General features: G+C 63.8%; 52 protein-coding genes, 1 tRNA gene and 1 pseudogene (1 of these 54 only partly in view). 17 read left to right on the forward strand and 37 right to left on the reverse strand.

Annotated elements, in window-relative coordinates; genetic code table 11:
- A protein-coding gene (locus ACVIGA_RS12710) for a lipopolysaccharide biosynthesis protein (RefSeq protein ID WP_456666653.1) crosses the window boundary here: on the forward strand, positions 1-68 show its 3' portion. Its footprint begins 1258 nt before the window's first position; 68 of the gene's 1326 nt are visible here — the last part of the coding sequence; its start codon lies beyond the left edge, outside the window; it ends in the stop codon at positions 66-68.
- A gap of 90 nt (positions 69-158) precedes the next feature.
- On the opposite strand, the gene ACVIGA_RS12715 is transcribed toward ACVIGA_RS12710, so the two are convergent.
- Positions 159-2276, reverse strand: a complete 2118-nt coding sequence (locus tag ACVIGA_RS12715; protein WP_456666654.1) for a GumC family protein — start codon at positions 2274-2276, stop codon at positions 159-161.
- Between the two features lie 277 nt (positions 2277-2553).
- Between ACVIGA_RS12715 and ACVIGA_RS12720 the strand changes: the two genes are divergently transcribed.
- On the forward strand, positions 2554-3744 hold the full coding sequence (locus ACVIGA_RS12720; RefSeq protein ID WP_456666655.1) for a glycosyltransferase family 4 protein: 1191 nt from the start codon (positions 2554-2556) through the stop codon (positions 3742-3744).
- Positions 3745-3759: 15 nt separating this feature from the next.
- Complete coding sequence (locus ACVIGA_RS12725; RefSeq protein ID WP_456666656.1) at positions 3760-5316, forward strand: glucosamine inositolphosphorylceramide transferase family protein; 1557 nt, start codon at positions 3760-3762, stop codon at positions 5314-5316.
- A 29-nt stretch (positions 5317-5345) separates the two neighbouring features.
- Here ACVIGA_RS12725 and ACVIGA_RS12730 read toward each other — a convergent pair whose 3' ends face one another.
- The 13 genes from ACVIGA_RS12730 to ACVIGA_RS12790 all read right to left on the reverse strand — a co-directional run bounded on the left by ACVIGA_RS12730 (position 5346) and on the right by ACVIGA_RS12790 (position 17822).
- Positions 5346-6548, reverse strand: coding sequence for an ABC transporter substrate-binding protein (locus ACVIGA_RS12730; RefSeq protein ID WP_456666657.1), 1203 nt, complete (start codon positions 6546-6548; stop codon positions 5346-5348).
- 54 nt (positions 6549-6602) lie between these two features.
- Positions 6603-7304 carry an SDR family NAD(P)-dependent oxidoreductase gene (locus tag ACVIGA_RS12735; RefSeq protein WP_456666658.1) on the reverse strand — a complete coding sequence of 234 codons (702 nt, stop codon included), beginning with the start codon at positions 7302-7304 and terminating at the stop codon, positions 6603-6605.
- A 39-nt stretch (positions 7305-7343) separates the two neighbouring features.
- Positions 7344-8150, reverse strand: a complete 807-nt coding sequence (locus ACVIGA_RS12740; RefSeq protein WP_456666659.1) for a glutathione S-transferase — start codon at positions 8148-8150, stop codon at positions 7344-7346.
- 25 nt (positions 8151-8175) lie between these two features.
- Positions 8176-9057: an iron-containing alcohol dehydrogenase gene (locus ACVIGA_RS12745; protein ID WP_456666660.1), complete on the reverse strand. Its 882-nt coding sequence runs from the start codon at positions 9055-9057 to the stop codon at positions 8176-8178.
- A 19-nt stretch (positions 9058-9076) separates the two neighbouring features.
- Complete coding sequence (locus ACVIGA_RS12750) at positions 9077-9337, reverse strand: hypothetical protein (RefSeq protein WP_456666661.1); 261 nt, start codon at positions 9335-9337, stop codon at positions 9077-9079.
- A 40-nt stretch (positions 9338-9377) separates the two neighbouring features.
- Positions 9378-10151: an enoyl-CoA hydratase-related protein gene (locus ACVIGA_RS12755; protein ID WP_456666662.1), complete on the reverse strand. Its 774-nt coding sequence runs from the start codon at positions 10149-10151 to the stop codon at positions 9378-9380.
- A gap of 12 nt (positions 10152-10163) precedes the next feature.
- Positions 10164-11174: an NAD(P)H-dependent flavin oxidoreductase gene (locus ACVIGA_RS12760; RefSeq protein ID WP_456666663.1), complete on the reverse strand. Its 1011-nt coding sequence runs from the start codon at positions 11172-11174 to the stop codon at positions 10164-10166.
- Positions 11175-11195: 21 nt separating this feature from the next.
- A complete protein-coding gene (locus ACVIGA_RS12765) occupies positions 11196-12383 on the reverse strand; it encodes an acetyl-CoA C-acyltransferase (RefSeq protein ID WP_456666664.1) in 1188 nt (395 codons plus the stop codon).
- Between the two features lie 15 nt (positions 12384-12398).
- The gene (locus ACVIGA_RS12770) at positions 12399-13529 is read right to left on the reverse strand and encodes an acyl-CoA dehydrogenase family protein (protein WP_456666665.1); all 1131 of its coding nucleotides are present in this window, start codon (positions 13527-13529) and stop codon (positions 12399-12401) included.
- A 71-nt stretch (positions 13530-13600) separates the two neighbouring features.
- Entirely contained in the window at positions 13601-14782 is a 1182-nt protein-coding gene (locus ACVIGA_RS12775; protein ID WP_212313059.1) for an acyl-CoA dehydrogenase family protein, read from the reverse strand.
- A gap of 12 nt (positions 14783-14794) precedes the next feature.
- Positions 14795-15532 (reverse strand): SDR family oxidoreductase, encoded by a 738-nt coding sequence (locus ACVIGA_RS12780; RefSeq protein WP_229184527.1) that lies wholly within the window; start codon positions 15530-15532, stop codon positions 14795-14797.
- A gap of 51 nt (positions 15533-15583) precedes the next feature.
- On the reverse strand, positions 15584-17131 hold the full coding sequence (locus tag ACVIGA_RS12785; RefSeq protein ID WP_456666666.1) for a class I adenylate-forming enzyme family protein: 1548 nt from the start codon (positions 17129-17131) through the stop codon (positions 15584-15586).
- A gap of 52 nt (positions 17132-17183) precedes the next feature.
- Positions 17184-17822: a DsbA family protein gene (locus tag ACVIGA_RS12790; protein ID WP_456666667.1), complete on the reverse strand. Its 639-nt coding sequence runs from the start codon at positions 17820-17822 to the stop codon at positions 17184-17186.
- 205 nt (positions 17823-18027) lie between these two features.
- Between ACVIGA_RS12790 and ACVIGA_RS12795 the strand changes: the two genes are divergently transcribed.
- Complete coding sequence (locus tag ACVIGA_RS12795) at positions 18028-18540, forward strand: winged helix-turn-helix transcriptional regulator (protein ID WP_298366994.1); 513 nt, start codon at positions 18028-18030, stop codon at positions 18538-18540.
- A 5-nt stretch (positions 18541-18545) separates the two neighbouring features.
- Here the strand turns inward: ACVIGA_RS12795 and ACVIGA_RS12800 are convergent, their stop codons facing one another.
- The 4 genes from ACVIGA_RS12800 to ACVIGA_RS12815 form a co-directional block, all read right to left on the reverse strand.
- Positions 18546-19421 carry a PhzF family phenazine biosynthesis protein gene (locus ACVIGA_RS12800; RefSeq protein ID WP_456666668.1) on the reverse strand — a complete coding sequence of 292 codons (876 nt, stop codon included), beginning with the start codon at positions 19419-19421 and terminating at the stop codon, positions 18546-18548.
- Positions 19422-19446: 25 nt separating this feature from the next.
- Positions 19447-20490, reverse strand: coding sequence for an alpha/beta fold hydrolase (locus tag ACVIGA_RS12805; RefSeq protein WP_456666669.1), 1044 nt, complete (start codon positions 20488-20490; stop codon positions 19447-19449).
- Between the two features lie 103 nt (positions 20491-20593).
- Complete coding sequence (locus ACVIGA_RS12810) at positions 20594-22915, reverse strand: molybdopterin guanine dinucleotide-containing S/N-oxide reductase (RefSeq protein ID WP_456666670.1); 2322 nt, start codon at positions 22913-22915, stop codon at positions 20594-20596.
- Positions 22916-23102: 187 nt separating this feature from the next.
- Complete coding sequence (locus ACVIGA_RS12815) at positions 23103-23390, reverse strand: hypothetical protein (RefSeq protein WP_456666671.1); 288 nt, start codon at positions 23388-23390, stop codon at positions 23103-23105.
- Between the two features lie 582 nt (positions 23391-23972).
- Between ACVIGA_RS12815 and ACVIGA_RS12820 the strand changes: the two genes are divergently transcribed.
- From ACVIGA_RS12820 to fabF, 3 genes are all read left to right on the forward strand, one after another.
- Entirely contained in the window at positions 23973-24632 is a 660-nt protein-coding gene (locus ACVIGA_RS12820) for a hypothetical protein (RefSeq protein WP_456666672.1), read from the forward strand.
- 26 nt (positions 24633-24658) lie between these two features.
- The gene (locus ACVIGA_RS12825) at positions 24659-24895 is read left to right on the forward strand and encodes an HGGxSTG domain-containing protein (RefSeq protein WP_456670794.1); all 237 of its coding nucleotides are present in this window, start codon (positions 24659-24661) and stop codon (positions 24893-24895) included.
- A 978-nt stretch (positions 24896-25873) separates the two neighbouring features.
- Positions 25874-27136: a beta-ketoacyl-ACP synthase II gene (gene fabF, locus ACVIGA_RS12830; protein WP_456666673.1), complete on the forward strand. Its 1263-nt coding sequence runs from the start codon at positions 25874-25876 to the stop codon at positions 27134-27136.
- A gap of 30 nt (positions 27137-27166) precedes the next feature.
- On the opposite strand, the gene ACVIGA_RS12835 is transcribed toward fabF, so the two are convergent.
- The 4 genes from ACVIGA_RS12835 to ACVIGA_RS12850 form a co-directional block, all read right to left on the reverse strand.
- A complete protein-coding gene (locus tag ACVIGA_RS12835) occupies positions 27167-29854 on the reverse strand; it encodes a carboxypeptidase-like regulatory domain-containing protein (RefSeq protein WP_456666674.1) in 2688 nt (895 codons plus the stop codon).
- Entirely contained in the window at positions 29851-32091 is a 2241-nt protein-coding gene (locus tag ACVIGA_RS12840; RefSeq protein ID WP_456666675.1) for a hypothetical protein, read from the reverse strand. Before ACVIGA_RS12840 ends, ACVIGA_RS12835 begins: the two co-directional genes overlap by 4 nt.
- A gap of 24 nt (positions 32092-32115) precedes the next feature.
- Entirely contained in the window at positions 32116-32544 is a 429-nt protein-coding gene (locus ACVIGA_RS12845; protein WP_456666676.1) for a hypothetical protein, read from the reverse strand.
- A gap of 123 nt (positions 32545-32667) precedes the next feature.
- Entirely contained in the window at positions 32668-33264 is a 597-nt protein-coding gene (locus ACVIGA_RS12850; RefSeq protein WP_456666677.1) for a TetR/AcrR family transcriptional regulator, read from the reverse strand.
- Positions 33265-33358: 94 nt separating this feature from the next.
- On the opposite strand from ACVIGA_RS12850, the gene ACVIGA_RS12855 reads away from it, so the two are divergent.
- The 5 genes and pseudogenes from ACVIGA_RS12855 to ACVIGA_RS12875 all read left to right on the forward strand — a co-directional run bounded on the left by ACVIGA_RS12855 (position 33359) and on the right by ACVIGA_RS12875 (position 38420).
- Positions 33359-34654, forward strand: coding sequence for an MFS transporter (locus tag ACVIGA_RS12855; protein WP_456666678.1), 1296 nt, complete (start codon positions 33359-33361; stop codon positions 34652-34654).
- A 349-nt stretch (positions 34655-35003) separates the two neighbouring features.
- Positions 35004-37313, forward strand: a complete 2310-nt coding sequence (locus ACVIGA_RS12860) for a tetratricopeptide repeat protein (RefSeq protein WP_456666679.1) — start codon at positions 35004-35006, stop codon at positions 37311-37313.
- The gene (locus tag ACVIGA_RS12865; protein ID WP_456666680.1) at positions 37261-37650 is read left to right on the forward strand and encodes a hypothetical protein; all 390 of its coding nucleotides are present in this window, start codon (positions 37261-37263) and stop codon (positions 37648-37650) included. Before ACVIGA_RS12860 ends, ACVIGA_RS12865 begins: the two co-directional genes overlap by 53 nt.
- A gap of 102 nt (positions 37651-37752) precedes the next feature.
- A pseudogene (locus ACVIGA_RS12870) lies at positions 37753-38036 on the forward strand (GlsB/YeaQ/YmgE family stress response membrane protein).
- Positions 38037-38042: 6 nt separating this feature from the next.
- The gene (locus ACVIGA_RS12875) at positions 38043-38420 is read left to right on the forward strand and encodes a hypothetical protein (protein ID WP_456666681.1); all 378 of its coding nucleotides are present in this window, start codon (positions 38043-38045) and stop codon (positions 38418-38420) included.
- A 1034-nt stretch (positions 38421-39454) separates the two neighbouring features.
- Here the strand turns inward: ACVIGA_RS12875 and ACVIGA_RS12880 are convergent.
- The 6 genes from ACVIGA_RS12880 to ACVIGA_RS12905 all read right to left on the reverse strand — a co-directional run bounded on the left by ACVIGA_RS12880 (position 39455) and on the right by ACVIGA_RS12905 (position 42737).
- Entirely contained in the window at positions 39455-39649 is a 195-nt protein-coding gene (locus ACVIGA_RS12880; protein WP_223977220.1) for a hypothetical protein, read from the reverse strand.
- 213 nt (positions 39650-39862) lie between these two features.
- Positions 39863-40243, reverse strand: a complete 381-nt coding sequence (locus ACVIGA_RS12885) for a DUF6894 family protein (RefSeq protein ID WP_223977218.1) — start codon at positions 40241-40243, stop codon at positions 39863-39865.
- Positions 40244-40345: 102 nt separating this feature from the next.
- Positions 40346-40774, reverse strand: a complete 429-nt coding sequence (locus ACVIGA_RS12890; RefSeq protein ID WP_456666682.1) for a hypothetical protein — start codon at positions 40772-40774, stop codon at positions 40346-40348.
- A gap of 346 nt (positions 40775-41120) precedes the next feature.
- Positions 41121-41837 carry a Crp/Fnr family transcriptional regulator gene (locus tag ACVIGA_RS12895; RefSeq protein WP_456666683.1) on the reverse strand — a complete coding sequence of 239 codons (717 nt, stop codon included), beginning with the start codon at positions 41835-41837 and terminating at the stop codon, positions 41121-41123.
- Positions 41838-41844: 7 nt separating this feature from the next.
- Positions 41845-42072 (reverse strand): DUF6894 family protein, encoded by a 228-nt coding sequence (locus ACVIGA_RS12900; RefSeq protein WP_456670795.1) that lies wholly within the window; start codon positions 42070-42072, stop codon positions 41845-41847.
- Between the two features lie 590 nt (positions 42073-42662).
- Positions 42663-42737, reverse strand: a tRNA-Glu gene (locus ACVIGA_RS12905).
- A gap of 527 nt (positions 42738-43264) precedes the next feature.
- On the opposite strand from ACVIGA_RS12905, the gene ACVIGA_RS12910 reads away from it, so the two are divergent.
- Genes ACVIGA_RS12910 through ACVIGA_RS12920 form a run of 3 tightly spaced genes read left to right on the forward strand, consistent with a single transcriptional unit; the run spans position 43265 to position 46372 of the window.
- Positions 43265-43717, forward strand: coding sequence for a (2Fe-2S)-binding protein (locus ACVIGA_RS12910; protein ID WP_074130888.1), 453 nt, complete (start codon positions 43265-43267; stop codon positions 43715-43717).
- Position 43718: 1 nt separating this feature from the next.
- Complete coding sequence (locus ACVIGA_RS12915; protein ID WP_456666684.1) at positions 43719-46046, forward strand: molybdopterin cofactor-binding domain-containing protein; 2328 nt, start codon at positions 43719-43721, stop codon at positions 46044-46046.
- Between the two features lie 53 nt (positions 46047-46099).
- The gene (locus tag ACVIGA_RS12920) at positions 46100-46372 is read left to right on the forward strand and encodes a hypothetical protein (RefSeq protein ID WP_456666685.1); all 273 of its coding nucleotides are present in this window, start codon (positions 46100-46102) and stop codon (positions 46370-46372) included.
- 125 nt (positions 46373-46497) lie between these two features.
- Here ACVIGA_RS12920 and ACVIGA_RS12925 read toward each other — a convergent pair whose 3' ends face one another.
- From ACVIGA_RS12925 to ACVIGA_RS12935, 3 genes are all read right to left on the reverse strand, one after another.
- Positions 46498-48228 carry a methanol/ethanol family PQQ-dependent dehydrogenase gene (locus ACVIGA_RS12925; protein ID WP_223977205.1) on the reverse strand — a complete coding sequence of 577 codons (1731 nt, stop codon included), beginning with the start codon at positions 48226-48228 and terminating at the stop codon, positions 46498-46500.
- A 60-nt stretch (positions 48229-48288) separates the two neighbouring features.
- Positions 48289-48936 (reverse strand): QcrA and Rieske domain-containing protein, encoded by a 648-nt coding sequence (locus tag ACVIGA_RS12930; RefSeq protein ID WP_456666686.1) that lies wholly within the window; start codon positions 48934-48936, stop codon positions 48289-48291.
- A 126-nt stretch (positions 48937-49062) separates the two neighbouring features.
- Complete coding sequence (locus tag ACVIGA_RS12935) at positions 49063-49398, reverse strand: hypothetical protein (protein ID WP_223977202.1); 336 nt, start codon at positions 49396-49398, stop codon at positions 49063-49065.
- 65 nt (positions 49399-49463) lie between these two features.
- On the opposite strand from ACVIGA_RS12935, the gene ACVIGA_RS12940 reads away from it, so the two are divergent.
- On the forward strand, positions 49464-50444 hold the full coding sequence (locus ACVIGA_RS12940; RefSeq protein ID WP_456670796.1) for an RluA family pseudouridine synthase: 981 nt from the start codon (positions 49464-49466) through the stop codon (positions 50442-50444).
- Positions 50445-50661: 217 nt separating this feature from the next.
- Positions 50662-51558 (forward strand): RNA polymerase sigma factor RpoH, encoded by an 897-nt coding sequence (rpoH, locus tag ACVIGA_RS12945; RefSeq protein ID WP_021077401.1) that lies wholly within the window; start codon positions 50662-50664, stop codon positions 51556-51558.
- Positions 51559-52118: 560 nt separating this feature from the next.
- On the opposite strand, the gene ACVIGA_RS12950 is transcribed toward rpoH, so the two are convergent.
- From ACVIGA_RS12950 to ACVIGA_RS12975, 6 genes are all read right to left on the reverse strand, one after another.
- Positions 52119-52541, reverse strand: a complete 423-nt coding sequence (locus ACVIGA_RS12950) for a CarD family transcriptional regulator (protein ID WP_456666687.1) — start codon at positions 52539-52541, stop codon at positions 52119-52121.
- Between the two features lie 533 nt (positions 52542-53074).
- Positions 53075-53593 carry a hypothetical protein gene (locus tag ACVIGA_RS12955; protein WP_456666688.1) on the reverse strand — a complete coding sequence of 173 codons (519 nt, stop codon included), beginning with the start codon at positions 53591-53593 and terminating at the stop codon, positions 53075-53077.
- 209 nt (positions 53594-53802) lie between these two features.
- Positions 53803-54258, reverse strand: coding sequence for a hypothetical protein (locus tag ACVIGA_RS12960; RefSeq protein WP_456666689.1), 456 nt, complete (start codon positions 54256-54258; stop codon positions 53803-53805).
- A 134-nt stretch (positions 54259-54392) separates the two neighbouring features.
- Complete coding sequence (locus tag ACVIGA_RS12965; RefSeq protein WP_456666690.1) at positions 54393-55178, reverse strand: L,D-transpeptidase; 786 nt, start codon at positions 55176-55178, stop codon at positions 54393-54395.
- A gap of 224 nt (positions 55179-55402) precedes the next feature.
- Positions 55403-56020 (reverse strand): peptidoglycan recognition protein family protein, encoded by a 618-nt coding sequence (locus ACVIGA_RS12970; protein ID WP_456666691.1) that lies wholly within the window; start codon positions 56018-56020, stop codon positions 55403-55405.
- A 32-nt stretch (positions 56021-56052) separates the two neighbouring features.
- Complete coding sequence (locus ACVIGA_RS12975) at positions 56053-57267, reverse strand: GGDEF domain-containing protein (protein ID WP_456666692.1); 1215 nt, start codon at positions 57265-57267, stop codon at positions 56053-56055.
- Between the last annotated feature and the right edge of the window lie 404 nt (positions 57268-57671).

Here is a 57671-nt window from a genome sequence, read left to right on the forward strand (position 1 = left end):
TGCTGTCGCATCTCTCGTCGTCGAAGGCCGGCGCTTACGCCGTCCGTGTTGCGGATGGCAAGGACTAGAGCGTCTTCAAGCGAAAGCCTGTCCCGCACGTGATGTGGGATGGACGCCGGTTCGCGTGAAGAAACCGCGTCGAACAGGAATCCCGAGCTTCAGCTTGCCAATCCCAGGGCTTCGCGCTGGGGATTGCTCACGGCGGCATTGCCCGCCACGCGATTGACGACGAGCGCAATCGGGACCGAACCGAACCTCGACAGATCGGCCCGCGCCTTGCCGATCGCAGCCGTGTTGGCGGCGCCCTCGCGAACCACCAGGATCACGAGGTCGGCGTGGGCGGCCAGCGCGACGGCGGCCGGCTGCACGGCAAGCGACGATGCGTCGACGATGATCAGGCCGAAATCGGCGCGAATGTCGTCCTGCGGATAGGGCGGCTCCTTGCTGCTGGCGCCCAGCAGTTCGACGACCGACGGCAGATCGGCCTTGATGATCCCAGCACCTTGCGGCGGCGCGGCTTCGGCGCGGCTGGTTTCCATCTCGATCAGGACGCTGAGCATCCCGTTCTTGACGGCGGACCGGTTGAGCGACCGTGCGACGGTGCTGCCGCCCGTACCGGTCTCGACCGACAGCAGCAGCGCCACCTTGCCGTGCTCACCCGGAAGCTGCTCGATGTTCTCGATCAGCAACTGAAGATGCGGACTGAGATCGGGCTCGGCCGTCGTCGAAATCGGGGTCTGCCAGACGCTCCTGACCGCATCTGGCGACACTAAGTTCGGAATGCGGGCCAGCACCGGCAGGCCCGGCGGCAGCGCAGATTGCGGCGCGGCCGGAGCCGGCACCGGTGCGGGCGCAGGCGCCTCGGCGCGGCGAAGCGGCGGAATACTCTTGATCGGGAGCTGCTTCAGATCGAGACCGGGAACAGCGACGATCGCCGTCGACGTCAGCAGCGAGACGATCGCGAGCGCGACGAGCAACAAAGGAAGCGGCGGAAGCGTCGAACGAATCGGCGGCGTCGCCGGAGATGCGATCTTGGTTTGCGAGTTCTGAAGCCCGCGCTGCTCGTCGGTCGTCCTGTAGCGCGACAGGAACTGCTCGTAGATGTTCTTGTTGGCGTCGGCGTCGCGCTGCAATTCCTGCAACTTAACGAACGCCTGGCCGTCGACCAGGATCTGCGACTCGGCCGCCTTCAGCTGGTCCTCGAGCGCCTTCTGCTGGTCGCGCTGCGCCTCGTATTCCGACTTCGCGGTGTCGATGTTCTTCTTGCGCTCGATCTCGATCTGCCGGTTGAGATCGCTCAACTGGCTGAGCGCCATCACGAGGTCGGGATGACGATCGCCGAGCACCCCGCGCTTCTGCGCAATCTGGTCGTTGAGCGCGGAGCGCTGGGCCCGCAGCGCGCTCAGTAGGTCCTGCTTGGCCGGCCCGTCGACATTGGCCTTCAGGTCGCGTTGCAACTGCTCATAGCGCGCCTTGGCTTCTTCAGTGCGGGCGCGCGCCGCGGCAACCTGCTGCGTCAGGTCGGTGACGCGCAATTGCTGTGTGGTGGATTCCTTGCCGGCGTTGACGATCCGGTGCTCAAGCTTGAACTTGGCAACGGCATCTTCCGACGTCCGCAGCCGGTCGTTCAAGGTCTTCAGCCGGCTCTTCAGCCAGTCGGCGGCCTCGTCGGTTGCCACGCTGCGCGTCCCGCGCTGGCTGGCGACGAACGCCTCGGCCACCGCATTGGCGTAGTACGCCGCGCGCTGCGGGTTGTCGGATGTGAACTTGATGGCGATAACATAGGTTAGTCCGCGCCTTGAGATATCGAGCCGGCTGCGAAACCGGTCGAGCAGACGCGTCGTGTCGGTCTTGCCTCCGGAGATGTCGTTGTCCTCGGCGACCTTGAGCTGATCGATCAGCGGCCCGAGAAATCCATCGGACTTGGCGATCTCGACGTAGCTTTGCAGTGCTGCGGCATCTTGACCGATGCCGGGCAGGACGTCCTGATCGGCGGTTACGCGCTGCTCGCGCGGGTCGACGACGACGAGCGCCGTCGCGGCGTAACGCGCCGGGATCAGCATCAACAGGATGATACCGACCGCGAAGATGACCGCGGCCAGCATCAGGATCCGTTGACCCTTCTCACGAAAAAAGGCCAGCACGCCAGGAATGCTAAGCACGCCCTTGGTGGTTTCCGCCGAAGATTGGCCGGCCGGCACGCCGGCAGTTTCCCACGACGCTGCGGGTTCCGTGACTTCGGAACGTCTCGGGCCTATGCGGCTACCGAACTTCATGGGCTCTGACTCGAATTCAACTGACACTACTGCTCCAACGTAAATATCTATGGTTAATCGCCGGTTACCCCCCCTTCGCGTTGCCGTAACCAATTAGTTAACGAGCCGGCGGTACCCTGTCCGTGAGATAATAGCTCTCGATTGCCGACACATGTCTGATTGCTAAATGAGCAGTAACCTCAACACGCGCTACTCGATGCACGAGCGCGCTTCGCGTGATAGTTACGCGCGCAAAAATGAAGGGGGCGAATCCACTCCTTCAACGGGTGAGGAATCCGTGCTCCAGCAGACGCCAAGCACAGAATTGCGCGAGGCATCGACCGCATCGCGCGATCGACCGAACGAGCGCAAGCGAAAGCTGCGCGTTGTCCTGGTGCAGACCCAGGCCGAGAACGCCGGCGCGCAGGAGATCTCGCGGCTGCTCGGCGCCGGCCTCACCGCGCGCGGCTATGACGTCGCCAACCTGTTCTTCTTCCGCAAATCGGATTCCTTCGACGAGCCGCCCAATACGTTCTACTGCGCGCAGACCCGTCCGGGAAACCCGGTGGCGCTGCTGCGGATGCTGTGGGCGCTCGCCGGTCATCTCAGGACCATCAAACCCGACGTCGTCCTGACCTTCCAGCACTTCGGCAATGTGATCGGCGGCGGCGTGTCGCGCCTCGTCAGCCGCGCCCCCGTGATTGCCAACCAGGTATCCTCGGCGCTGTCGATGAGCATGCCGGTACGCGCTGCCGACATCATCATGGGCTCGACCGGCTTCTTCCACTGCATCACGCTGAACTCGCGCGACATGGAGCGCGAATATGCGCGCTATCCCGCTCCGTATCGATCGCGCATGAAGCACGTCCCGCACGGCTTCGACGACAAGTCGCATAGCCTGCCGAAGGACGTTGCGCGGCAACAGTTCAAACTGCCGCCGGACCGTATCCTGCTCGGCTGCGCGGCACGCCTGCACCCGCACAAGCGGCTCGATGCGGCCATTCGCCTGCTGGCTGCCGATCCCTCCTGGCACCTTGCGCTTGCCGGCCAGGGCGCGGATGAGGGGCGGCTGAGGGCGCTCGCGGACGAGTTGAAGGTATCCGACCGGCTGCACTTCATCGGCGAGATTCCGCCGCGCCAAGTGGCCGATTTTCTGACCTGCCTCGACGTCTTCGTATTCCCGACGCAGGCCGAGACCTTCGGTCTTGCCGCGGTCGAAGCCGCGAGCGCCGGCATTCCCTGCGTCGTCAACGATCTCCCCGTGCTGCGCGAGGTGCTGTCCTACCAGGGACAGCCTGCCGCGGTGTTCGTCGACGCGTCGAACGAGCCAGAATTTGCGGCCGCCGTGTCGAAGGTCCTGACCGATCGTGTGTTGAGCGATCAGCTGCGGCAAAGCGCCGTGGGCCTGAAGTCGCGCTATTCGTTGGATGCCATGATAGAGGAATACGTCCGCATTCTCGGCGACGCTGTGGGGGCGGACGCGCACTAGGAAGTTGGGCTGGCCATGATTATCGAGTTTCGCTGCGATCGCGCGCAGCCGCGGCTCTGGATGAGTCGCGAGTCGTTGCGCGTCAACGATCAGGATATTCCCGTTCAAATCGCCTGGACCACGACGCCGGAGCCTCGACCCGCCGGCCTAGACATGCTGTTCGAGCTCGAGCGCATCGTCCTGCGCAAGGGCAAGGCCGGCGAAGCCGACCGGCTGAAGGCGATCCCGGAGCGTCCACGCGCCGGCAACCCGGACGTGGTGGTCGACTTCACCACTGCCGCGCGGGATCCGGGCTGCGCCGCCAGGCTCTATCTCCGTCCACGGTTCAACGGGCACGCGGGAGAAAGTGCGGTACTTTCGGCCATTCTCGCCGGCGATCTGCCGGTGATCGAAATCGTCAATGAGCTCGACGGCGCGGTGATAGACCGCGGCCATCCCTCCGCAGAAATCGCGGCCGGCCTGAGCGGCGGGCTCGAAACGGTGATGGCACGCACCCTGTCGATGCTGCCGCCGATACTGTCAGGGGCTCCGCGGCTGGTGCCGCAATTGGCGGCACCGGCGAGCGGCGGTGCGGCGCCAAATCCTGCGCCCTTTGTCGTGCGCGGCGTGGCGACTTCGATCGCGAAGGAAATTTATCGTCTGTGCTGCTACGCGCCGCATTGGCATGTCGGTTGGCGCTTTGCCGCCAACACGGATATCTGGCGCACCGGCGACCTGTCGGGACCCGCCTGGAACGTGCTCGGCGATCCCGGCAACCATTTCTATGCCGATCCCGTCCCGGTGAAATGGCAGGGCAGGACGTTCGTGTTCTTCGAGGACCTCGACCACCGCACCGGCAAGGGCATCATTTCCGCGATCGAATTCGACGGCAGCGGGCCGATCGGCACGGTGATGCCGGTGCTCGAGGAGCCCTGGCATCTGTCCTACCCGTTCCTGATCGAGGATGGCGGCGAGCTCTGGATGATCCCGGAAAGCACTGCGCACCGCGACGTTCCGATCTACAAATGCATCCGCTTTCCGGACAAGTGGGAGCGGCATTCAACGCTGCTGTCCGGCCTCGAATTGGCCGACGTGACGATCACGCAGCACAACGGCCTCCACTACATGTTCGGAGCCTGGCGCGATGGCACCGGCGGCTATTCCGACACGCTCGCGATCTATTACGCCGGGCAGTTGCTCGGCCCCTGGCAACCGCACGCGGCCAATCCGATCCTGATGGATCGCGCGACCACGCGGCCGGCCGGGAACTTCGTGACCGTCGATGGAAGACTGTGGCGGCCGGTGCAGGACTGCACCAACGGATACGGCGCGGCGCTCGGCCTTGCGGAAGTACTCGAACTGTCGCCGACGACCTACAAGCAGGCCGTTCGACATCTGCTCAAGCCCGGGCCGCTATGGAGCGGGCGCAAGCTCCACACGCTCAACCGGTGCGGTCAGCTCGAGGTGATCGACGGCTCGCGGGTGCAGCCGAAGACCACGGCGTTCCTGGCGAGCCTGCGGTCGAGCGACCGCTCATCGCAATGGGGCTGGCATAGCCCGCTGGCGAAGCCGATCGCACGACGGCTCCACTAGCGCGCTGCGTTAGTTATCCCGGCGACGGCTCAGTTCGGCTCGGCGCTCAGCACGCCGCCGAACTGCTCCCAGGAGCTCCCTGTCCAGCGCTGCAGCTGAAGCTGCGTATAGGCCATGCTGTTGTCCGGCCCGGTGTTGACCGTGATGCCCGGCATCAGGGTCGGCAGCACAAGTCCCTTGATGTTGCGCGCCTGCTTCACGATGTTCTCGCGCGACAGGTCGTCGCCGCACTGCTTCAGCACCTGTTCCAGAATCTGGCCCTGCTGGGTCCCGAACAGATAGTTGCTGTCGCCGATATCGGCACCCGGAAGATACTTCTCGAAGTGGGCGCGATACCATTTGATGCCGGGATCGTCGGCCCACCTCTTGTCGTTCGGATCCTTCGCGATGGTCGCCACGACGACGCCTACCGCTTTGTCCGCCCCGGCCGGCACGATGGTCGAGGACACCGAGCTCGACACGTAATTCACGATGGTGAGCGGCGTCCAGCCGATCTCGCTCGCCTTCTTGATCGCTTGCGCGGCGAATTTCGGCGTGCCGGCGATCAGGAATGCCTGGGCGCCCGACGCCTTCAGCGTCACCACGCGGGATTCGATCGTGGGCTCGGTGATCTCATAGGGTGATGTCACCACCTTCCTGTCGAACTCGCCCTTCAGGGTCTCCTTGAACGCGGCCACGAAGTCACGGCCGAGATCGTCGTTCTGGTAGAGGATCGCGATCTTGGCGTCGGGCGCGGTCTGGGCAATGTATTTGGCGTAGACCTTTCCTTCGGTGTTGTAGCTCGGCAGCCCGGTGGTGGTCAGCGGGAACTCGGCGAAGTTTGCAAACTTGGTCACGCCGCTGACGACGAACAGGTGCGGCACCTTCTTTGCGGTCACGTATTTGATGGTCGCGCCGATGCCGGGCGTGCCCAGCGGACTGAACAGGAACGCGACCTCGTCGCTCTCGATCAGCTTGCGGGTCTGTTCCACCGCCTTGGGCGGTGAATAGGCATCGTCATAGGTGATGAGGTTGATCTTGCGACCGTTGATGCCGCCGCGATCATTGATGGAATGCACGTAGGCGATCAGGCCCTTGCCCGTATTGCTGAGCGGGGACGCCGGGCCGCTGAACGGGAATGTCGCCCCGATCCTGATTTCCGATTCCGAGATGCCGGGCGTTTCCGCGCGGACCGCAGTAGCGGCAACGGCCGCAAGCATCGCAATGGACACAGCAAACGTCTTCACCGACATGAACTCCCCTGAACTCTTATGAATTGACCGACTGTTGTGACTGCCGCGCGGCGCCTACCAGGCTTCGCCGAACGGCCTGATCTCGACGTTGAAAGACCACGCGCTGCGGCCCTGATGGGCGACGTGCCAGACCTCGTCCGCGATCGCTTTCGGCTTGATGAAGAAGTCGTCCGGCCGCTCCGGCCAGCGCTTGCGCGTCCATTCCAGATCGATCACGGCGTCGATCACGAGATAGGCGACGTGGACGCCTTGCGGCCCGAGGTCGCGCGCCATCGCCTCGGCCAGAATGCGCTGCGCCGCCTTGGTCGGCGCGAACCCCGCGAAACCGGCCTTGCCGCGCAAGGCCGAGGTGTTGCCGGTCGCAACGATGGCGCCCTTGCCGGCGCTGATCATCGCCGGGGCAAACCTCCGCGCCAGGTACAACAGGCCCATCGTGTTGACCTGGAAGTTGCGATTGAGAATCTGCGGATCGATCTCGCGGAAGGTGCCGAACGCGCCGCCGACGGCGTTGTGGATCACGACACTGGGATCGCCGAGATCCCCCTCCACCGCCGAGGCCACCGTCTCGACCTGCGCGGGGTCGGAGACATCGCATCGATAGGCCTTGGCGCCCTGCAGCTGCTTCTCCAGCGCGGCGAGACGCTCCTCGTTCCTGGCGAGAAGTGCGACCCGATAGCCGCCTTCAGCGAACCTCCGGGCGAGCGCCGAGCCGGTGCCGGGCCCAACGCCGGATATCAGACAGACGGGTGCGGTCATGCAGTCAATCCTCCGCGTTGCAGCCAACAATTTTCAAGGTCAGGCGGCCGCCTTCGACAACAGCTTCTCGACGTAAGGCTTAAGCTCCGGCCTGAAATGCGCGTGCTCGACCAGCCGAGCGAAGTGCGCGAACATCAGCGGATACGCATCCTGCACCCCGGGATGCAGGATCTTGTCCAGCCCCTGCTTCTGGAGCTGCTCGGTCCGCGCATGCTCGTTCAAGAACAGCGCGAGCTCGGCGGCAAGGCAGATGTCGGCGATCGAGATGCCGTTTCCGACCAGCGCCTCTCGCCGGGGCGACAGTGCCTGCTCAATCCCGGAGGCATAGATTGCGAACGCATCCCTGGCGCGGGCATGAATCGCGGCATCGACCGTGCCGCCCGACAGCGCTAGCAGGTAGATCTGCGTGTCCCGCGCAAACACCAGGCTGACGTCGAGGAAGCTGTCGATCCTTGACGCCTCATAGGCGTCACGCCCATAGAGCGGAAACGCCGCCTCACCGAGCCGAGCCACTGCCCGCATGATGCTGTTCGATTCGAAGATCCCGACCTTGCCGTCGGCGCCGAACGCGGCCGGCACATTGCCGAACGGCTGCGCCGCCATGAACGCGTCGGTCTTGAAGAGCTGCGCGCCGGTCAGTCCGACCCGGCCAGTCCGCGCCAAAGACGACAGCGCGGCGCGTTCCTGCTCGGTGAGAGGATGGGCATCGTAGTCCCACAGCCAGTCGCGCAATTCCTTGCCGGAGGCGCCGCGCACCTCGACGTCGACGCCGCAGAACCGCGCAGCAATGGTTGCCTTCCAGACCCGCGGGTTCGGCAGATAGGAGAAGATGCGCAAGGCGGCCATGATGGCTGCTCCCGGTGCTGTTGCTTCAGGCGGCCAGTTTCAGGATCTTGACGACGTCGCCGGGCTCGCGGATCGGCTGCGGGTTGGTGCGCGTGAAGATCGACAGCATGGCGTTCCGCCCGATCAGGTCGAAACGGTCTTCACCGACACCGACATCGGCGAGCCGCCGCGGCAGGCCGAGCTCCGCGATGAAGCCGGCGAATGCCTCGCTCGCGTCGCGGCCGGGCGCACCGAGCGCGGCGGCGATCGCTTGCTGGGCCGTTTCCGTCGCGGGACGGTTGTAGCGCAGCACGCTCGGCATCATCACCGCCGTGCAGAAATAATGCGGAACGTCACAGGTGCCGCCGAGCACGTGGCCAATGGCGTGGCTTGCGCCCATCGGCACCCGCGACTGCAATCCGAAGGCCGACAGCCACGAGCCGAGCTGGCAGTTCAGCCGCGCCGCCTCGTCGTCGGGATTCTCCTTGGTGCGCAGCAGGCCATCATGCAGATAGCGCAGTCCCTGCTGGCACACCGCATCGACCAGCACGTTGGGGCGGCTGGAGCAGATAGCCTCGATGCCATGATCCATCGCGCGCGTGCCGGAGCCGAGCCAGAGCTTCTCCGGCGTGTACTTGGTAATCGCGGGATCGAGGATGATGCTGCGCGGCATCATCATCGGGTGATTGAAGATCTGCTTCAGCTTGCGGCTGGTGTCGGTGACCAGCGCACCGGAATTGTACTCGCCGCCCGAGAGCGTGCTGGGGATCGCGACCATCCGGACTTTTGGCGTGCGGAACGGTCCGAACCGGCGGTTCGGCGTGGTCTCGAAACCGTCGAGCCCCGCGGGTTCGAAGATCTCGTGCTCCATGCACATCAGCACAATCTTCGCCGCATCGACCACCGAGCCGCCGCCGATCGCGACCACGAGGTCCGCCTTGGATTCGCTAGCCTGCCCGGGCGATCTGGGTCACCACATCCCGCGTCGTGTGCTGCGGCACGCCGTCGAAGGTCGCAGCATGGCGATTGCCGAGTCCTTTGCGGATCTTCTCGATCTCGTCGGTCGTGGTGTTCAGCGTCCGGCTGGCGATCAGATAGACGCGCTTGGCGCCCAGCCGCTCGGCCTCCTCGCGCAGCGCTTCGGCCGCCGGCTTACCGTAGATCACGGATTCCATGGTCGGGTACTGATGGCTGCCGATGACGCGCATGCTTTCGCTCCCTCGCTGTGTCCGTGAGTTCCGCTGCCGATCAGGCCGACAGCTTGGTGAAATCAGGCTGGCGCCGTTCGGCGAAGGCGGCAAAGGCCTCGCGCGCTTCCGGTGTCGTCAGCCGCTGCTTGAACAACACGCCCTCCTCGGCGATCTGCGCCGCGATCCGCTGCTGCTCGCGCATCAGCTGCTTGGTCATGCTGAGCGAACCGGCCGGCCGCTTGGTCAGCGCGACCGCCGCGTCATGCGCCTTCTTGCGCAGATCGGCCTGCGGCACGACGGCATTGGCGAGGCCGGATGCCAGCGCGCCCGCCGCGTCCATCGGCTCGCCGAGCGCGAACATCGCATAGGCACGCGCGTGCCCGATCCTTAAGGGAAGCAGCCAGCTCGACGCCGCCTCCGGCACCAGAGCGAGATTGACGAACGGCGTGATCAGCCGCGCGCTCTCGGCGAGATAGACCAGGTCGCAGTGCAGCAGCATGGTGGTGCCGACGCCGACCGCATTGCCCTGCACGGCGGCGACCAGCGGCTTGCCGACCTTGCTGATGGTCTCGATGAAGCGATGCGCGGGGCTATCGACCGCACTTTCGCCGCGCGCTTGGCTCGCAAAGTCGGCCAGGTCGTTGCCCGCGGTAAAGCTGTCGCCGTCACCCTGGAACAGAATCACGCGGACGGATGGATCCGCCTCGGCCTGCTTCAGCGCATTCGACATCGCATCATACATGGCGCCGGTCAGGGCGTTCTTCTTCTCGGGCCGTTGCAAGGTCAGCGTCATGACGCCGGCCGCGACTTCCAATTTGACATGCTCGGTCATGGCACGCTCCCGTCAGGCGACCGCGCGGGCCGCTGTGGTTTCGAACTTGCCGTCGAGGAAGCCGGTCAGCCGCTGCCGGATGATCGCTTCGGCCTCGCTCATGATGCGGTCGATCAGCTCCTTGACCGTCGGGATGTCGTGGATCAAACCGACCACCATGCCGCAGCTCCAGGCGCCGGCATCCATCTCGCCGTCGATCATCACCTTCGGGTAGACGCCGGCGACCTGCTCGTGGATGTCCTCGATCTTCAGCTTGCCGCCCTTCTCGCGCTCGATCTCGAGCAGCTCGTCGACGCCCTTGTTCTTCAGCACCCGCTCGGTGTTGCGCAGCGCCCGCATCACCAGGCGGGTGTCGAGCTCGTCGGCGTCGAGCAGCGCCTGCTTCACATTGGCATGGACCGGCGCTTCCTTGGTCGCGATGAAGCGCGTACCCATGTTCATGCCGGCAGCGCCCATCGACAGCGCCGCGACGAGGCTGCGCGCATCCGCCATGCCGCCGGAGGCGACGAACGGAATCTTGAGCTCGTCCGCCGCGCGCGGCAGCAGGATCATGTTGGGGATGTCATCCTCGCCGGGATGGCCGCCGCACTCGAAACCGTCGACGCTGACCGCATCGCAGCCGATCTTCTCGGCCTTCAGCGAATGCCGCACCGAAGTGCATTTGTGGATCACCTTGATGCCGGCCGCCTTCAGGGCCGGCATGTACTGCTCCGGGCTGCGGCCCGCGGTCTCCACCGCCTTGACGCCGCCCTCGCGGATAGCAGCGATGTATTCGGGATAGGGCGGCGCGGTGAAGCTCGGCAGGAAGGTGAGGTTCACGCCGATCGGCTTGTCCGTCATGTCGCGGCAGCGCGCGATCTCCTTGGCCAGCAGCTCCGGCGTCCGCTGAGTCAGGCCGGTGATGATGCCGAGGCCGCCGGCGTTGGACACCGCGGCCGCCATCTCGGCGAAGCCGACATAATGCATGCCGCCCTGGATGATCGGATGCTCGATACCGAACAGTTCAGTGATTGCTGTCTTCACAAGTTTCTCCCGCGTTTCCGATCAGTGGACGATTTCGAACAGGCCCGCCGCGCCCATGCCGCCGCCGATGCACATGGTCACCACGCCGTATTTCGCCTTGCGCCGCCGACCCTCGATCAGCAGGTGGCCGGCAAGCCGCGCGCCGGTCATGCCATAGGGATGGCCGATCGCGATCGAGCCGCCATTGACGTTTAGCTTGTCCGGATCGATGCCGAGCTTGTCGCGGCAATAGATCACCTGCACCGCGTAGGCCTCGTTGAGCTCCCAGAGATCGATGTCGTCGATCTTCAAATTGTGCCGCTTCAATAGCCGCGGGATCGCCGCGACCGGGCCGACGCCCATTTCGTCCGGCTCGACGCCGGCCGCCACGAAGCCGCGGAAGATGCCGAGCGGCTTCAGCCCCTTCTGCGCGGCGATCTTGTCGCTCATGATCACGCAGGCCGAGGCGCCGTCGGAGAGCTGGCTGGCATTGCCGGCGCTGATGGTCTTGCCCTCGAACACCGGCTTGATCTTGGCGAGGCCATCCGCCGTGGTATCCGGCCGCGGGCCCTCATCCTTCGTTAGCGTCACCTGCTGGAAGCTGACTTCCTTGGTGTCCTTGTTGACCACGGCCATCTTGGTCGTGAACGGCACGATCTCGTCGTTGAAGCGGCCGCCCTGCAATGCGGCGCCGACGCGGCGCTGGCACTCGAGGCTGTACTCGTCCTGCTTGTCGCGGCCGATCCCGTAGCGCTTGGCGACGACTTCGGCCGTCTCCAGCATCGACATGTACATCTCGGGCTTCATCGCCATCAGCTCGTCGTCGACGGCGTGGAACCGGTTCATGTGCTCGTTCTGCACCAGGCTGATCGACTCGATGCCGCCGCCGATCGCGATCTCGACGCCGTCGAGCATCACCGAACGCGCGGCGACCGCGATCGCCTGCAGGCCGGAGGCGCATTGCCGGTCAATTGTGGTGCCGGCGACCGTGACCGGAAGCCCGGCGCGGATCGCGCCTTTGCGCGCGACATTCATCACCATGGTGCCCTGCTGCATGGCACAGCCCATCACCACGTCCTCGACCTCGCCGGGCGCAATGCCGGCGCGCTTGACGGCTTCGGCCATGACGTGGCCGGCCAGGGTCGGACCGTCGGTATTGTTGAGCGCGCCGCGATAGGCCTTGCCGACGCCGGTGCGCGCGGTGGAAACGATGACTGCATCCTGTGACATGCTTGCCTCTCTGGCTTATGCGACCGCGTCGAGCTGCGCGAAGCGCAGCACGTGGTAGGCGGGATCGCCGAACTGGATGTTGATGGAGGAAATCCGCTTGAAGTAATGGCCGACATTGAGCTCGTCGGTCATGCCCATGCCGCCGTGCAGCTGCACCGCCTGATCAGCCACGAACTTGCCGGCATAACCGATCTTGGACTTGGCGCCCGAGGCGAGCCGGGAGATGCCGGCCTCATCGTCGCCGAGGCTGAGGCTGAGATGCTGCATCAGGGACAGCGCCTCCTGATGCGCGATGAACATGTCGACCATCCGGTGCTGCAGCACCTGGAAGCTGCCGATCGTGACGCCGAACTGCTTGCGCGTCTTGGAATAGTCGAGTGTCGCGTCGTTCAGCTCGCCGATCGCGCCGACCGCCTCGGCACAGAGCGCGCCGATCGCCCGGCTGCGGCAGGCTTCCAGCGCGGCAACGCCCTCGCCTTCCCTGCCCAGCAGTTCGCCGCGTACGCCGCGCAGGCTGATCTCGGCTGCCCGGCGACCATCGATCGTCCTGAAGCTCTGCAGATCGAGATTGGCGGCGCGGCGATCGACCACGAACAGGCTGACGCCGCCGCGATCGTGGCGATGGCCCGAGGTCCGCGCCGAGACGATCAGATAATCCGCCCAGGGTGCGGCCATCACCGCCGTCTTCTCGCCGGTGAGGACATAGTTGTTGCCCTCCCGGCGCGCCGTGGTGGTGACGGTGGCAAGATCGAAGCGCGAACCCCTCTCGGTCCAGGCCAGCGTCCAGAGCTTCGATCCCGCGATGATATCGGCAATGTAGGCCTGCTGCTGCGCGTCGGAACCTGCCTGCTCGAGCAGGCCACCCGCAACGACAACAGTCTCGACAAACGGCTCGACCACGAGATGGCGCCCGAACTCCTGCATGATGATCATGGTCGACAGCGGTCCGCCGCCGAGCCCGCCGGCGGCTTCCGAGAACGGTGCTGCGAGCAGGCCGAGCTCGGCGAACTCAGCCCAATGCTTGCGGCTGAAGCCGTCTTCGCTCGCGACGATCTTGCGGCGCGCATCGAAGTCGTACCGGTCGCGCAGCAGCCGCTGCACGCTGGACCGCAACAATTCCTGCTCTTCCGTGAACTGGATATCCATCCGATCCTCTCGTGCCGCTACTACCAGAGCGCGATGAGATGCGCTCCAGGCCTTCGTTTGAGCATCACGCTCTAGAGACCAAGCACCGCCTTGGCGATGATGTTGCGCTGGATCTCGTTCGATCCGCCGTAGATCGAGAGCTTGCGCGAGTTGAGATACTTCTCCGACGCCGTGTGGCCGTAGTCCGGGCCCGGCATGAAGCGGTTGGCGCTGACCGGATGCTCGCGGATCGCAAGGCCGTCATTGCCGATCGCCCGATGGGTCAGCTCGGTGATATTCTGAAAGATCTCGGTGCCGCGGATCTTGAACAGCGAGGCCGCCGGCCCCGGATCGATGCCGCGCGCCATCTGGGCGACGACCCGAAGCTCGGTCGCCTCCAGCGCCAGCACATCGAGCTCGACGCGGGCGATGTCCCTGATGAATTCAAGATGCGCCGGATCGTCTTCCGGGATCTCGGCCTTCACGATCTTCTTCAGCCGCGCGATGTAGCGCGTCGAGCGGCCGATGCCAGCCATGCTGGTGCGCTCATTGCCGAGCAGGAATTTGGCGTAGGTCCAGCCCTTGTTTTCCTCGCCGATCAGATTTTCGGCGGGAACACGGACGTTCTCCAGGAAGACGTCGTTGACCTCGTGCGAGCCGTCGATGGTGATGATCGGGCGGACCGTCACACCCGGCGACTTCATGTCGATCAACAGGAACGAGATGCCGGATTGCGGCTTGGCGGCCGGATCGGTACGGACCAGGCAGAAGATCCAGTCGGCATGCTGCGCCAGCGTGGTCCAGGTCTTGTGCCCGTTGACGATGTAGTGGTCGCCGTCGCGCACCGCCTTGGTGCGGACGGTGGCAAGATCGGAGCCGGAGCCCGGCTCCGAATAGCCCTGGCACCACCAATCCTCGCCGGACAGGATGCGCGGCAAGAACTTCGCCTTCTGCGCCGCGTTGCCGAAGGTGTAGATGACGGGGCCTACCATGGTGACGCTGAACGCCAGCGGCGGCATGGTGCCGGCGCGCGTCGTCTCCTGCTCGAAGATGAAGCGGCGGGTGATCGACCAGCCCGGTCCGCCATACTCTTTGGGCCAGAGCGGGGCGATCCAGCCCTTCTCGTGCAGGATGCGATGCCACAGCAGCATCTGCTCCTTGGAGAGATCGGTCTCCGGATTGGGGACGCGCATCTCCGCCGGATAATTGTCCTTGATGAAGGCGCGGACTTCGTCGCGAAACGCAGCGTCTTCAGGAGATAGCGCGAGCTCCATCTGCCGTGCTCCCTACCACTTCTCGCCGAAGGGGCGGATTTCCAGCTCGAAGGTCCAGGCGCTTTTCGGCTGCTGGTAGAGCTGCCAGTAGGACGCGGCGACCGAAGCGGGCGGCATCAACAGATCGGGATCGTCGAGCGCGTTCGGGCCGAGCGCCTCGATGCGACGCTGCCGCACCCATTCGGTGTCGACGCCGGAATCGATGATCAGATGCGCGACATGGATGTTCTTCGGTCCGAGCTCGCGCGCCATCGCCTGCGCCACGGCGCGCAGGCCGAACTTGGCGCTGGCAAAGGCAGCGTAGCCGCTGCCGCCGCGCAGTGACGCGGTCGCGCCGGTGAAGAAGATGTTGCCCTCGCCGCGCGCCGTCATCAGCCGCGCCGCCTCGCGTCCGGCCAGGAAGCCGGAGTAGCAGGCCATCTCCCAGACCTTGCGGAACACACGTTCGGTGGTCTCCAGGATCGGAAAATTGACGTTGGCGCCGATGTTGAAGATGCAGACCTCCAGCGGCGCATGCTTGTCGGCGTCGTTGAGGAATGCGGTAATTTCCTCCTCCTTGCGCGCGTCGAGCGAGCGCGCGTGAATCTCGCCGCCAGCGGCCTCGATCTCCTTGACCAGCGGCGCGAGCTTGTCGCCGTTGCGGCGGCCGGCGAAGACGGTGAAGCCTTCGGAAGCGAACTTCTTGGCGATCTCGCCGCCGATGAAATCACCGGCACCAATGACGGCCACCGTCTTGTTTCTCTTCTGCATGGTGTACTCCGGTTGTGTTTGAGTGAACTGGCTTGCGGCGTCGGCTCAGCCTCAGCTGCGCAGCGACTCCGCCAGCTTGTGCTTCAGCAGCTTGCCCGTCGATGTCGCGGGCAGCGCGTCCATCAGGATAATCTCGGACGGGCGCTTGTACGAGGTGAGTTGCGGGGCAATATGGGCCATCAGGTCCTGCACGGTGGCGGTCGAACCCTTGATCAGCTGCACAAAGGCAATGACCTCCTCATTGCCCTCGACCGGCCGGCCGACCACGGCGCACTGCACCACGGCGTCGTGCGTGCTCAGCACCGCCTCGATCTCGGCCGGATAGACGTTGAACCCGGAGCGGATGATCATCTCCTTGGTGCGCCCGACGATATAGAGGACGTCATTCTCGAAGCGCGCGAGGTCGCCGGTGTTGAACCAGCCGTCGGGATCGATCGCCTTGGCGGTCAGATCGGGCGCGCGGTAATAGCCGCGCATCACGTTCGGGCCACGCACATGCAGCTCGCCGACTTCGCCCGGTGCAACCGGCTTGAGGTCGCGACCGATCAACTTTGCGTCCAGACCCGGCATCACGGTGCCGACCGCGTGGTCGGCTCGCGGGTTATCGGGCCGAACACCGGAGATGCCAGGCGAGCATTCGGTGATGCCGTAGCCATTGAGCAGCGGCAGCCCGAGTTCCTGCTCGACCCGGGATTTAAGCTCGAGGTCAAGCGGCGCACCGGCCACCGAGATCACGCGCAACCGGCCGCGATCGAGCTTCGGCAGGCCCGCGTTGCGCCGGTATTCGAGCAGGCGCTGATAGGTGGCGGGCACGCCGTTCAGGATCGTGATGCCCTCTTCGGCCATCGCCTTGACCAGCGCGGCTGGATCGTATTTGGCGACCAGCCGCACGGTGGCGCCGACCATCAGGGTCATCGTCAGCAGCGAGATGCCGACGATATGCGAGATCGGCAGCACGCAATATTGCACGTCGTCGGCCGCCATCTTGCGGAAGCCCGCGGTGCCGCGGGCGCTGAACAGCAGATTGCGATGGGTCAGCATCACGCCCTTCGGCGTGCCCGTGGTGCCGGAGGTGTAGATCAGGACCGCGACCTGGTTGGCGCCGTCGGCCTCGACCGGCTCGGCAGTGGTCGCGAGATTCAGGCCGGTGACGGCGACGCCACGGAGCGGGCCGACATCCTGCACGGCAGCCTCATAGCGTGCGGCATGGGCGGCTGCCTCCTGCGACACGTCGGCGGTGAGCAGCACGCGGCGGGCGCCGCTGTGATCCCTGATCTGATCCAGCTCACGCGGCGACAGCCGCGGATTGACCACGATTGACCAGACATCGAGCCGGCTCGCCGCCAGCAGCAGGCAGGCCAGCGGAATCGAATTCTCGCTCACGATCATCATGCGGTCGCCGGCACGGATGCCCAGCGCCTGCAGTGCCTCGGCGACGCGGCCGACCGTTCGATCGAGCTCGCGATAGGTCAGCTGCGCCTTGTCGTCGATCAGCGCCGGATGATCCGGCGTCGCCACGACGTGATGATCGATCACCTCGTGGATGCGGTTCGGCAAGCCTTCCACACTTCCTTCGATAATCCGGATCGGCGCCTGCACTGAAACCTCCCTGTCGCTGCCCTTTGGGCTTGTGTGTCGAGGAATTTTCCGCTCAGGCGGTCTTGCGCTGCCCTGCGGCCAGCTGCGCGACGATCTCTTCCTCGACCTCGCGCACCTTGTCCTTGCCGAAGAAGATCTCGTTGCCGACATAGAACGTTGGCGAGCCGAACGAGCCGCGCGCGACCGCGTCGCTGGTGTTGTCGATCAGTCTCTTCTTGACGTCATCCTGCTGGGCACGGGCGATCAGACGATCGATGTCGATACCCGAGGACAGGAATGCTTCGCGGAACACCTGCAGGTCGTCCATCTTCTTCGGCTCGACCCACATGTGGTTGTAGGCCGCGCGAAAATAGGGCTCGAACACACCTTCGAACTGTGCGGCCACCGCGCCCCGCATCAGCGCCAGCGTGTTCACCGGGAAGAACGGGTTCATGGTGAACTTCGTGACGTCGTGGCGGCGCAGGAAACGCTCGGTCTCGAGCGCGTTGTATTCGGGCTTGTTCTTGATCCCGCGCAGCGACTCGCCGGGTGACATGTTGCCGGTCGCCTTGTAGACGCCGCCGAGCAGCACCGGAATGTAGTCGAACTTGACGCCGGTGCGCTTCTCGATCCCGGGCAGCGCGAGTTCGGCGAGATAGGCGTTGGGGCTTCCGAAATCGAAATGGAATTCGACCTTCAGCGGAGCAGCCATGGAACGCCCTTCCTTTCGATTGGCGGCCATCGTCTGCCACCGGTTGATCGTGGCCCGGACCATAAGTTCTATTTTAGAACTGTCAATATGATATTTGTCATCCAATGGCTGAGCGGTAGCCATCGCGTAGGCATCCTATTGAAATGACGTCAGTTCTGTTTTAGAATTTTATGTGCGATGCCGTCGCAGATCGCAGGAGACGCCGATGAAATGGGATACCCTCGAGGAGGAGCCGTGCTCGCTGGCCCGCACGGTCGCTGTGATCGGCGACCGCTGGAGCCTGTTGATCCTGCGCGAATGCTTCCTGCGCATCCGCCGGTTCGATGACTTCCAGGCATCGCTCGGGATCACGCGGCATCTGCTCGCCGACCGGCTGAAGAAGCTGGTGCGCTTCGGCGTGCTGCGCAAGATTCCCTATCAGGAGGCACCGAAGCGCTACGAATACATCCTGACGCAGAAGGGCCTCGACCTCTATCCGATCATCATGTCGATCGTGCACTGGGGCAACGTCCACATGGTCGATGCACGCGGCCGGCCGTTGCTGCACGAACACAAGACCTGCGGGAAGATGTTCGACCCTGTCATGGTCTGCTCGGAATGTGGTGAGCCGCTGAGCGCGAAGGCGGTCCATGTGCATCCGGGCCCCGGTGCCCGGAAATCGTCGCCGGTGCACGCCAGCGCGCGCGAGCGCGCCAAGCGCGCCGCGGAATCGAGCTAGCTCATTCAGTGCGACGGCGCAGCCATCAGTGCGACATTGCCGCCGAGCAAACAGCCGACAGCGCGGCCGCCGGCAAAGCCGATGCGGACGCGGATCTCCGACAGACGCCCCATCGCCCTGCCCTGCAGGATGCGAATCTCCTGGTCGTTCGGCGCGACCAGGCCGCTATCGAGCAATCCGAATGCCAGCGCCGCGGCCGCGATGCCGGTTGCGGCATCCTCGCGATAACCGGACGAGCGCGGGAATTGCCGCGCCTCGAACAGACGCGCCTCGCGGTCGACCACCGCGAAGGGATAAAGCCCGGTCGATCCGATCCGGCCGCAGACCGCTTCGACGTCCTCCACCGCGGGATCAAGCGCATTCAGCGCCTCCGGCGAGCGCATCGGGATCAGGGTCTTGATCCGCGATGTGACCGCATTGCAGGGCGCAGCCCCGCCGATCGCATCCGGCCCGACCGCGAGCGCGCGGAGCACATCATCGCGCTGACCATCGGTGAGCGGAACGGTCTTCCCGGCCGGCTGAGTGATCTCGACACTCGGCTCGCCGTTGCGATCCCGGCTGATGAAGCCGGTGACGGGGCCGCTGCGCGTCGAGATCCGGATCGTGTCGCCGCGCAACCTCCCCTGACGCGCCAGCAGCCAGAGCGCGCCGATGGTGGCGTGGCCGCACATCTCCATTTCATGGTTCGGAACGAAGAAGCGGAACGTGGCGTCGAAATCGTCGCTCTGCGCCGGCAACACGAAGCCGGACTCGTGACCATGGCGGCGGGCAACGTCCTGCATCTCGGACGCGCTCATGCCGCCCGCATCGACCACGATCGGACAGGGATTGCCGCCCTGCCCATCCACCGTGAACACGCTGACCATCTCGGCTGTCGTCATGATGTCGCCCGCTCGTCTCGCGTTGCTATTTGACCAGCATCGCGCCGGTTTCCGGATGCTGCAACCACCCGAGCAGCGCCGCGTGGAAGCGCGCCGGCGCCTGGATCTGCGGCGAATGGCCGAGGTCGGGGAATTCGATCAGCTGCACATGCGGGATCCGCTTCGCGGCCGCCTTGCCCAGTACCGGATAATTGCCGAGCGTCTTCCGGATCTCCGGCGGCGCGGTGTCCTTGCCGATCGCCGTGGTGTCCTTGTCGCCGACAAACAGCAGGGTCGGCGGCTTGATCTGCTCGAACTCGTAAAACACCGGCTGGGTCGCGATCATATCGTAGAGCCGCGCCGAGCTCGACGCCACCGCGGCGCGGCCCTCCCCGCGATACATGCCGGCGAGCATTAGCACCCATGTCTCGTAGGACGGATCCCAGGTGTCGGCATAGTAAGTGGCGCGCTCATAGGCGCGGATGCTGTCGGCGGTGACGCGGGTCTCGCGCTGCATCCAGCCGTCGAGGCTGAGCCACGGCACGCCCTTGGCTTTCCAGTCCTCCAGCCCGATCGGATCGACCAGCACCAGGCGGTCGGTGGCCTCCGGATACATCAGCGCGTAGCGCATTGCCAGCATGCCGCCGGTCGAGTGGCCGACCATGATCGCGTGTTCGATCCCAAGCGAAGCCAGCAGTGCGCGGCTGTTGCCGGCGAGCTGCTGGAAGGTGAACTGATAGCGTTCCGGCTTGCTGGACTTGCAGAACCCGATCTGATCCATCGCGATCACGCGATAGCCGGCGCCGCTGAGCGCCTTGATGGTGCCGTCCCAGGTCGCGGCACAGAAATTCTTGCCGTGCAGCAACACCGCGGTCTGGCCGTTCGGCGTCGCGGGCTTGACGTCGAGATAGGCCATGTCGAGCTCCTGCCCCTGCGAGCTGAAGCGATAATGCTCGACCGGATAGGGATAGTCGAAGCCCTGCAATTCCGGCCCGTAGGCCGGCTCGGCGGCCGATTGCGCCCATGCGCTGGACGAACCGAGCGCGACGGTCGCAGCGACGGCAAGGTGAAACAGGGTTTTCAGGTGCATCTCGGCAAATCCGGAACTCAGGGACGACATCGTGATGCCGTAGCCGAACGGTTGGGCGCCAGCCAGCGTCCAGCGATGATTTGTTCGTGATCCGGTGGTGAAATTACGCCGGATCGAACGCCCGGATCGGCGGCAGATTGCCGTTGAACCGCTCGACCTCGACGGTCGTGAGCTGGCCGGTGCAGCCCTGCGCGAAGGATGACGTGCCGATGTCACGGGTCAGCACGTTCGGATTGCCGTGCACGCAGAGCGGCGCCTCGTCCTCGGGGTCCATCGGATCGTACCAGGCGCCGGTCGGCAGCTGAACCACGCCGGGCGCGATGCCGTCCGTGACATGCACCGCGGCAAGGCAGGCGCCGCGCGCGTTGAAGATACGGACGATGTCGCCCTCAGTGATGCCACGCGCTTTCGCATCGCGAGGGTTCATGCGCGCGACCTCGCGGCCGCGATGCTTGGCATCCAGCGAGTGCCCGCCGAAATCGAGCTGGCTGTGCAGGCGCGTCACCGGCTGGTTGGCGACCAGGAAGCACGGCGCGCCCGGCGTCGGCGTATCGGTCTTCGCGAGCCAGACCGGATGGCCCGGACAATCCGCATCGCCGTGATCGGCGATCTTCTGCGAGAAGATCTCGATGCGGCCGCTTCGGGTCGGCAACGGCCGCGCGACCGGGTCCTCGCGAAAACGGCGCAGCGAGCCGCCGTCGTCGAGATGCTGCGGCACGACCAGGCTGCCGCGTTCCCAGAATTCCTCGAAACTCGGCGCCTCGAGCCCGCGCGCGGCGAGCGCCTTGCGGGTCGGCTCGTAGAGATGTGCCAGCCACTCTCGCGACGTGCGACCTTCGGTGAAGGGCTCGCGGGCGCCGAGCCGCTCGGCGAGATCGGCGAAGATGTCGTAGTCGTCACGGGCGAGGCCGAACGGCTCGGCGATCCGGTGCATCGCGACCATCAAGGGATCGTTGGTGGAATAGCCGATGTCCTCGCGCTCCAGCGTCATGGTCGCGGGCAGCACGATGTCGGCGTGGCGCGCGGTGGCGGTCCAGGCGAGCTCGTGCACGACAAGCGTGTCGAGCTTCGCGAATGCCTTGCGCAGGCGGTTGAGGTCCTGGTGATGGTGGAACGGATTGCCGCCGGCCCAATAGACGAGGCGGATATCCGGATAGGTGCGCGTCTCGCCGTTGTAGCGATAGCTGGTGCCCGGATTGAGCAGCATGTCGGCGATGCGCGCCACCGGAATGAAGTCGGCGATGCCGTTGCGGCCCTGCCCGAGCGTCGGTCCGGGCACCGCGTTGACGCGACGCCCGTAATAGCCGATCGCGCCGAGCGAATAGGCATAGCCGCCGCCGGGCAGGCCGATCTGGCCGAGCGCTGCCGCCAGCACCATGCCCATCCACACCGGCTGCTCGCCATGCTCGGCGCGCTGCAAGGAATGCGAGACGGTGATCAGCACACGACGGCCGGCGAGCCGCCGCGCGAGCGCCCTGATGGTGTCGGCATCGATGCCGCAGATCGCCGCGGCCCACTCGGCGCTCTTGGGCACAGCGTCGCTTTCGCCCGTGAGATAGCGCAGGAACACCGGCCAGCCTTCGGTGTAGCGATCGAGGAAGGCCTGGTCGTGCAGGCCTTCGCTGACCAGTGTGTGGACGATGCCGAGCATCAGCGCGGTGTCGGTGCCGGGCAATGCGGTCAGCCATTCGGCGCCGGCCTCGACCGGCAGATCGTCACGCAACGGGCTGACCAGGATGAACTTGCAGCCGCGCCGCTGCGCCGCCTCCATCGCGCCGCGCTCGACATGCTTGCTGATCGAGCCGCCGGCCACCATGGAGTTCTTCAGCGCCATGCCGCCGAACGCCAGCACGATGTCGGTTTCGGCTGCGATCTGCTCCCAGGTGACGTTGCGCTTGGTGATTTCCTCGTAGCCGGCGAGGATCTGCGGCAGCAGCACCGAGGACGCGCCCGACGAATAGGTGTTCACCGAACGCACATAGCCGCCGAGGGCGAGGTTGAGGAAGCGATGCACCTGGCTCTGCGCGTGGTGGAAGCGGCCCGCGCTCGACCAGCCATAGGAGCCGCCGAACACCGCGCCGGGGCCGACCGTGTCGCGGATCCGCCCGAGTTCGCCGCCGAGCAGGTCGAGCGCCTGCTCCCAGCTGACCGAGAAGAACTCATCGCGGCCACGGCGATCGTCGGGCCCGGGCCCGTGCTCGAGCCAGCCGCGGCGGATCGCAGGCTGGGCGATGCGCGCCTGATGGCGCAGCGCGCCGGGGAAGTTGTTGATGATGCCGTTCGGATCGGGATCGCCGCCACAGGGCCGGACTTCGAGGCCCTCCTTGCCGAGCCGCGCCGAGAACACGCCCCAATGCGAGGTATGCGGCTTGAAACCATCGGACAGATCGAGGCCGGGATCGGGGTAGCCAATGGTCTCAGACATTCAGCGGCGTCCTTCGAAGCGGGCATCGAGCCCGGTCACAAATCTGTCGCCAGTATAACGATCCGCGCTGCGATGTCGCCCGGTTCAGGGCTGCCGAAAGCGCAGGCGACCACGCGCGGCGTGACGCCGCGCGCCGATTCCGGCCTACGCGATCAAATCCGGATCAGCCGCTCGATCGCCGCCTTCGTCAGCCGATCCGCTCCCAGGTCCCGCCTCCCTGGGCGTCGACAATTCCCTGGAGATCAGTGCCGACCTCGAAGCGTCCAGCCTGCTGGTTGTCGTCATCGGAAAAACTGAGGAATACGGGACCGTTCGGTCCGATCGCCGCCACGATCGAGCCGATTCCGACCAGGTTCCCGCCCTTCAGGCGGCCGGCATCGAAATCGCCATTGAACACGGCGCCGGAAAGACTGGTTCGAACGGCGGGCGTGACGAAGAAGCGTCCTTTCCACTTGCTGCCGTCCTCGAGCGTCATGTCGACGACCATCGTCCCCGGCCCCAACGATTCGAAATTCGCACGTCCTTCCTTCACTTGCATGGCAATCCTCCATTGATGAAATTGACTGGATCTTCCGGACGACGCGTAAAGGCGCGCCGCGGACAGCGATCTTAGTCGGCAACCTCCGCGCTGACTACCCGTGGGCGAATTCGATGAAAATACAACCGATGCGGAACGGCGTGCGCGGCGCGTCAGCTGTGATGTCACACACAGTCGTGTCGCTGCGCGGCGATGCCGGCGGGTTCAGGTCGCCGGACATGCAGGCCATGCGTGCGGGACCTGCGACAATGTGGATCGCACGCCAGCCAAAATATCGAAAACAACCCCATGCACAGTAAGCGGCCGGCGGCCGACGCTCGACAAGGCAACTTGACACGTCGGGCAACTCAGCGGTACATTTCCAATATTCCGAAATTATGCAAGCACCCCCCTCGCCCGCAACAACGGGCGCGACGATTGCGCTTGCGACCAAAACCCTCCCCACAATCGACATCGCACCGGCTGGCGCAGCGAGCGATCGCCTGCGCGCATGCCGCGCGCGTTCCAGGAAACAGCAACATGACGACTGCACCTGACATCACCGTGCCGACGATGCCCGCCGCAACCGCCCCGAGCCACGCCACCGCGACGCCGCGCATAAAACTCTCGCGGCGCGGATACGCGATCGACCATCCCGACCGGAAGCTCGGCGAAGCGCTGATGGCGAACGCGCTGGGCGCCGCCGATCGCGACGCGATGGACGGCATCCTGCGGCAATTGGTCAAGGCCAGCGTGAGCGGCGGCAAGCCCTGCGAGGTCAACCTCGCCTTCATGATCTCGATGGTAAAGAGCCTCAAGCCACGGGATTCCGTCGAGGCCATGCTGGTGGCGCAGATGGTGTCGGTGCATGTGATGGCGATGCGCTGCGCCCATCACCTCGCGCATGCCGACGACCTCGCCCAGCACGACAGCGCCGCGCGGGCGCTCGGCCGGCTCACCCGCACCTTTCCCGCCCAGATCGACGCGCTGAATCGTTATCGCAGCCAGCGCGAGCCCGCCATCACCGTGCAGAATGTGAAGGTGGAGGACGGCGGCAACGCCATCGTCGGCACCATCACCCAGCATGCAAGCGTGATCGTCTCCGACCAGACCCCGGCCGCCGCGGCGCGGGCCCTGAGGCCCGCGGGCGCCAGGCGACGGCATGATGCCGCGGATGCCGGGCAAGACGCACAGGCGTGAGCGATCACGTCAGAACCACCGGCCCGATGCGGGCGAGCCCACGCTGCGGCGCCAGAACCCGCTCGGGCGGCGCATGCCGCGCGCCGGCGGTGCACGGCAAGACGCGCTGCCGCATGCATGGCGGCGCCGAGGGGTCCGGCGCGCCAAGGGCAAACCGGAACGCGCGCAAGCACGGGATGTTCACCAGAGGTGCGATGGAAGAGCGGAGGGACATTCGGGCGTTGTTGGGGGAGGTGCGGAGGCTGCTGGAGGGGATGAAGTGATTGGCTTCGCAAATACCGCGCGAATCTGTGTCATCAATCAATTGTCAAACAACGTGGCGCTCCCTGGCGGGAGCATCACGCCTCGCGCCAAGCCACTGAAAAAACTGAGATTACTTGTCATCCACCGGTACCCGTGCAGCAAGACAGCTCCTCGCCGTCGACCATCGTCGGAGGTGATAAGCTTGGATTTTGCTACCCAAGCATCCAACGGACACCTAATACTTTCGCAAACCGATTTGCACACATGGTGGTGGGGATCGTGGCTGGCGGGACCAAGGCAATTTGATGCACTACAAGTACGCGACTACATTCATAGTCAGGCAAGGGGCTCAAGACCGCCTTTACTGTGCAACTGAGCGAGACAGAGGACCGGCTCGATCCGCCATTCTATCTCTTCAGGTCTCAAGCAGGAGAAACGATCGCTGCGTTAACCCCGCTCGGCAATAGAGTCACGGAAGTCAGAGCCCATGAAGGTGAAGACTTCACTGACGCAATGCTCCTGGTGCCGAATCGACGAACAAATGAAGCAATATGCGGCTTCTCGAAACTCGTATCGAATGCTGGACGCCGCGGGTCTTCTCGAATCTTACATCGAAGGCATGGACAAAATCACATTAGGACGACGGCGCACCTAAGGTATTGAAACACTGGTTGTCCGTGACGGCCGGCTTGAAACTGGCTGCGCGTGTTCGCCGCCGTTCGAAGATGTTTATTCGTCCGATATTCGACGTACGCGGGCGCCGCGCGATTAGGAGATTAATTTCTCTGACGCTCCGCCTAGGAGATCGAACCCCTACTTCAGTATTAAGAGGGCCGTGCCCTAACCGCTCGACGAAGGCGGCATTGAGGGAAGGCACTACCTTGACGTCCGCGTGGTCAGGTCAATATATGACGATAATCATATAAAAACAGACCCGACGCCCCGAGCGGTTTCGTCCCGGCCATGCCGGTTCGCTCCAAGGGCGCGACAGGAGAACCATGCGTCGAATTGTTGTGACGGGCCTGGGGACGGTGTCGCCGCTGGGCTGTGGCACCGAACAGGTCTGGTCGAGGCTGCTTGCGGGGCGTTCAGGGCTGAGCGCATTGCCTGATTGGGCGGCCGCGCTGCCGGCGCGCGTCGCGGGACAGGTCCCCAGCAGGGCCGCCGACGCCGAGGGCGGCTTCGATCCGGATTCCGCGGCCCCGCGCAAGGACCAGAAGAAGATGGACCGGTTCATCCTGTTCGCGCTGCTGGCCGCAAGCGAGGCTGTGGCGCAGGCCGGCTGGATGCCGGGCGAGGCGCATGCGCAAGCGCGCACCGCGACGGTGATCGCATCGGGGATCGGCGGGTTTCCGGCGATCGCGGATGCGGTGCGCACCGCGGAGACCAGCGGGCTGCGCCGGCTGTCGCCGTTCACCGTTCCCTCGTTCCTCGCCAATCTCGCGGCCGGGCACATCTCGATCCGGCACAGTTACAAGGGGCCGATCGGCGCGCCGGTGACGGCGTGCGCGGCGAGCGTGCAGGCGATCGGCGACGGTGCGCGGCTGATCCGGTCGGGCGAAGCCGATGTTGCGATCTGCGGCGGCGCGGAGGCCTGCATCGAGCCAGTGGCGCTTGGCGGCTTCGCCGCGGCGCGGGCGCTGTCGACGTCGTTCAACGACACGCCGGCGCGGGCGTCGCGGCCGTTCGACCGCGACCGCGACGGCTTCGTGATGGGCGAAGGCGCCGGCGTGCTCGTGATCGAGGAGCTCGAGCACGCGCTGCGGCGCGGCGCGCGGCCGATCGCGGAGCTCACCGGCTACGGCACGACGGCGGACGCCCATCACATCACCGCGGGTCCCGAAGACGGCGACGGCGCGCGACGGGCGATGGAGGCGGCGCTGCGGCAGGCCGGGTTGCGGCCCGACCAGATCCAGCATCTCAACGCGCATTCGAGATCGACGCCGGTCGGCGATCTCAGCGAATTGGAGGCCATCAAGCGCGTGTTCGGGCGCGAGGGAAGCGTTGCCGTCAGTGCGACCAAGTCGGCGACGGGACATCTGCTCGGCGCTGCCGGCGGCGTCGAGGCGATCTTCACAATCCTGGCGCTGCGCGATCAGGTCGCGCCGCCGACGCTCAACCTGGAGAACGCCGATCCGGCGGCGCAGGGCATCGACCTCGTCGCCAATTTCGCGCGGCCGATGGAAATCGAGCACGCGATCTCGAACGGTTTTGGATTTGGCGGCGTCAACGCCAGCCTGGTGTTTCGACGCTGGTCGTGAACCGTTTGCGCGGCTTGCCGGATGGCCCGGCTACTGCAAGGTCAGAAGGCTTGTCTTCTTCGTGCAGGCGGCCAGATCGAAGTCGAGCTCGGCCTCGTCCTGCCGGAGCTCGAGCTCGGCACCGCGCTTCGGAGCGCAAGCACCGGATGGGGTGCGTGCGCTCACCGAAACGAGGGAATCGCGCTTGACCTTGCCGAGGATGTAATAGCCGCCCGCATCCGTCGCCGTGGTGCGCGTCGATCCATCCTCATTGCGCAGCGTGATCTCGACGCCCTGCTGCGGGCCGCCCGATGCTGCAACGACCTGCCCCGCAATCAGCAGGCTGCGATCCGCGGCAACGGCGTTGCCGGTCGGCCGAAGCCCCTGCATGGCGCCGATATCGAGGATGTCACCCGGCTCCGCGTCGACCAGCCTGATCTCGACGGAGCGGATTTTTCCAAGCGCCAGCGGCAGAACGCGCCACTTCTCGAAGCCCGACTTCCAGAGGAAATCGTGCTGCGCGACGGTCACGGCGTGCCATGTGCCGTCCCGCTCGAACGGCTTGATCCATCGCCCGGTATCGGCATCCTCCGGCGGGCGGGTGCCGGTACCTTCGGCGACCGACACCATCGCGCCGGCTTCGGTGCGCCAGACGAGCGCCAGCTTTGCTTTCGCGATCCTGCCGTCGTCCCTGCGGATCCGGTAGGACCAGGACAAATGCGTGATGTTGAAAAGATGCAGGTCGTTCGGCGCGAATGTGAGCGAGGCTTCGCGCGATGTCGCGGTGAGCTTTGCATAGGCGGGCGGCGCCTCGGAGGCCTGACCGGCCGATGCCTGCCGTTGGTACGTGCCGCCCGCGGCCTTCGTTTCGCCCGCTCGTTCCAGCGGCAGCCTGTTGAAGAATGCCGTGGGCGTGTTGTCGTCGACGATCGTGATGCTCTCGCGGCCGGTTGCGTCGGCGGGGTTTCGCGTGAAGGACGTGATCGGCTTGCCGTCGATCGAGACGGTCGCGCGATCGGCGCTCGGGACGTAGATCGTGATGCCGTGCAGATCGCGGGTGCCGGCGTTCGGGTCCGGCAGCTTCTCCTGCAGGACCTTGTCGACGAACGACGAGATGTCGACGGCGGAGGTGTCCGGATTCACCGCGACGTGCTGCGCGATCTGGGAATGCACGATCCGGTAGTTCGACCAGACCGCGCTTGGCGGCACCCACACGCGCTTTGCGTCCGGCAGCTCGCCGGTCGGGTTGTAGTAGTCGGCTGCGAGGTTGCGAAACTCCTCCATGGCCACTGGAGGGAAAGGAGCTTCCGATGTCGCCGTGAACGTCGGGTCGAAACGGACGGTGCCGAAATGGGTATACCAATGGTGCTGAACCGAGGCGCCCTTGGCAATGAGATGCCGGCCAAGCGCGATCTGGCCGCCCGCGGTTGATCCCTGTGACGCTTCGCGACAATAGATGCTCACCGTACAGACATAGGCCTTGAGATCGAAGTCCTCGAGCCGGGGATCAAGCTTCGCGAGCGCGGCTTTCGACGCGTCAATCGCTTCACTGGTCACATCGCCAAAGCTGACGTGGCTCTTCGCAAGCGCGTAGAATCCCGGGAAGACCGAAGCGAGCGGGGCGACGCCCCGGTGGAATGACCACGTCTCGCTTGGGTCACCGTTCCAGATTGACGTGACGCTTCGGAATCCCGTCTGCTTCAGGATATCGGCATAATAGCCGTGCGTGCCCGCCGCTCCCGCCAGCCCCATCGACTCCTGCCGGACGTCTGCGCCAAGCTTGTAATCCGGCTTGTAGTGCGGCCCTGGTCCCTCGAATGACGGGTGATAGCTCAGACCGCCATGCGAGGTGAACGACGAGGGGCGGATGTTGAGAAGATCGACCAGGTTCTTCTCGGCCAGCACCGACCAGCGGCTGAAATTGTCGCGCTCGATCGCGACAAGGTTGACCGCACATGACGGGCCGCACGAACCCGACTTGATGCGCAGCCCCGTTAGAGCCGGAAACGGGCCGTCCCGCCCTGGCATGACGCCGATCGGCCATGGCTCATTCAGGATGATGGTGACCGAGGTGGGCGCAGCCGACGGCGCCTTGCCTGAACTCATCCGAAAGCGTGCCGTGGTCTCGGCGGGAAACACATAGGTCGCGCCGTCGGCGAATTGCGCCTCGACGACCAGGTCAGCCGGCGGATCGCGGTCGAAGATCATCCGCAATTGCTGGTATCCGCGCGCGTCCTTGCCGCCAACCACTTCGAACGCGCGCATCCACTCGCCGGCCCCCTTCAGGTCCAGCGAGATTCCGCCGACCGAGAGCGGCAACGGATTTGGCAAAACCCGCCGAAACTGCGGGAGCATGTCGTCGGCCCATGAATGGATCGTATCGATGTTGCCGCGATGCCATTGCCGAAGCAGCAAGCCATAAACGGAATGCCGCCCGACACGCGACGGCTGCGTGCTCAGACCGATGTAGGATTTGAACAGCGCGCTGACGTTGTCGCCACCGGTGGAGCTGCTGATCCAGAAGCTGTCGGTGATGGGAAGCCCGAGCTCTTCGTTGAGGTAGCGGTGGATCGCATGTCCCTCCCACGGCGTCTGATAGTCGACGTCGCTCGAAAACGTGATCATGTTGCCGAACGGGTAAGGCAGCGGGCGGATATCCGCGGCAAGGGATTGCGCAGCAAAAGACGACGAGCCGGCGGCGATCAAGGCAAGGCCTATGGCCAGCGCCCGACGCATCATTTGGTGATTCCGGAACGCGGCCTGGACAGCATCGCGGCGAGCTGGTCCGCGAAATGATACGCCAGCCATTGATGTCCGCGAACCGAATAATGGGCATCGTGCTGATACGTCAGGTTCTCTTCCGCCGGCGGTATCGGGGGTTGCACGCAGTCGATCGACGCCTGCTCGCACAGCCTGGCGAAGTTCTCGAGCAGTTGCGCGGTGCCCTTGCGGACGGTGCGACCATCCGGCATCGCGAACGTTCCGTCGCAATTGTTGCTGCGGCGGCAGACAGCCTGATCATGACCGGTCGTCAGGACGAACCGCGTCTTTGGATAATCGGTGCTCAGCTTCCTTGTGATGGCCGCGAACAGATCGAACGATGCCTTGGCCTCAGGCGCAAAATCCGCATAGGGAATACTGAAGCTCTCGAAGATGCCGAGGCCCTTGATCAGCTGCTCGTTGGTCGGGGCCACGGCGTCCAGCGCCCAGCTCGGATCCCATGGCCGGAATGTCAACGCGCCGTTGGCGCCGAGATCAAAGTCGTCGAGCACGTTGTGCTCATAGCTCCATCCGAGCGTGCTCTTCAGAATCCTGGGGTTCATCTGCGTCGCAAGCCCGCTCATCTGCTCGATGAGAACGACGTCCGGGTCGAACTTCATGATGTAGTCGCGGATGACGCGGTAGTTGGCCGCAAGATCGCCATTGTCACGCCCGGCGGAAATCACCTCGACGCAGCGACCCAGACGCCGTCCGAGTTCACCCTCGAGCACCACGTTGAATTTCTCGGTGGCCTTGACCTGCAATGCGACGAACGTGCTGCCGCCGACTGCTGCAATGCGGAGACAGCGGTCGCGGTTATCCAATGCGCGATCGCGGTCGAGGTGTCCGAAATTGTTGGCGAACGCCCGGCCGGCAAACTCGCGAGGAAATCCCGGACCGCCCGGCCATACTGTGCGGCGGTGCTTCGCGTAGTGGAAGATGGTCAGATTCTTCTGGTCGTCGGCGTCGAACTCGGACTTGATGTCCGTTTCCGCGGCGTTCGGTTCCTTGCGGCCGGGGTTGTCGAACTCCGGGCGGACCGGAACGTCCACCACCATGGTGCCGGCCAGCGGGCGAAACCAGCGTCCGAGCGACGCATAATGGTCCTCGTCCTCGAACCGGTACCTTAACGATGCCGCGAGGCGCGTCGGGACATCCGAAAATGCAAAACCGCCATCGAGCCCGAGCTCGGTCGATCGCGTCTGATTGTCTTCAAGGACGAGTTCGATGCGCTGCCCGGCGGTGGCCAATCCACCAACGACCTTCCCGGAGATATTCGAGGCCGCGGCGTCGGATGTCGCGGTATCCGATGCGGTCAAGGCGAGGCGTCGAATGGCAAGCTCGCCTGGCCCGGCGCCATCCAGAATGACGACCCATGACCTGACGCTGTGTCCCGAAGCGCCAGCGAGTACCGTTCTCACCGATCTCGGTAAGGGTGCGACGTAGCGGCCGTTGCCGGCCCCCCGCAATTGCCCGGGCGTGCCGGCCTTCTCGACAGGTCCGGCGAGATCTGACGGAACATCTGCCGGCTTGAGGGCGGGATCCGGCGGCATATCCGGACCCAGACGCACCGACCATCCGGTGAAGGTGTAATCATCGAGGATCAGGCCGACGGTGAGGGTTCCGGCCCGGATGGTATCGCTGTCGAGTTCGACCTCGATCTGCTTGGCGTTGATCGCAGGAGTGTTGTCCGGCGACCAGGCCAGCCACGACTTGCGCGCGGTCGTGGTCAGGATCGCGGATTTCACGCCGATCGGCCCGCTACGTTTTTGCGTCAGCGTGCCGCCGTAGACTTCGAGGAGGCCGGCCTTCTGATAGACATCGATGTCGTTCAAAAATGCCCATTCACCGAGCTGATGCGCGCTTCCCTGGATGGCATTCGACGACGCGGAGTCCGCGGTATCCGTCCTCAAGTCTGATAGGTGTTCGCGAAGGTCCGAGATCTCGTCCTTGATCTCCGCGCTTTGCTTTGACTGCGCTGCTTGAATGGCGGCCAGCTCAGAAGCCCGCTTCGCATGCTCGGCCTGGAGGTTGGCGAGCACGGCCGACTGTCTCAACTGCTCCCCCGGCATCGCCTTCAGGATGCTCACGTAGTAGCGCAGTTTCGGGTAGACGCGCGGACCGATGACAGCGACGCCCGCGACTGCGGCGACCAGCAGAACGATGACCGTCCGCGCCTTCCACGAGCGCAAACCTCTGGATGGGAGCTCCGCCAATTAACCGGTCCTTTGAGATTGAAATTAGCGGAGGGTCTTCGGGTCGAGGTTGGTCGCTGTGACGCTGATATCGGTCCCTTCCCGCTTGAAGGACACCGTTCCAATCCTGACCATCCCGCCGTAGTTGGGGCGCGCGTATTCGTCCATGCTTGTCACGAGCGCGAAGATGACCTCGACAGTCGAAAAATTCCGATAGCGCTCGTCGTTCAACAGCTCGGAGACGTAGCGCTTTCCCGTTTCGACCAAGGTCGAATTGACATCATCGGCGGGCAAAGCGCGCAGCTTGTCGCGATCCGGCTGCAGGTTCAGCAGCATCAGCAATCGTTCGCCGCGCGGCGCGGCGACGATATTGCTCCGCGCAACGTCGAGCGCTTTCGGCGCCTCAGCGGAGACGCCGGACATTGGAAGAGCGACGAAAAACGTCATCAGGCAGGCGAGTAGCGGCTTCCACATACGCTTGGTCCACACCAGTTTGGCGTGGGGTAACAGACTTAAAATCTCAAGTCTACATATATGGGGTGGGGCTTACCAAACCCGCGCTTTCACTTGGTTAAATGGCGGACGGGACACCACATCTCACGCCTTCGCCACGCTCGCATCGATCACGAGCTTGGCCACCGCGAGCGCCGACTGCGCCGGCCCCTCCTCCGACTGCTGGCCGGTGACGTAGATGCCTTCGATCAGCAGCAGCAGCGCATCGCCGAGCACCGCGGGGTGGCGCGCGCCCATGAGGGCAGCGAGCTCGCGCAGGCGCTTGCGAAACAGCTTCTTGTGCGCTTCGGCGACCTGCCGCGCGGGATTATCCCGCGCCGGATATTCCACGGTGGCGTTGCTGAGGCCGCAGCCGCGATAGCCTTCGGCCACGGCGTTGGCCGACAGCACGCGGATATAGGCGAGCACGTGCTCGCGCGCGTCGCTGTATGATTTGCCGCCGGGCTTCTCGAACTTCTCCCAGAAGTTCGCCTCGTAGTCGCGCATGTAGGCGGCGGCGAGATCGTCCTTGGAGGCGAAGCTGCGATAGAGGCTCGGCTTGGTGACGCCGGCGCGGTCCACCACCTCGTCGACGCCGACGGCCCGGATGCCCTCGCGATAGAACAGCTCGGCCGCGGAGGCGCGGATCCGGTCGGCGGCGCGGACCGGGCGCTCCGCCGACGGTTCGACTGATTTCTTCATGGCAGCCATCCGGATCCTCCCAGCGCGACACGCTTGACAATGTTACTTACCGGTACGTATACACGGCCCATCGCAATACGTACCGGTAAGTAACATGCCAGACACCCCCATTCAAGCCGCCCCCACCTCGAGACGGCCGTTCGGCCAGAATTACGCGTTCGTCGTCGTCGCCGTGATCTTCCTTGCGCTGCTCGCGTCAGCCGGCCTGCGTTCAACGCCCGGCGTGCTGATGCTGCCCCTGCAAAAAGCCTTCGGCTGGGACGTCGGCGTGATCTCCTCATCCGCCGCGGTCGGCATCTTCCTCTACGGCCTCGCCGGCCCGTTCGCCGCGGCCGTGATGCAGCGCTTCGGCATCCGCCGCACGGTGCTGGGCGCGCTGGTGCTGATGTCGGCCTCGACCGGCATGAGCTATTTCATGACCGCGCCGTGGCAATTGTTCATGAGCTGGGGACTGCTCTCCGGCATCGGCTCGGGTGCCGTCGCCAACGTGCTCGGCGCCACCATCGTCAATCGCTGGTTCACCACCAATCGCGGCCTCGTGATGGGGCTGCTGACGGCCAGCACCGCGACCGGCACGCTCATCTTCATGCCGGGCCTCGCGGCGCTGGTGGAATGGGGCGGCTGGCAGCCGGTGGTGCTGACGGTGGCCGCATGCTGCGCGGCGCTGATTCCGCTGGTGTATTTTCTGGTGCCCGAGCGGCCCGCCTCGGTCGGCTTGCGCTCGTACGGCAGCCAGCACGACGATCAGGTAGCGCTGCCGGCGCAAGGCAATCCGTTCACCGCCGCATTCAGCAACCTGGCGCGCGCGGCGAAGACGCGGGCGTTCTGGTTCCTGTTCGCCACCTTCTTCATCTGCGGCTTCACCACCAACGGTTTGGTCGGCACCCATCTGATCGCGTTTTGCGGCGACCACGGCATCGTCGAGGTGCAGGCGGCGAGCCTGCTCGCGCTGATGGGGTTCTTCGACCTGTTCGGCACCACACTGTCGGGCTGGCTCACCGACCGTTTCGATCCGCGCAAGTTGCTGTTTCTGTATTACGGACTGCGCGGCCTGTCGCTGATCTACCTGCCCTACTCGGATTTCTCGCTTGTGAGCCTGTCGGTGTTCGCGGTGTTCTATGGTCTCGACTGGATCGCGACCGTGCCGCCGACCGTGCGCATCGCCAACGAGGCGTTCGGCGACAAGAACGCGCCGCTGGTGTTCGGCTGGGTGGTCGCGGGCCATCAGCTCGGCGCCGCCTGCGCCGCGTTCTTCGCGGGCTTCGTGCGCTCGGCCCAGGGCGATTATCTGCAGGCCTTCATGATCGCAGGCTTGACCGGCATCGTCGCGGCCGTGCTGTCACTGATGATCACGCGGCGGCCGGCGCAACCGGTCCTCGTCGCAGCGTGAGCTGCGCGCCGATTGAGAAGCAGCCCGGCTGTCCGGCGGACGCGCAGGTCGCCCATTGCGAGTGGGCGTCCCACGTCCGCCGGTTGCTTTCGACGCAGAACAGATATCAAGCCGCAGGCCGGCCAAGGACCAGGCGTTTCAGCCCGCCTGTTCCTCGAATTGTTCCCGGGACCCGTTGCGCAATCGAGGGCGATCTGCCAGTTTTTCAGCCTTTCATAGACGGGCGATGCACATCGCGGGGCATCTGACATGTCTGGTCACGTGAGGGCCAAGACCTGAGGCTATTTCACCCGCTTGTTGCAACGCTTTTGGAACCCCGGATCGGACCTGGAGCGTTTGAAGAAGTCGGATGCCCGATACAGGCGAACCTCAAAAATCCAATTCGAACGCCTTGCAGTTCGCCTTCGCGCAGGCTGTCGCGCTGCATCAGCGGGGGCAGCTGGAGGCAGCAGAGAAGATCTACGAAGACATGCTCCGACAGCAACCAGACAACTTCGATGCGCTGCATCTGTTGGGCCTGGTTTCCGCCCAGACCGGCCGCAGCGAGCGCGGCGTTGACCTGATCCGGCGAGCGATCAGGCTCAACGGCACCGTCGCGGACGCACACAACAATCTGGGCAACACGCTGCGCGATTTGCGTCGCTTCGACGAAGCGCTCGCGAGCTTCGACAGGGCGACCGCGCTCAGGCCAAACCTTGCGCCCGCACTCTACAATCGCGGACTTACGCTCGCAGACCTTGGACGCCACGAGGAGGCGCTCGCGAGCTACGATCGGGTGATCGCGCTCGTACCTGACCATGCAGATGCCCATCGAAACAGGGGCGCCGCGCTGAGAAAGCTGGAGCGGCTCGAGGAGGCCCTGGCGAGCCTGGACCGGGCGATCGCGCTGAAGCCCAACGATGGCGGTGCACACAACGATCGTGGCAACGTGCTCAATGACCTCGAAAGGTTCGATGATGCGCTCGCGAGCTACGACCGGGCGCCGGAACTGGCCGGCGCGTGTTACAACCGCGGCAACGTCCTGATCAAGCTCGATCGTCTCGAAGAGGCAATTGCAGGTTTCGACAAGGCGATCGCGCTGCGGCCCGACTATGCCGAGGCCTACAACAACCGCGGCACGGCGCTGTTGAAGCTCATGCATCATGAGGCGGCGCTCGCCAGCATCGACAAGGCGATCCAGCACAAGGGCGACGATGCGGCTGCCTACGCCAACCGCGGCAAGGTTCTATCCACTCTGGCGCGCTATGACGAGGCACTCGCTGCCTATGACAAGGCCGTCGCGCTCAAACCGGACCAGGCCGACATCGAAGGCTATCGTCTGCACGCCAAATCCCACATGTGCGACTGGGTCGACTTCGATGCCGAGTGCGGCCAATTGATCGAGTCGATCAGGAAACGGGACGCGACGACGCCGCCATTCCTGTTTTGTAGCGTTCCTTCATCGGTCACCGACCAACTGCTCTGCGCCACGCGATGGACCGCGAAGAATCATCCACCGTCTGACAGACAGCGCTGGCGGGGCGAGCGCTACCATCACGATCGAATTCGGATCGGCTATTTCTCGTCGGATTTTTGCAACCATGCGACAGCGGTTTTGATGGCAGGGATGTTCGAGTGCCACGACCGGTCGAAATTCGAGACGGTGGCAATCTCATGGTCGCCCAACGACCCTACGGAGATGCGCCGACGGCTGGAGGTGTCGTTCGATCGATTTGTCGAGGTCCGGGACATGAACGACGATGAGGTCGCCGACCTGATCAGACGATTGGAAATCGACATCCTGGTTGATTTGAAAGGCTTTACCGCGGGATCCCGCACCAGAGTGCTTGGCCGCCGGCCTGCCCCCATCCAGGTCAATTATCTGGGTTACCCGGGAACGCTCGGTGCCCCGTTCATCGACTACATCATCGCCGATCGTACCGTGATCCCGGATCATCATCGCGAATTCTACAGCGAAAAGGTGGTCGCCCTGCCCAACAGCTATCAGGCCAACGACGACAAGCGGGGCATTGCCGATCGCGTGTTTACGCGCGACGAGGTCGGGCTGGCACCGACGGGCTTCGTGTTCTGTTGCTTCAACAACAACCACAAGATCACGCCTGACATGTTCGATCGGTGGATGAGGATTCTCGCCCGCGTCGAGGGCAGCATGTTGTGGCTGCTCGAAGGCAACGCCCGCGCTGCCGTAAATCTGCGAAAAGAGGCTGTCGCGCGTGGCGTCGCTGCGGAGCGCCTTGTGTTCGCACCGCGCCTGTCGATACCCGATCATCTCGCCCGCCATCGCCTCGCCGGCCTGTTCCTCGACAGCACTCCCTACAACGCCCACACGACTACCAGCGATGCACTATGGGCCGGCCTGCCGGTGCTCACCATTCTCGGCGACACGTTTGCCAGTCGGGTCGCGGCGAGCTTGCTCCATGCGATCGGCCTGCCCGAGCTCGTTGCGGAATCGCCGGAGGACTACGAGCGCATGGCGGTCGATCTCGCGACCGATCCTTCGAGGCTCGCTGCGCTCAAGACCAGGCTGGCGGCCAATCGGCTAACGGCACCGTTGTTCGACACCAGGCGGTTCACCCGGCATATCGAGGCCGCCTACACCGCGATGCATGAGCGCCACCGGGCGGGCATGGCACCAGACCATATCGTCGTCCCGGCGTGATCGTTGCTGCGTCCTGCCCTACTCGGACTTCTCGCTGGTCAGCCTGTCGGTGTTCGCAGTGTTCTATGGGCTCGACTGGATCGCGACCGTGCCGCCGACCGTGCGCATCGCCGACGAGGCGTTCGGCCACAAGAACGCATCGCTGGTGTTCGGCTGGGTGGTGGCAGGCCATCAGTTCGGCGCCGCCTGCGCCACGTTCTTCGCCGACTTCATGCGCTCGGCGCAGGGCGATTATCTGCAGGCCTTCATGCTCGCCGGCATCACGGGCATCGTCACGGTCGTCCTGTCGCTGATGATCACCCGGCGGCCGGCGCAAGCCGTGCTCGCCGCGGCGTGAGGACGTGCTGGAAGGACCAAGCGCAACTGAAACCATCAATCGTGACGGAACTATTGGTCGCAGTCAGCATTGCTCACCATCAACTTACGGGAAGGCAACATCATGCATCTCTCCAATCAAGGTCTGCTCGTCATCCTCGTGGTCGGCGTGGTGGCTGGTTGGTTAGCGGGCAGGGTCATGGCGGGCGGCGGCTTTGGCCTGATCGGTGACCTGCTCGTCGGTCTGGTCGGTGCGTTCATCGGTGACTGGCTCATGCCGCAACTCGGTATCCACCTTGGCGTCGGCATCGTTGCACTGATCGTCAACGCCTTCATCGGAGCCGTTGTGCTCTGCTGATCCTGCGATTGGTCGGGGGCGGCTTTGGCGGCAGGCGCCGCTGGATTTGACGATGCTTGCTGGCGACGGGCTCGCGCGATCCTGAGCTGCCATGCCCCCTCCGTGGACTTGGTGGCCGGGAGAGCGATAGCGAACGCCCCGCTCAAAATCATATCGTGAGACGGGCTATTCTTTGGGAACAATATGAAGCAGCGAACCTTGCCCTTTCAGAAATGATCGCAAGGGTTGACCCAATGAACATTCTTCCTGTTGATCGCGCGCTAAGGATATACGGCGTGCTCGCCGACCGTTGCGAGACGAAGGGATCCCGTGAACAGCTTTCCCGATATCTGATGAAACTGTATATCGCCGGCGAGAGGGACCAGCACCGATTGACAGTGCACGGCATGTCGTACCTTCGCGACCTGGATCGGAGGATCGATTCCAGCAATTGAACGCGGAATCTGCTGGCCGCGACTAACGCTTCTGCGCCGCACGCTGTGTCCGCAGGGAATTACGCCGCGTGATCCTGGCGATCGCAGCGCGGACGGCGTCTGCCCTTGTTTTTTGTTTCTTCAGTGGTGGCGTCTTCTGTTGTTCGCCGGCTGTTGGCGTCATCGCCAGCTGGTGAGTTGGCGCTGTCGAGCTATGCTCGATAGGCTGCATGCTCATTGGGCCAGCAGATGGTGATTTATGCATCGACATAAGGGATAACTCCTCCCGTGGAGTTAGCTTCAAAGGCCCCCAGGTTAAATTCGGAGGATCGCACTTGCTGAGTTTGGACAGATGAAATAAGCCGCCGCCAACGGAACGAAGCCAGAGGCTTCAAATGCAGCCGAGGATGAAAAGCGTGTTGGAACGTGCGCGTCCAGTTGATCATGGCGCATTTCTCACACATAGCTCACCCGCTCAGATCAGGCAGGAGCATAAAGTGCTCTCAGTCATCCGTTCGATGATGACCCTTCAATGATCCAGCGACCCGACCGTTCCAAGCCCGGGCGATTCTGATCACTTCGGCGGTTGAAGCTCGGAGGATCGCAGCCATTCGCTCAGATGCGATCCGGTTTCAGCCTGTCTGGCCTTCTTCAAAAGGGCTTCCCGGTCACGCCCAGGTGCGAGGACGTCAGCTTGTAGGCGGAGGCGCTGCGCCTCATCGGCCAGGCGGATCTCAAGCGATTGGGTCTGCTTAAATCGGTTTCGTTTCGTAGCCATTGCGCGGTTCCCTGTTTCTGTTGGGCGGGAGCGCGAAGCGGGCGTTCTCATCACCGATATAAGCCACGAGCCGGGCGGTGATGGGACATAAATTACCAGACGGCCAAAGATGCGTTCTATATCGCACGTTATACTGTGGAACCTATTCACCCACGTGAGAACCAAGGCAGCTGAGAAAATAATGCGAGACTAAAGTCTCTCTGGAGATAAGCCATAGCAGCTCCGTTGAAGGGGCGACAAAAATAGGCCCGGCTTCCGCCGGGCCTATTTCTATTCGTTACTTCTGCTGCTGGCTCTTGGAGTGCGCCTCATCACTGTGCTGATGGGCGGTCTGCGAATGCTGCTTGGCAGCGGAGGCGTGCTCTTTGCCCTTGGCGTGATCGCCCTTGCCGTGATGGTCAGCGGCGGACCGGTGCGCCTTCGCTGCATTCTCGTGGTGTTCTGCAGCCTTGTTATGCTCGTCTCGTGCCATGGTGGTGTCCTTGTCGTTAGCTCCCAGCTGCCACCAAGTCCCCCATGGCGCCAGGGTTCCTCCGTTTAGGGCATCGCACAGAGTATGTTTCTCTCGCTCCAACAGGAGCAACGCCTATGCTGGAGCGATTGGACCCAAACGACGTATCAATATAGGCAGAATGCCGCCCATTCCAAAAAGTCAATCAGAGCACCAAAGGCCCGAAGCAGGCGTTTACGCGTCAACGCCGTCTTCAGCAGAAACCACAAGCCTGAAGAGCACCTTTTCCGACGCGTCGGTTACTTCCAGGCTCCAGTCGTGTCCCGGCTTCAGCTGGCCGTCGAGATCCTTCAGGGTCTCCCCCGCCATCGTCGTGGCTTCCTTCCAGGCGGCGTGGCGATCCGAAAGCTCCTCCCCAACCTCGTCGCGGTTGGGGCCGTCATGATAGACATGAAAGAAATACAGCGGCATTTGGTATCCTCTGGCCACGCCTATTACGAAGGCCAACGTCAGCGTATCTGCCTCGTTCCCAACGATGCGCTCGACCGGGAACGAATTTGTCGGCGTTTGGAGCACGAGCGGGATCCATTCAGCCGGAGGATCGAAGAGGAGCATCGAAGAGGAGCATCGAGTACCAGATCAGTTGCTCGAAGAAATTACCCAGCCGGGCCGCCGCGCTGCCTAAGAATGGACAATGGCGCCACCCGTGCCATCAAGTCAGAGCATTGCTCTACGCCCTGCGGCGAGCGGATCGGTCTTTTCCGCTGCGACGACGCGGCCGATCACGACGACGTCTCCCGGGAAGATCAGATGATCTCGGCGCATCTGTCGCCGCTTGTGTAGTGGGTTCGCTGAGTGACGGATCGATTGGTCGAAGCGGCAGCGCCTTTCGAAGAGCCGCGCTTCGAGCGCGACAAGGAACTGCCTTCCCTCTTCCGTGATTTCCCAGCCCGCATCATCGCGCAGCACGAACTTGGCCGAGAAAATATTCAGGTGCGGCGCGTGTTCGGCCAATCGCTTCATGCGATCGGTCCAGTCCTTGCCGCTATTCATCAAGATTGCAACGGCGTGCCGCAGGTCGGCAACGGAGGCTCGCCCGGCAGATTGGCCGGCCAGCACTTTCAAGACGGTCAGTTGGGAGGACACTTCCACGTCTCCGGTCTGGCTGGCCACGGAGTATGGAAGAATTGGTTAATCGCCAGTCAGGTGCGCGAAAAGCCTCGCAACGAAAGCTAACGATGACCGCTTGTGCGACAGCCGGCCCGGCCCGCCCGTTAACCGCAATGAGCAAGGTTAAGAACTGAATTGCGTTGCTGCCCCTCGGTCTACGGCCAATCATCGTGCCAGCCGCGCGGATTGGCGTTGGTCATGCGTATCGCGCGGTCAGGGGCCGCCGTTCTCCGGGAGAGACTGTGGCCCCGCCCAATCTGGCGCCCCGATGACAGACACCAACTGCAAGAAAACCAGGATGCCCGGCGCCAGCATAGACCGACTACGCCGATTTCGAACTTCGTTGCAGATAGTCAGCGTTGAAATCAGCAAGCGCTTCCAGTTCTCCGCGGTTCGGAAGCGTCACCATCTCTCCACGCCATTCTAACAGCCCTCGCCTCCGAAGGGCCTGCAACGTTCTGTTGGTATGAACTGTCGAAAGGCCACAAGCTGATCCAATATCTGCCTGCGTCAGCGGGAAAGCAAAGCTGCCCCTGTTGAGCAGGCCTACAAACTCAAGACGTACGGCAAGTTCGCAGAACAGTTGTGCAACGCGATGAAGGGCATCCAAGGCGCCGAGGTTGCCGACCCAATGCCGGAAGATTGCCGCGTCAATAAGTGTCTCGCGCCAGAACGTATGGACCAACGAGGGCTGCTTGTCGAACATCGCCCGTAGCGCCGCGTGCGGCACTGTCCCTACGATGCTTTGCCCGACGCTGATCAGATCGTGATCCATCGTCGGCAAGTACAAAGTCATCAAATCGGGAATGTCGCCCGGAACGTGCAGCGAAAGTATTTGGCTTCGATCACCGACGATTTTGCGGCGATATAGAAAGCCGCTAATGAGCACGACACAGGTAAACGCCCCGTCACCTTCCGTCAGAATGCTTTCTCGATCATCAAGCTTTCTGACGGTGTGAGGAAGCGCGTTCAGTACAGCAAGCTCTTCCTGAGCAAGGCCAGAAACTGCCTGCAAGCGCGCGATCAGTCGTTGATGCATTGCGGGATCACGTGGTTGAGATAGTCACAGTAGCGGTGCCTACGACCTCCGAGCCGTCTCTTATGTCGATCGTCAGACGGAACTCATGTCCGTCCCTCCCCTCGTCGAAGGCTGCATCGCCGAGGGCAGCAAAAGCCATCGCTCGTGCAGCTTCGAGACTTTCGAGTTCGTGCCCCGTTTCGTCGATCGCGGCTTCGCTGTCCGAGGGGCGATAGTCGAAGAAATATCGTGTCATAATCCGCAACGTGCTAATTCCGCTTCCGTTCCTGGGTCACTTGCCGCCCCACGTCGAGGAATGTCGATTGCCCATCGAGCGCAACTTCAGGATGGCCTGAAAAAGCGAGTCGTCTGCACGCTGACCTAGCTACAGCGGATTTGAGACTTGCCTTGTTTGCCATAGCTCGACCGTGACGGGCGCCCCCGCCGGCCTTGATTCGTCTTCACACGATTGCTGAGCCATTGCGTGAGATGCAGCGCGCAGCGCCGCAAAGCGCGCCAAGGCGCAGGGACAGGCGCCATGCGGAATGGACGACACGCAGGTCGCGGGAGCACGAATCGACGCTTTCCGAAGAAGCCACTCCACGCAGTCATCGATCGGACGGGTATCCTGGAAATGCGTCCGGCGATCCAGCCCGGTGGCGGAATTTCGGCGATCATCTTCAACCGCTACGCGAAAACGCGCTACGCCAAAGCGGCAGGATCGAACGTCTTAAGGCCGGGTTTTCGCGCGTTCACTGGTCGCCAAGGTGCGTCATCTGTCGCTGATGTATATTCAACGCATATTCGACGTAAGCGGGTGCCGGGCTATTAAGAGATTGATTTTGCTGGCGCTCCCTAGGGGAATCGAACCCCTGTTTCAGCCTTGAGAGGGCCGCGTCCTAACCGCTAGACGAAGGGAGCGTTGAGATGGAAGGCAATAGCCTCGAAATCGGCCTGCCGCAAGATGGCTTGTGCGTTGCGGCGAGGATTTTGTCATCCATGCTTACCATGCCGTGCCTGCGGTTTCGGCACGGGAGCAGCCTGGGAACGGCTCCCTGCGCCCCTGCGGGGCCTCGCGCGCCGCACCCGCACGGACCAGCGATGCTGCCGCGCCGCGCGCATGATGGCCACCTGCGGATGTCATGTCTGCATCGTGCACGGCCCTGCTTTCGCCAAACGGAAATGCAAAACACCTGGCTGTGAAGTCACCCGGCGGCCTGCCTCTGCTAACATCGCAGCTCTTCACCATGCTGCGCCGGGCAAGGCGCTCGAGACGCGAGAGGAGTGCTTGGAACAAAGCGCAGACGCTTTGACGTTAAGGCATTGGCGCACGGCAATTTGGCTCACGAATATCTTGGCAAAAACAAACATCAGCGCGGCCGCAGGCAATGGAAGATGTTCCGCCCTGTCCGCACCGGTCAACAGCTTAAGCAGAGCGAGGACAGACCATGATCAAGCTAAAAATCAACGGCCAGGAACAGAATTGGGACGGCGACCCGGATCTTTCGCTGCTGTGGTATCTGCGTGACGAAGCCGGCCTCACCGGCACCAAGTTCGGCTGCGGCCAGGCCCTGTGTGGCGCCTGCACCGTGATCATCGACAAGGAGGCGGTGCGCGCCTGCATCACCTCGGTCTCCGACGCGGCCGGCCGCGAGGTCACCACCATCGAGGGGCTGCACCCGACCGGAGACCATCCGGTGCAGAAGGCGTGGCGCCAGGTCAATGTTCCGCAGTGCGGCTACTGCCAGGCTGGCCAGATCATGCAGGCCGCGGCGCTGCTGGACCAGAACCCGAAGCCCAACCACGACCAGATCCGCGAAGCCATGTCGGGCAATATCTGCCGCTGCGGCTGCTACCAGCGGATCGAGAATGCCGTCCATCTCGCATCGACGGGGGTGTGACATGAACATTCGCACCAACATACCCACCGATTCTGGCAAGCTTCGCGGCTTCGAGAAGCACGTGAAGGTCGAGAACCTGTCGCGCCGCAGCATCCTCAAGGGTCTCGGCATCGCCGGCTCTTTCGTGCTCGCCGCACCCGTGATGACACGGCAGGCGTTCGCCTATGAGACCGGCGCCGGCAAGATGCCGCACGGCGTCGTGGTCGATCCGCGCGTGTTCGTTGCGATCGCCCCCGATGGCGTCGTCACCATCCTGGCGCATCGCGCCGAGATGGGCACCGGCGTCCGCACCAGCCTGCCTTTGATCGTCGCCGAAGAAATGGAGGCCGACTGGTCGCGCGTCCACGTTCAGCAGGCGCATGGCGACGAGGTCAAGTTCGGCAACCAGGACACCGACGGGTCGCGCAGCACGCGGCACTATCTGATCCCGATGCGCCAGATCGGCGCCTCCGCGCGTTCGATGCTGGAAGCCGCCGCCGCCAAGAAATGGGGCGTGCCGGTGACCGAGGTGAAAGCGCAGAACCACGAGGTGGTTCACAGCGCGAGCGGACGCAAGATCGGCTTCGGCGATCTCGCGGCTGACGCGGCCAAGGAGTCGGTGCCAAGTATCGAAGGCCTCAAGCTGAAGGACCCGACGGACTTCCGCTATCTCGGCAAGGGCCAGGTCTCGATCGTCGACCTGCACGACATCACCACCGGCAAGGCGCATTACGGCGCCGATACCAGGCTGCCCGGCCTGAAATACGCTGTCATCGCCCGTCCGCCGGTCACCGGCGGCAAGGTCAAGTCGTTCGATGACAGCGCGGCGATGAAGGTGCCGGGCGTCGAGAAGGTGATGGAGGTCAAGGGCTGGCCCTGGCCGTCAAAATTCCAGCCGCTCGGCGGCGTGGCCGTGATCGCGCGCAACACCGGTGCCGCGATCAAGGGCCGCGACGCGCTGAAAATCGTCTGGGATGACGGCGCCAACGCCAAGTACGACTCCGTCACGTATCGTGCGTCCCTGGAAGAAGCCGCGCGAAAACCCGGCCTCGTGGTGCGCAAGGAAGGCGACGTCGATGCGGCCCTGAAGAGCGCCGACAAGGTGATCGTGGGCGAATATTATCTGCCGCATCTCGCCCATGTCAGCATGGAGCCGCCGGTCGCGGTTGCCGACGTCAAGGGCGACAAGGCCCAGATCTGGGCGCCGGTGCAGAGCCCCGGCGGCACCCGCGAGGACGTCGCCAAGACGCTCGGCATCCCCGAGGACAATGTCACCGTCAACGTGACGCTGCTCGGCGGCGGCTTCGGCCGCAAGTCGAAATGCGATTTCGCGCTCGAGGCGGCATTGCTGTCGAAGGAACTCGGCGCGCCGGTCAAGGTGCAATGGACCCGTGAGGACGACGTGCATCACGACTTCCTGCACACCGTCTCGGTGGAACGGATCGAGGCCGGTCTCGACAAGAGCGGCAAGGTGATTGCGTGGCGGCACCGCAGCGTAGCGCCGACCATCGCCTCGACCTTCGCCGCCGGCGCCAACCACGAAGCGCCGTTCGAACTCGGCATGGGCCTGATCGACAACCCGTTCGAGATCGCCAATCTGCAATGCGAAAATCCGGAAGCGGCCGCGTTCACGCGGATCGGCTGGTTCCGCTCGGTGTCCAACATCCCGCGCGCCTTCGCGGTGCAATCCATGGTCGGGGAAATCGCGCATGCGACGAACCGCGACCAGAAGGACATGCTGCTGGAACTGATCGGAAGCCCACGGATCGTCAACCTGTCTTCGGTGAAGGATCCCTGGAACTACGGCGAGCCCTATGACAGCTACCCGATCGACACCGCGCGGCTCCGCAAGGTGGTCGAACTGGTTGCGGAGAAGGGCGAGTGGGGCCGGACCGTGCCGAAAGGCCACGGTCTCGGCATCGCCGTGCATCGTTCCTTCGTCAGCTACATCGCGACCATCGTCGAGGTGGCTGTCGACGAGAAGGGCAAGCTCACAGTGCCGCGGGTCGACACCGCGATCGATTGCGGCACTTACGTCAACCCGGAGCGGATCGCCTCGCAGATCGAGGGTGCTGCGATCATGGGGCTGAGCCTCGCCAAATATGGCGAGATCAGCTTCAAGGACGGCAAGGTGCAGCAGAGCAATTTCGACGATTTCCCGGTGATCCGGATCGACGAGTCGCCTGCGATCACCAACGTCTACATCGTGCCGCCGGGGGCAGACACCCCGCCCAGCGGCGTCGGCGAACCCGGCGTGCCGCCGTTCGCACCGGCGCTGAGCAACGCGATCTTTGCCGCCACGGGAAAACGCATCCGCGCCCTTCCGATCGGCAAGCAGCTGGAGACGTGAGACAGGAACGTTAGCTGGAGCGGGCCGTTCTCATCGGTCACATGGAGAGACCGATGAGAACCCCACCTCGAACATTCAGGACGCTCGCGGCAACCTTGTCCGCGGGCGTCTTGCTTTTTGCGACACAGGCAGCGTTTGCGCAGACCGCCTCGCCGCCGAGCACGACCGCGACGCGTCCGGCCAAGGTACTGCCGGACCAGACCTCAGTTCCGAGCAATGCGCCGCCCGCGACCACCGGCCAAACCACCGGTGAGGCCAGCCGTGATCCCACGATCAAGAAGATGAACGAGGACGAGAAGCAGAAGGTTGACACCAAGGGCAAATAACGGAGCGGACCAGGAAGCGGCGGTCTCCCCAACCGCCGCTTCCCGATCGCATCGCCCCCTATCGGTGAGAAGCGTTTCCTGAAGCTTCGGTTCTGAATCAACAGAACCGAAGCTTTGGTTGCGCCTTACTTCTTGTCGAGCGCGAACACCCAGATCACGCCGCCTTGCGGGACGTTGTTCTCGAAGCCCGCGACCTTGCCGGCCAGCGCGTCCTGGATGCGCTGCGCGTCGACGCCCCAGCCCGACTGGACCGCGATGTATTGCGTGCCATCGACCTCATAGGACATCGGCATCGCCATGATGCCGGAGTTGGTCTTCTGCTCCCACAACAGCTCACCGGTCTTGGCGTTGAAGATGCGGAAGGCGCGGTCGTTGGTGCCGCCGGCGAGAACGAGATCGCCCGCAGTGGCCGTCACCGCACCGAACAGCTGCGACGTCTTGTAGTCGTGTTGCCAGACCTTCTTGCCGGTCGCCGGATCCCACGCCTGCAACTCACCGAAATGATCGGCATTGGGTGCGGGCGTTAGTCCGATGTCCTCCGGCTTGGTACCGAGCCAGAGCTGGCCGGGAACCAGCGGCTGCTTCTCGCCGGTAAAGCCGCCGCAGAAGTTTTCGTTGGCGGGAACGTAGACGAGCTTGGTGTTCGGGCTATAGGCCGCCGACGGCCAGTCCTTGCCGCCCCACAGCGACGGGCAGAACTCGACCCGCTTGCCGAGCACGGGCTTGTGGTCGGGATCGAGGATCGGCCGGCCGGTCTCGGCCTCGATGCCCTTCCAGACATTGGTCTTCACGAACGGCCAGCCGGCGACATAGTTGATCTTGTCCGGCTTGCGCTCCAGCACCCAGAAGATCGCATCGCGCCCCGGATGAACCAGGCTCTTGAACGACTTTCCGTCGCGCTGCATGTCGATCAGCATCGGCGCATCGACCTCGTCCCAGTCCCAGGAATCGTTCTGGTGATACTGGAAGTGTGTCTTGATCTTGCCGCTGTCGGGATCGAGCGCGATCACCGAGCTGGTGTAGAGATTGTCGCCGGCATGCATCGAGCCGGGCCACGGCGCGGCGTTGCCGACGCCCCAATAGACCGTCTTGGTGTCCTTGTCGTAGGTGCCGGTCATCCAGGCCGATCCGCCGCCCGACTTCCAGTCGTCGCCGCTCCAGGTCTCGTGACCGGGCTCGCCTTCACCGGGGATGGTGAAGGTGCGCCAGAGCTCCTTGCCGCTATTGGCGTCGTAGGCGACGACATAGCCGCGCACGCCGAACTCACCGCCGGAGCCGCCGACGATCACCTTGCCGTCGACCACCAGCGGCATCAGCGTCAGATACTGTCCCTTCTTGTAGTCCTGGACCTTGGTGTCCCAGACCACCTTGCCGGTCTTGGCGTCGAGCGCGACGACGTGATCGTCGGTGGTGGCGAGATAGAGCTTGTCCTCCCACAGGCCGACGCCGCGGCTGGTCGGATGCAGCTGGAACAGGTCGTCGGGAAGCTGCCGCTTGTAGCGCCAGTACTCGTCGCCAGTCTTGGCGTTGAGCGCGATCACCTGCCCCATCGGGGTCGCGACGAACATCACGCCGTTGTTGACGATCGGCGGCGCCTCATGGCCTTCGATGACGCCGGTCGAGAAGGTCCAGGCCGGCTTGAGGTCCTTGACGTTGGATGTGTTGATCTGGTTGAGCGGACTGAAACCCTGTCCGTCATAGGTCCGGCGATAGAGCATCCAGTTGCCGGGTTCGGGATTTTCGAGACGCGCAGAGGTGACGGAACTGTAGTTTTCGATCGGCCCTGCGACGGCGTAGGTCGAAATGAGGCACGTGAATGCGACACAACTCGACAGTAACCACTGCTTGCTTGTCATGAGATGCTACCTCCCTGCTCTGTTTTGTTTTTTAGGTCGTGCAGAAATCCCGATGCGGCCTCATCCTCCCTGCTGAGCACCCACCTTTCCGACGAATGGCGCTGCGACCGTGATCGCGCCGTCGGCAACCGTCAGCGGCAAGGCCGCGAGGCGACGTGGCGCCGGCCCGAACACGACCTGCGCATTCTGCCGCGGATCGTATTCGGAGTTGTGACAGAGGCATTTCAGAACGTTCTTGTCGCCCTGATCTTGCTTCAACCAGGCGGTGATCGGACATCCGGCATGCGTGCAGATGACCGAGTAGCAGACGATGCCGTCAGGTGCGCGGGCGCGCGTGGCATCGTCGAGTTCGCCCGGATCGAGCTTGACGAGCACGACCTCGTTGAGCCGCGAACCCTTGCGGACGACGGAACTCTTCGGATCCTGCGGCCAAGCGCGAATGGGCGGTCCGCCGAGCTTCAGATCATCCGACTTGATGACCTGGCCGGCCTTGTCGCCTTCGGCGCGGACCAGCACGTCGGCCTTTTGTGGTCGCTCACTGGCACCGGGCTGATCTTCATCGTCGGCGGCCGCGGGCTCGATCGCGGCGAGACAGGCGCAGCCCGCCAGTGCCGTCAGGAGCGCGCGACGCGTCGGGTCCGCGTACGAACCCGATGCATCGGATTCAACTCTCTGTTCGCTGGAAGCGCTGGGGTTGGACTCCGACATGGCGCAAGCTGAGCGTGCAACTCAGCCGAAAAGATGGCGGCACGCCTTCTCGATGCGCGAACGCATGCGCAAAAAACATGCTGCAGCTTTTGGTTGATCGACTGCGCCGCTTCGCGACTGCTGCGATCAGGGCTCGTTGACGAACGTCAGCCTGCCGACAGGTTTCAGTGTCTTTGCATCAAATGTGCGGATCTCTGTTGCACCGCCTATATCAAGCGTGAGCACCAGCCGTTCACCGGCGACGCCGGTTGCGACGATACGGGCGCCCTTCGGCAGCGCAGCAGTGACGTCGGATACGGAAACGGGGCTTCCCTCGCTGCGATAAAGGCGGTAGCCGATGGCAATCAACACGACGGCCACGGCCAATGCCGAGGTCAGGCCCGCGATCAGCATCATGCGCCGCACCCGCGCGATCAGCGCGGCCTGGTCGGGGGTCGGTTCGGTCACAGCGGTGTCGGTCATCACAAGGCTCTATATCTTTGCAACAGGTCGATTTGAATCAGGTTTCTTCGAATGGCGGTCGGAAGCTGGAGGTCATCGTCGCGGGCGACGAGGGCTCGGCCCGGCTTGACCGCGTGCTCGCTCAGCGCACTCCGGAGCTGTCGCGGTCCCGGCTGAAGGCGCTGATCCTCGCCGGTTCCGTGACCGTCAAGGACGCCGTCGTCCGCGACCCCGCTTATCATGTCGCCAACGGCGATACGATCATAATCGACGTGCCGGAGGCCGTGCCCGCCGAGCCTCAAGGCGAGGACATCGCGCTCGATATCGTGTTCGAGGACGACGATATCATCGTCATCAACAAGCCCAGGGGGCTTGTGGTGCATCCCGCGGCCGGCCACGCCACGGGAACGCTGGTCAACGCGCTGATCGCGCATTGCGGCTCCAGCCTGTCGGGCATCGGCGGGGTCAAGCGGCCGGGCATCGTGCACCGCCTCGACAAGGACACCACGGGACTGATGGTGATTGCCAAGAACGACCAGGCCCATCAGTCGCTGACCGCGCAATTCGCCGACCACGGCCGCACCGGGGCGATGGAGCGCGGCTACATGGCGTTCGCCTGGGGCGTGCCGAACCGGCCGCATGGCACGATCGACGCGCCGATCGACCGCCACCCGCATGCCCGCGAGAAAATGGCCGTGCGCCAGGGCGGCCGCGAGGCGGTCACCCATTTCGATGTGCGCGAGAGCTTTGCCGGCCGCGACGGCAAGCCGGTCGCCTCGCTGTTGGCCTGCCGGCTCGAGACCGGGCGGACCCATCAGATCCGGGTGCACCTCGCCCATCTCGGCCATCCCCTGATGGGCGACAGCGTTTATGGCGCGCACTTCAAGACCAAGGCCGGACAGCTTGGTCCGGAAGGTAAGCACGCACTTACCGCCCTCGACCGCCAGGCCCTGCACGCCTATCTGCTGGCTTTGGAACACCCCCGCACCGGGGAACTTTTACACTGGGAGTCGGCTTTGCCGGAGGATTTGCTTCTCCTGCAGCGGGCGCTGGCAGCGGCGGTATGACGCACCCCTCCCGGAAAAGCTCCGTTATGACAACAGGTTATACCTGCCACACGGGGACGTGACGTCAGCAATCCTTCCCTATCACGGACAGTTTGGTGTATGTTGCACCTGCGTTGAATATCCAACGCGGAACATCGCAGCATGGCCGGCTTTAACCCAGCGGCCACCTGCCGGGCCCGCCGCTATCGGGGGCCTGAACCACTGGAGGGCGCAAGTAATGGCCCGTACAGCTACGTTGCCGGTCCTCAATGGAGAATCCGGCCTTTCACGTTACCTCGCCGAGATCCGCAAGTTCCCCATGCTGGAGCCCCAGCAGGAGTACATGCTGGCCAAGCGTTGGCGCGAGCATGACGATCGCGACGCGGCGCATAAGCTTGTCACCAGCCATCTCAGGCTCGTGGCCAAGATTGCCATGGGCTATCGCGGCTACGGCTTGCCGATCTCCGAGGTCGTCTCGGAAGGCAATGTCGGCCTGATGCAGGCGGTGAAGCGATTCGAGCCCGAGAAGGGCTTCCGTCTCGCCACATACGCCATGTGGTGGATCAAGGCGTCAATACAAGAGTACATTCTGCGTTCCTGGTCGCTCGTGAAGATGGGCACCACCGCGAACCAGAAGAAGCTGTTCTTCAACCTGCGCAAGGCGAAGAGCAAGATCTCCGCGCTGGAAGAGGGTGATCTCCACCCCGACCAGGTGAAGCTGATTGCCAAGCGCCTCGGCGTGACCGATCAGGACGTGGTCGACATGAACCGCCGCCTCGGCGGTGACGCGTCGCTCAACGCCCCGATCCGCGACGACGGCGAAGCCGGCGAATGGCAGGACTGGCTGGTCGACAACTCGCCCAACGCCGAAGCCTTGATGGCCGAGAGCGAGGAATTCGATCATCGCCGCCAGGCCCTGAACGGTGCGATCGGCGTGCTCAACCCGCGCGAACGGCGCATCTTCGAGGCGCGGCGTCTGGCCGATGAGCCGATGACGCTGGAAGACCTCGCCGCCGAGTTCGGCGTGTCGCGCGAGCGCGTGCGGCAGATCGAGGTCCGCGCGTTCGAGAAGGTGCAGTCGGCCGTCAAGGGCACGATCGCCCGGCAGGAAGCTGCACTCGAAGCCGCGCACTGATCGCGCGGCGGCAAGCCAACAGACACGAAAGCCGGCGGCAACGCCGGCTTTTTTGTTTTTGTCTGGTCGATGGATGGCGCGCAGCGATACCCATCATCATCCTGCCGCGCTCCTGGCCACGTCGGCTAGGGGGCAAATGCTGACATGCAGGTGGTGCCGGCGCGCTGGCGCTTCAAAGGCAGCACTGGTCGCGTCTCACGATCGCCCCGCTACCCCTTCTGGGTAAGCAACGTTTTCAGGACAACGCAGTTTTCTATTCGTCAGGATTTTGCACTTTACATCCTGGGGCTAGAGGCAACGCTGCCCGCGTGTATTTTAAGCGGGCGGCGTTGTGCCCTGGTCGTAACCGGTGTGCGGCAAGATGGACCCGGCCGAGACAAGGCTCGACAAGTGAGAAGCGATCAGCATCGCGAAGCTTGTCTCCTATGAGGAGCGCGTGAATGCCGGAAGTATCGCTGAGCCATGAGCCGGCCGGCCGCTAAGCTCCAGCGCACTCCCAAGCCCCGGCGGAGCGTCTCGCTGAAGATTCGCCGGAAGCGTCCCGATCTCCAGAGACTGCTCTAAGCGCCTCGCCTTGCCGTAGTCGTCATCAGACTTTCAAGCCCTCTGGCGGCCTCTTCTTCGGTGACGCCGTCGACAACGGCAACCTCTCCCGAAAGGCGCTCGAGCGCAGCCGTATAGAGCTGTCGTTCGCTGTAGCTTTGGCTGGAATTGAACTCCGGCCGATAGAGATCGCGCATCGCCTCTGCGATCGCGAGAATATCTCCCGACTTGATCTTGCTCTCATATTCCTGAGCAAGCCGGGACCAATTACCGCGCGCTCTGCGAGGCGGTTGACTCAGGATACTTCGCGCTTGCTGAATGGCCGCCGGATCGGAAAGCTCACGCATCCCGACGCTTGCCGCCTTTCTTGTAGGAACTCGCAGCGTCATTTTGCTTTTCGCGAAATAGACGACAAAGAACTCAAGCTGAGCTCCTGCCACCGCCTGTTCCTCGATCGCGACAATCTGCCCGACGCCGTGAGCCGCGGTAGACGATCAAATCAGTTGCCTTGAATCCAAAGCGCGTCTCGATGCAACGGCTCCCACTCGTTTGATCGACGGAGGGTACCGGTATGGAATGCGCTGGATTTGAACGATTGGATTGCGATTGACCGCTAAAATTCATTTCGCGATTTACCCCGCAGCTCGAGGAATTGGCTCCACCGCCATTTCCCGCTGTGATCAATCAGTACGTCAGAACCAAAATGCTCGACTCAAAATCACTAATTGCAGTCCCTCACTAATAGGCCGCGAGCGAGAGCGCCGCCACGAGAAATGCGATCAGCTGACATTCCCTTCGATAGCTGTGGTTTCCTGGCAACTTGTTCCCTATCGAGGATCAACGGAGTTCGTTTGGGTCAAAAGGCGATGCCCGGTGGCAGCTTCAGAAATCTGCTGCGGGCGATAGTTCTTGCGCCGCAAGACTTCCAGAAAAATGAAGGGCCAATCAAAACGTCCGCCCGGAGTGTCACCTGTTACTTACAGCCGCGGCAAATCGTAAGCTTGCTCTTTAGCTTGTCATCGTCGCCGGGATCGACCGATTGGTGGTCAGAGACACGATCAGCTTCCTGATCGGGCGCGGGATGCTTCGCCCGGTGCGACTTGACGGGTCGCGTCGGCCGGCTTGACGTGTCGTCCTCGATGCCGACGCTAAAGCCATCGTAATCGGTGACAGGTCTGGCCGACGGCCGCGACCTGTCGATCACTTGAGCCTGCGAAACGCTGTCGGGCTCTAACGGCGTGCGCTCGACGGTAGCAGATCGTGGGGCAGTCGGGCGTGGCGGCAAATCTTTAGCGGCACGGGGCGCCGAATTCTTAGCGGTCGCCGGCGATGGCCAGACGCTGTTGGTTGCGGCCGTGGATGCCGTTGCCTCATTCGACGGCGGCGGCGCAATCGAAAGCGGAGGAGAAAGCGAGGTCTGACATCGCGCGCCGTCTTGTGACCAAACTCCCGCCGCCAACAAACCGAGGGCAAACAGTGTTGCGTTCTTCATAACCCGTCCTGCAAATCATTTGGAATGAAAACATTGATCACGTGGCTCCGATCGCCACGCTTCGGCAAAAATTCCACATCTGACATGGCGTTCAAAATTGACGAAAGTGGGGAGCCGTGGACGGATACAGGCGTGCTTCGGCTCACCCTCACTGCTCGCCCAAGGCGCTCCTGGCCATGTCGGCCAAGGGCCGGAAGCAGCCGCTCTGCCTATCGGGTTGAGGGCGTCCCCTCGCTCGGTGGACACTCCCGATAGCCGAAGCGCTCGATCAGCACGCGACCTTCCAGCGTATGGAATGCATCGCTATCCATATGATGGCCTTCGAGCAGATAGCGCCGCAATCCTTCATTATACCGGGAAAGTAGCGCACGGCTCGCACGCGTATCGGGGCCGATGCGGTTTTCCGCAAGGTCGTGGCCAGCGTGAAACATCAGTTGAGCATCGCGCTGAACACAGACATTCCGGATGCCGAGGAACAGCGTGCAAGCTGATTTGCAAATCCCTTCGATGCGAAATTCGTCGCCGCTCGCGTTGTATTGACGGACGATCTTCAAGAAGTCCGGAATGTAACCACCGTCGGCAAACGGTACGGACGACCCTGCCGACCACGCAGGGGAAGCCAAAGCGTACAGTATCGCGGCGCAAATCCAAAACCATCGAAGCATCGAGCGCCCCCAAGTTCGATGACCACCCATAGCCTGATCGAATGCGACCGAGCAACGAATGTCGGCGTCGGGTCAAGGCCGCTCATGGCGACCGAACCGGGGGACTTGCGGTCCAACCCGGAGAGCCGAACGTTTCATTTTTCGGCCAGCATGGGGGCAGCTTGTGCCGGAAGCACGATGACTTTCGCGCCGACCTTCACCCGATCATAGAGGTCCATGACGTCGTCGTTGGTGAGCCGGATACAGCCGGACGACACCCGCTTCCCGATCGTGTCGGGCTTGTTGGTGCCGTGAATTCGATATTCGGTATCGCCCAGATACATCGCCCGGGCGCCGAGCGGATTGCCGGGACCGCCTGCCATGAACCGCGGCAGATAAGGCTGGCGCGAAATCATCTCTGCCGGCGGACGCCAGTCCGGCCATTCTGTCTTGCGGGCCACGGTCTGTTCACCGGACCATGTGAAACCTTCGCGGCCGACGCCGATGCCGTAGCGCATCGCCTGCCCGTCGTTCAGAACGAGATAAAGGAACGTGTTTCCGGTATCGATGACGACAGTGCCCGGCGTCTGGTGACTGGCGTAATCAACCACCTGCCGAACAAATCTTCCGGGAGCGTCAGCGGCTTTTGGTGTTTCGATCCGGCGCGCGGGCGCTGGGACCGGAATTGGAACCGGAGCTGGCGCTGGAGCCTGCACCGGCGCCGCAACGTGAACAGGAGTCGATGGTGCAGAAGCCGATGGGGTAGGACTGGATGGCGCCGGGACCTGATGCGCGGCTTGCTTCCGTACCGGTTGAACGCTCGCCGGCCGCCACAGCAGACCGTACCCCAATGCGACAGCCGCCACGGCGCCAATTGCTACTCTTCCCGCCACCGGTAGCGCGAGCGCTTCAGTCTTCTTACGTTTGGCCCGCTTTGCCATGTCTTTCCCCCGATCCCTGTGCTTCGAACAGGTACCCAGCAAATTTTAACAAGCTTCGAAGCGATTTCGCTCAGGCCGGAAATCGCCAAGCGTCGTTAACGCGAGCGCTTGTTCTGGAAAGGCTCAGCGAAAGCGGGGAACCCGGTACGCGGTGGCGTCAAGCCGGGCGATGACGACTATATGCTGGGCCGAGTGTCCTCGTCCAAGCATGACGACGACCCGCCCTACTCGCCCCACTCTCGCGCCATGGTCGCGAGCGCGCAGCCTTCGCAATAGCGGGCGTCCTTGAAGTCGATCCAGTTGTGCGCATAGACGTGGTCGAGCGGAATGCCGTAACGCGCGCGCAGCACCCTTACCAGCACCCGCCAGGCGGCGATCTGCGCGTCCGTCGGGCTCTTCGTGACATCCGGAAAATTGCCGGCGAACTCGACGCCGATCGAGGTGTCCTTGTTCACCTGCCGATAGGTCTTGCTGTTGTCGATGTACTTGTTGTCGTTGCGGTCGGCGCCGTCGGTGTGGGTCGGGACCAGATTGTCGGCGACCGCCCAATAGACCGTGCCGTCGGTCTCGACCCAGACCATCACGCCGCGGCGGGTCGGGTTCTTGTGCTGTTCGGCGGCGCCATTTCGCGCCGAGCCGGCCGGGCCTTCGGTCTGGTGCACGATGATGTTGCGCCAGGGATGCGATTTGGCCACGTCGCCCCAGGGCGACAGCCAGACCATCTTCAGACCGGGGATCTCGGGCGTGCCCTGCGATCGCGCGATGACAGCGAGATCGGGGCCTTCGGCTGCTACGGCGGAGGACAGGACGAGCGCAAGGAGTGCGGTGAGCAGGCGAGGCATCACGGAAATATCCATCGCCCCTCGTAGCATGCTCAGGCGCGCTGGCGCAGGCTCGCCTTCACCAGATGGACCATCTCGGGCGGCAGCTTCGGCTCATAGGTCGCATAGCCGTTCTTGCCGCCCTTCTTGGCATCGTAGAGCGCGTGGTCGGCGGCGGCGACCAGCCGGTCGGGATGCAGGCCGATCTCGCGGGTCCATTGCGCGATGCCGATCGAGACCGCGATCGGAATGTCGTTGCCGGTGCACTGCTCGGCGTCGGCGCGGCAGACCTCCAGCACGCGGCGGGCAATCATCGCGCCCTCGCGCAGCGTCGACGACGGCAGCACGATGCAGAACTCGTCGCCGCCGGTGCGGGCGAGCATGTCGCCCGGGCGGAGCCTTGTCTGCGCCATCAGCGTGAAGTGCTGCAGGCAGGCGTCGCCGGCGGCGTGGCCATGGGTGTCGTTGATGCCCTTGAAGCCGTCGAGGTCGATCACCAGCAGCGCGAAGGCTTCGCCGTTGCGGTCGGAGCGCGCGCATTCCTCGGTCAGCCGCTGCAGGAGATGGCGGCGGTTGCCGACGCCGGTGAGATCGTCGAGCAGCGCGAGGTCGGCGACCTCGTTGCGCAGCCGGTCGATCGCCATCAGCAGGAAGCCGAAATTGAGCGCCATCGACAGGAATACCATCAGCAGGATCACCAGCGACTGGCTCGCATTGAAGCGAACGAAGGTGAACTCGCCCGGCTCCAGCACGGCGCCGACGAGGCGCAGCGCGTAAATGCCGATCAGCACCAAGGCCACTATTCCGGCAAGCCGCGCGCCGGGGCTGACGCGGCCATTCTCGGGCGACAGCAACAGCTTCAGCGTCAGCGCAAGCGGCGTGACCTGGGCGATGGTGTAGACCAGGATGCGCATCGGCATGCTGTTGTAGGCAAAGATGAAGACGCCGAGGCCGACGAAAGCGAGTGCGGTGGACAGCGCAGTGCTGCGCCAGCCGACCGGCTTGCCGTAGAAGCGCTCGATGCCCATCGCGGCGAGGCCGGCGGCGAACACCATCAGCGTCCCCGCCGCGAGCAGCGGCAGCAGCGAGTCCGTCATCATCACGCGGAGCATCGCGCAGGCCGCGCCGGCGGACGCGACGAAGGCGGACGCGGTCCAGAACCGCGCCGCGCCGAAGGCCGGATAGCTGCGCGCGACATAGGCCCAGATCAGGCCGAGCGCGAGAAAATTGATAACGAATACCGTCCAAAGCGTCGGAACGCTCAACATCGCCCCTGTTCGAGGCCCGTATCGGCCTCGCCTCTTCTGAAATGACCGTCCGCCCCTTAAGGCGTTTTCTCCTAATGGCAATCCCCGTTGCCTTAGGGACAGGATGTGGCCGCGCCGCTTAACGGATTCTCACCCGCCTTGCGCCAATTCGAGCCGTGGTTTTGAATTGATGAAGATTCCCGAACCGGTCGTTTGCGCGTCGTTAAGCATGACGGTTGCGACGCCGCCGCGATGCGTGACACGCGCACACTGGCGAAAAACTGGCGAAAACACGTAACAGCTGTGGATAACACGATGACAGCGCGGTGACAGCACGCGGCAGCAGCCTCCGAATCTGCTGAGTTTGATACTGAGGATGTTGCGAGGCTGGCCCTCCGCCAAGCATGCCTCGGAGTCGCGTTCAA

The sequence above is a fragment of the Bradyrhizobium sp. USDA 3240 genome, assembly GCF_054063295.1.

Coding starts and splice junctions, on each gene's coding strand:
- ACVIGA_RS12715 (WP_456666654.1), bottom strand. CDS start 2,276: ATGAAGTTCGGTAGCCGCATAGGCCCGAGACGTTCCGAAGTCACGGAA.
- ACVIGA_RS12725 (WP_456666656.1), top strand. CDS start 3,760: ATGATTATCGAGTTTCGCTGCGATCGCGCGCAGCCGCGGCTCTGGATG.
- ACVIGA_RS12730 (WP_456666657.1), bottom strand. CDS start 6,548: ATGTCGGTGAAGACGTTTGCTGTGTCCATTGCGATGCTTGCGGCCGTT.
- ACVIGA_RS12735 (WP_456666658.1), bottom strand. CDS start 7,304: ATGACCGCACCCGTCTGTCTGATATCCGGCGTTGGGCCCGGCACCGGC.
- ACVIGA_RS12740 (WP_456666659.1), bottom strand. CDS start 8,150: ATGGCCGCCTTGCGCATCTTCTCCTATCTGCCGAACCCGCGGGTCTGG.
- ACVIGA_RS12750 (WP_456666661.1), bottom strand. CDS start 9,337: ATGCGCGTCATCGGCAGCCATCAGTACCCGACCATGGAATCCGTGATC.
- ACVIGA_RS12755 (WP_456666662.1), bottom strand. CDS start 10,151: ATGACCGAGCATGTCAAATTGGAAGTCGCGGCCGGCGTCATGACGCTG.
- ACVIGA_RS12765 (WP_456666664.1), bottom strand. CDS start 12,383: ATGTCACAGGATGCAGTCATCGTTTCCACCGCGCGCACCGGCGTCGGC.
- ACVIGA_RS12770 (WP_456666665.1), bottom strand. CDS start 13,529: ATGGATATCCAGTTCACGGAAGAGCAGGAATTGTTGCGGTCCAGCGTG.
- ACVIGA_RS12775 (WP_212313059.1), bottom strand. CDS start 14,782: ATGGAGCTCGCGCTATCTCCTGAAGACGCTGCGTTTCGCGACGAAGTC.
- ACVIGA_RS12780 (WP_229184527.1), bottom strand. CDS start 15,532: ATGCAGAAGAGAAACAAGACGGTGGCCGTCATTGGTGCCGGTGATTTC.
- ACVIGA_RS12790 (WP_456666667.1), bottom strand. CDS start 17,822: ATGGCTGCTCCGCTGAAGGTCGAATTCCATTTCGATTTCGGAAGCCCC.
- ACVIGA_RS12795 (WP_298366994.1), top strand. CDS start 18,028: ATGAAATGGGATACCCTCGAGGAGGAGCCGTGCTCGCTGGCCCGCACG.
- ACVIGA_RS12800 (WP_456666668.1), bottom strand. CDS start 19,421: ATGACGACAGCCGAGATGGTCAGCGTGTTCACGGTGGATGGGCAGGGC.
- ACVIGA_RS12805 (WP_456666669.1), bottom strand. CDS start 20,490: ATGCACCTGAAAACCCTGTTTCACCTTGCCGTCGCTGCGACCGTCGCG.
- ACVIGA_RS12810 (WP_456666670.1), bottom strand. CDS start 22,915: ATGTCTGAGACCATTGGCTACCCCGATCCCGGCCTCGATCTGTCCGAT.
- ACVIGA_RS12815 (WP_456666671.1), bottom strand. CDS start 23,390: ATGACGCTCGAGGACGGCAGCAAGTGGAAAGGACGCTTCTTCGTCACG.
- ACVIGA_RS12820 (WP_456666672.1), top strand. CDS start 23,973: ATGACGACTGCACCTGACATCACCGTGCCGACGATGCCCGCCGCAACC.
- ACVIGA_RS12825 (WP_456670794.1), top strand. CDS start 24,659: ATGCGGGCGAGCCCACGCTGCGGCGCCAGAACCCGCTCGGGCGGCGCA.
- fabF (WP_456666673.1), top strand. CDS start 25,874: ATGCGTCGAATTGTTGTGACGGGCCTGGGGACGGTGTCGCCGCTGGGC.
- ACVIGA_RS12835 (WP_456666674.1), bottom strand. CDS start 29,854: ATGATGCGTCGGGCGCTGGCCATAGGCCTTGCCTTGATCGCCGCCGGC.
- ACVIGA_RS12845 (WP_456666676.1), bottom strand. CDS start 32,544: ATGTGGAAGCCGCTACTCGCCTGCCTGATGACGTTTTTCGTCGCTCTT.
- ACVIGA_RS12850 (WP_456666677.1), bottom strand. CDS start 33,264: ATGAAGAAATCAGTCGAACCGTCGGCGGAGCGCCCGGTCCGCGCCGCC.
- ACVIGA_RS12855 (WP_456666678.1), top strand. CDS start 33,359: ATGCCAGACACCCCCATTCAAGCCGCCCCCACCTCGAGACGGCCGTTC.
- ACVIGA_RS12860 (WP_456666679.1), top strand. CDS start 35,004: ATGCCCGATACAGGCGAACCTCAAAAATCCAATTCGAACGCCTTGCAG.
- ACVIGA_RS12865 (WP_456666680.1), top strand. CDS start 37,261: ATGAGCGCCACCGGGCGGGCATGGCACCAGACCATATCGTCGTCCCGG.
- ACVIGA_RS12880 (WP_223977220.1), bottom strand. CDS start 39,649: ATGGCACGAGACGAGCATAACAAGGCTGCAGAACACCACGAGAATGCA.
- ACVIGA_RS12885 (WP_223977218.1), bottom strand. CDS start 40,243: ATGCTCCTCTTCGATCCTCCGGCTGAATGGATCCCGCTCGTGCTCCAA.
- ACVIGA_RS12895 (WP_456666683.1), bottom strand. CDS start 41,837: ATGCATCAACGACTGATCGCGCGCTTGCAGGCAGTTTCTGGCCTTGCT.
- ACVIGA_RS12900 (WP_456670795.1), bottom strand. CDS start 42,072: ATGACACGATATTTCTTCGACTATCGCCCCTCGGACAGCGAAGCCGCG.
- ACVIGA_RS12910 (WP_074130888.1), top strand. CDS start 43,265: ATGATCAAGCTAAAAATCAACGGCCAGGAACAGAATTGGGACGGCGAC.
- ACVIGA_RS12915 (WP_456666684.1), top strand. CDS start 43,719: ATGAACATTCGCACCAACATACCCACCGATTCTGGCAAGCTTCGCGGC.
- ACVIGA_RS12920 (WP_456666685.1), top strand. CDS start 46,100: ATGAGAACCCCACCTCGAACATTCAGGACGCTCGCGGCAACCTTGTCC.
- ACVIGA_RS12925 (WP_223977205.1), bottom strand. CDS start 48,228: ATGACAAGCAAGCAGTGGTTACTGTCGAGTTGTGTCGCATTCACGTGC.
- ACVIGA_RS12930 (WP_456666686.1), bottom strand. CDS start 48,936: ATGTCGGAGTCCAACCCCAGCGCTTCCAGCGAACAGAGAGTTGAATCC.
- ACVIGA_RS12935 (WP_223977202.1), bottom strand. CDS start 49,398: ATGACCGACACCGCTGTGACCGAACCGACCCCCGACCAGGCCGCGCTG.
- rpoH (WP_021077401.1), top strand. CDS start 50,662: ATGGCCCGTACAGCTACGTTGCCGGTCCTCAATGGAGAATCCGGCCTT.
- ACVIGA_RS12955 (WP_456666688.1), bottom strand. CDS start 53,593: ATGAAGAACGCAACACTGTTTGCCCTCGGTTTGTTGGCGGCGGGAGTT.
- ACVIGA_RS12960 (WP_456666689.1), bottom strand. CDS start 54,258: ATGCTTCGATGGTTTTGGATTTGCGCCGCGATACTGTACGCTTTGGCT.
- ACVIGA_RS12965 (WP_456666690.1), bottom strand. CDS start 55,178: ATGGCAAAGCGGGCCAAACGTAAGAAGACTGAAGCGCTCGCGCTACCG.
- ACVIGA_RS12970 (WP_456666691.1), bottom strand. CDS start 56,020: ATGCCTCGCCTGCTCACCGCACTCCTTGCGCTCGTCCTGTCCTCCGCC.
- ACVIGA_RS12975 (WP_456666692.1), bottom strand. CDS start 57,267: ATGTTGAGCGTTCCGACGCTTTGGACGGTATTCGTTATCAATTTTCTC.